Origin of the sequence: Sciscionella marina DSM 45152 (genome assembly GCF_000379465.1) — a bacterium.
Classification (GTDB): Bacteria; Actinomycetota; Actinomycetes; order Mycobacteriales; family Pseudonocardiaceae; genus Sciscionella; species Sciscionella marina.
Window position 1 is genome coordinate 1 of sequence record NZ_KB905387.1, and the last position, 57,671, is coordinate 57,671.

General features: G+C 64.9%; 48 protein-coding genes and 3 pseudogenes (1 of these 51 running past the window's edge). 16 read left to right on the forward strand and 35 right to left on the reverse strand.

Annotated features, from left to right (window positions below; all coding sequences use genetic code 11):
- Both A37U_RS55300 and A37U_RS48315 read right to left on the reverse strand, forming a co-directional pair.
- Positions 1–593 (reverse strand): class I SAM-dependent methyltransferase (locus tag A37U_RS55300; protein ID WP_476707422.1); only part of this gene is annotated, 593 nt, incomplete at its 3' end.
- Between the two features lie 135 nt (positions 594–728).
- Positions 729–1,862: pseudogene (locus tag A37U_RS48315) on the reverse strand (IS3 family transposase).
- Positions 1,863–1,957: 95 nt separating this feature from the next.
- Here A37U_RS48315 and A37U_RS49670 point away from each other — a divergent pair.
- Positions 1,958–2,203 (forward strand): annotated as a pseudogene (locus A37U_RS49670) (DUF3732 domain-containing protein); the annotation flags it as partial.
- Between the two features lie 10 nt (positions 2,204–2,213).
- Here the strand turns inward: A37U_RS49670 and A37U_RS0114065 are convergent.
- The 8 genes and pseudogenes from A37U_RS0114065 to A37U_RS0114095 form a co-directional block, all read right to left on the reverse strand.
- Entirely contained in the window at positions 2,214–2,543 is a 330-nt protein-coding gene (locus tag A37U_RS0114065) for a hypothetical protein (RefSeq protein WP_020497284.1), read from the reverse strand.
- Entirely contained in the window at positions 2,540–2,944 is a 405-nt protein-coding gene (locus tag A37U_RS0114070) for a hypothetical protein (protein ID WP_020497285.1), read from the reverse strand. The genes A37U_RS0114065 and A37U_RS0114070 overlap by 4 nt, the downstream gene beginning before the upstream one ends.
- Position 2,945: 1 nt before the next feature.
- Positions 2,946–3,260 (reverse strand): hypothetical protein, encoded by a 315-nt coding sequence (locus A37U_RS0114075; RefSeq protein ID WP_020497286.1) that lies wholly within the window; start codon positions 3,258–3,260, stop codon positions 2,946–2,948.
- A gap of 196 nt (positions 3,261–3,456) precedes the next feature.
- Positions 3,457–4,035 carry a hypothetical protein gene (locus tag A37U_RS0114080; protein WP_020497287.1) on the reverse strand — a complete coding sequence of 193 codons (579 nt, stop codon included), beginning with the start codon at positions 4,033–4,035 and terminating at the stop codon, positions 3,457–3,459.
- Between the two features lie 546 nt (positions 4,036–4,581).
- Positions 4,582–5,382 carry an ESX secretion-associated protein EspG gene (locus A37U_RS0114085; protein WP_020497288.1) on the reverse strand — a complete coding sequence of 267 codons (801 nt, stop codon included), beginning with the start codon at positions 5,380–5,382 and terminating at the stop codon, positions 4,582–4,584.
- 2 nt (positions 5,383–5,384) lie between these two features.
- Complete coding sequence (locus A37U_RS51495; protein ID WP_157182825.1) at positions 5,385–5,549, reverse strand: hypothetical protein; 165 nt, start codon at positions 5,547–5,549, stop codon at positions 5,385–5,387.
- A 453-nt stretch (positions 5,550–6,002) separates the two neighbouring features.
- A pseudogene (locus tag A37U_RS43680) lies at positions 6,003–6,776 on the reverse strand (IS5 family transposase).
- 372 nt (positions 6,777–7,148) lie between these two features.
- Positions 7,149–8,171 carry a class I SAM-dependent methyltransferase gene (locus A37U_RS0114095; protein ID WP_040587700.1) on the reverse strand — a complete coding sequence of 341 codons (1,023 nt, stop codon included), beginning with the start codon at positions 8,169–8,171 and terminating at the stop codon, positions 7,149–7,151.
- A 197-nt stretch (positions 8,172–8,368) separates the two neighbouring features.
- On the opposite strand from A37U_RS0114095, the gene A37U_RS0114100 reads away from it, so the two are divergent.
- Entirely contained in the window at positions 8,369–8,815 is a 447-nt protein-coding gene (locus tag A37U_RS0114100; protein WP_020497292.1) for a nuclear transport factor 2 family protein, read from the forward strand.
- Here the strand turns inward: A37U_RS0114100 and A37U_RS43685 are convergent.
- Positions 8,793–9,515 (reverse strand): response regulator transcription factor, encoded by a 723-nt coding sequence (locus tag A37U_RS43685; RefSeq protein ID WP_020497293.1) that lies wholly within the window; start codon positions 9,513–9,515, stop codon positions 8,793–8,795. The genes A37U_RS0114100 and A37U_RS43685 overlap by 23 nt on opposite strands.
- Positions 9,516–9,609: 94 nt before the next feature.
- Positions 9,610–10,338 carry an AfsR/SARP family transcriptional regulator gene (locus tag A37U_RS43690; RefSeq protein WP_169526870.1) on the reverse strand — a complete coding sequence of 243 codons (729 nt, stop codon included), beginning with the start codon at positions 10,336–10,338 and terminating at the stop codon, positions 9,610–9,612.
- Positions 10,339–10,724: 386 nt separating this feature from the next.
- Here A37U_RS43690 and A37U_RS0114115 point away from each other — a divergent pair, with 386 nt between their 5' ends.
- Positions 10,725–11,840 carry a DegT/DnrJ/EryC1/StrS family aminotransferase gene (locus tag A37U_RS0114115; RefSeq protein ID WP_020497295.1) on the forward strand — a complete coding sequence of 372 codons (1,116 nt, stop codon included), beginning with the start codon at positions 10,725–10,727 and terminating at the stop codon, positions 11,838–11,840.
- Positions 11,841–11,914: 74 nt separating this feature from the next.
- Positions 11,915–13,339: an NDP-hexose 2,3-dehydratase family protein gene (locus A37U_RS0114120; protein ID WP_026197214.1), complete on the forward strand. Its 1,425-nt coding sequence runs from the start codon at positions 11,915–11,917 to the stop codon at positions 13,337–13,339.
- A 9-nt stretch (positions 13,340–13,348) separates the two neighbouring features.
- On the opposite strand, the gene A37U_RS0114125 is transcribed toward A37U_RS0114120, so the two are convergent.
- Positions 13,349–14,332, reverse strand: coding sequence for an NAD-dependent epimerase/dehydratase family protein (locus tag A37U_RS0114125; RefSeq protein WP_020497297.1), 984 nt, complete (start codon positions 14,330–14,332; stop codon positions 13,349–13,351).
- Between the two features lie 129 nt (positions 14,333–14,461).
- Between A37U_RS0114125 and A37U_RS0114130 the strand changes: the two genes are divergently transcribed.
- Positions 14,462–15,709, forward strand: coding sequence for a class I SAM-dependent methyltransferase (locus A37U_RS0114130; protein ID WP_040587716.1), 1,248 nt, complete (start codon positions 14,462–14,464; stop codon positions 15,707–15,709).
- On the opposite strand, the gene A37U_RS0114135 is transcribed toward A37U_RS0114130, so the two are convergent.
- From A37U_RS0114135 to A37U_RS43695, 3 genes are all read right to left on the reverse strand, one after another.
- Complete coding sequence (locus tag A37U_RS0114135) at positions 15,680–16,432, reverse strand: class I SAM-dependent DNA methyltransferase (RefSeq protein WP_205622926.1); 753 nt, start codon at positions 16,430–16,432, stop codon at positions 15,680–15,682. The genes A37U_RS0114130 and A37U_RS0114135 overlap by 30 nt on opposite strands.
- Positions 16,433–16,445: 13 nt before the next feature.
- Positions 16,446–18,350, reverse strand: a complete 1,905-nt coding sequence (locus A37U_RS0114140; RefSeq protein WP_083933499.1) for an alpha-L-rhamnosidase-related protein — start codon at positions 18,348–18,350, stop codon at positions 16,446–16,448.
- A 79-nt stretch (positions 18,351–18,429) separates the two neighbouring features.
- Entirely contained in the window at positions 18,430–19,053 is a 624-nt protein-coding gene (locus tag A37U_RS43695; RefSeq protein WP_063712789.1) for a TetR/AcrR family transcriptional regulator C-terminal domain-containing protein, read from the reverse strand.
- A gap of 106 nt (positions 19,054–19,159) precedes the next feature.
- Here A37U_RS43695 and A37U_RS43700 point away from each other — a divergent pair, with 106 nt between their 5' ends.
- Both A37U_RS43700 and A37U_RS0114155 read left to right on the forward strand, forming a co-directional pair.
- Positions 19,160–20,758 carry an MDR family MFS transporter gene (locus tag A37U_RS43700; RefSeq protein WP_020497302.1) on the forward strand — a complete coding sequence of 533 codons (1,599 nt, stop codon included), beginning with the start codon at positions 19,160–19,162 and terminating at the stop codon, positions 20,756–20,758.
- 52 nt (positions 20,759–20,810) lie between these two features.
- Positions 20,811–21,572, forward strand: coding sequence for an SDR family NAD(P)-dependent oxidoreductase (locus tag A37U_RS0114155; protein ID WP_020497303.1), 762 nt, complete (start codon positions 20,811–20,813; stop codon positions 21,570–21,572).
- Between the two features lie 7 nt (positions 21,573–21,579).
- Here the strand turns inward: A37U_RS0114155 and A37U_RS0114160 are convergent, their stop codons facing one another.
- The gene (locus tag A37U_RS0114160; RefSeq protein ID WP_083933503.1) at positions 21,580–22,788 is read right to left on the reverse strand and encodes a nucleotide disphospho-sugar-binding domain-containing protein; all 1,209 of its coding nucleotides are present in this window, start codon (positions 22,786–22,788) and stop codon (positions 21,580–21,582) included.
- Positions 22,789–22,922: 134 nt separating this feature from the next.
- Here A37U_RS0114160 and A37U_RS0114165 point away from each other — a divergent pair, with 134 nt between their 5' ends.
- Together A37U_RS0114165 and A37U_RS0114170 are read left to right on the forward strand one after the other, a co-directional pair.
- A complete protein-coding gene (locus A37U_RS0114165; RefSeq protein WP_020497305.1) occupies positions 22,923–23,858 on the forward strand; it encodes an ABC transporter ATP-binding protein in 936 nt (311 codons plus the stop codon).
- A complete protein-coding gene (locus A37U_RS0114170; protein ID WP_020497306.1) occupies positions 23,855–24,664 on the forward strand; it encodes an ABC transporter permease subunit in 810 nt (269 codons plus the stop codon). The genes A37U_RS0114165 and A37U_RS0114170 overlap by 4 nt, the downstream gene beginning before the upstream one ends.
- An 8-nt stretch (positions 24,665–24,672) precedes the next feature.
- Here the strand turns inward: A37U_RS0114170 and A37U_RS0114175 are convergent, their stop codons facing one another.
- The 12 genes from A37U_RS0114175 to A37U_RS0114230 all read right to left on the reverse strand — a co-directional run bounded on the left by A37U_RS0114175 (position 24,673) and on the right by A37U_RS0114230 (position 37,340).
- The gene (locus tag A37U_RS0114175) at positions 24,673–25,446 is read right to left on the reverse strand and encodes a cyclase family protein (RefSeq protein ID WP_020497307.1); all 774 of its coding nucleotides are present in this window, start codon (positions 25,444–25,446) and stop codon (positions 24,673–24,675) included.
- A 10-nt stretch (positions 25,447–25,456) separates the two neighbouring features.
- Complete coding sequence (locus A37U_RS0114180) at positions 25,457–26,695, reverse strand: FAD-dependent monooxygenase (RefSeq protein ID WP_020497308.1); 1,239 nt, start codon at positions 26,693–26,695, stop codon at positions 25,457–25,459.
- Between the two features lie 12 nt (positions 26,696–26,707).
- On the reverse strand, positions 26,708–27,472 hold the full coding sequence (locus tag A37U_RS0114185) for an SDR family NAD(P)-dependent oxidoreductase (RefSeq protein WP_020497309.1): 765 nt from the start codon (positions 27,470–27,472) through the stop codon (positions 26,708–26,710).
- 6 nt (positions 27,473–27,478) lie between these two features.
- A complete protein-coding gene (locus tag A37U_RS0114190) occupies positions 27,479–28,519 on the reverse strand; it encodes a methyltransferase (protein ID WP_026197217.1) in 1,041 nt (346 codons plus the stop codon).
- A complete protein-coding gene (locus tag A37U_RS0114195; RefSeq protein WP_020497311.1) occupies positions 28,512–30,179 on the reverse strand; it encodes an FAD-dependent oxidoreductase in 1,668 nt (555 codons plus the stop codon). Before A37U_RS0114195 ends, A37U_RS0114190 begins: the two co-directional genes overlap by 8 nt.
- A 27-nt stretch (positions 30,180–30,206) precedes the next feature.
- Positions 30,207–30,506 (reverse strand): antibiotic biosynthesis monooxygenase family protein, encoded by a 300-nt coding sequence (locus A37U_RS0114200; RefSeq protein ID WP_020497312.1) that lies wholly within the window; start codon positions 30,504–30,506, stop codon positions 30,207–30,209.
- A 23-nt stretch (positions 30,507–30,529) separates the two neighbouring features.
- A complete protein-coding gene (locus A37U_RS0114205) occupies positions 30,530–32,089 on the reverse strand; it encodes a class I adenylate-forming enzyme family protein (RefSeq protein ID WP_020497313.1) in 1,560 nt (519 codons plus the stop codon).
- Complete coding sequence (locus A37U_RS0114210; protein WP_020497314.1) at positions 32,082–32,906, reverse strand: aromatase/cyclase; 825 nt, start codon at positions 32,904–32,906, stop codon at positions 32,082–32,084. Before A37U_RS0114210 ends, A37U_RS0114205 begins: the two co-directional genes overlap by 8 nt.
- 53 nt (positions 32,907–32,959) lie before the next feature.
- Positions 32,960–33,901, reverse strand: a complete 942-nt coding sequence (locus A37U_RS0114215; RefSeq protein ID WP_026197218.1) for an aromatase/cyclase — start codon at positions 33,899–33,901, stop codon at positions 32,960–32,962.
- A 32-nt stretch (positions 33,902–33,933) separates the two neighbouring features.
- Positions 33,934–34,716, reverse strand: a complete 783-nt coding sequence (locus A37U_RS0114220) for an SDR family NAD(P)-dependent oxidoreductase (RefSeq protein ID WP_020497316.1) — start codon at positions 34,714–34,716, stop codon at positions 33,934–33,936.
- 90 nt (positions 34,717–34,806) lie between these two features.
- A complete protein-coding gene (locus A37U_RS0114225) occupies positions 34,807–36,066 on the reverse strand; it encodes a ketosynthase chain-length factor (RefSeq protein WP_020497317.1) in 1,260 nt (419 codons plus the stop codon).
- Positions 36,063–37,340 carry a beta-ketoacyl-[acyl-carrier-protein] synthase family protein gene (locus A37U_RS0114230; protein ID WP_020497318.1) on the reverse strand — a complete coding sequence of 426 codons (1,278 nt, stop codon included), beginning with the start codon at positions 37,338–37,340 and terminating at the stop codon, positions 36,063–36,065. The genes A37U_RS0114225 and A37U_RS0114230 overlap by 4 nt, the downstream gene beginning before the upstream one ends.
- A 156-nt stretch (positions 37,341–37,496) precedes the next feature.
- Between A37U_RS0114230 and A37U_RS0114235 the strand changes: the two genes are divergently transcribed.
- From A37U_RS0114235 to A37U_RS0114255, 5 genes are all read left to right on the forward strand, one after another.
- Positions 37,497–37,748, forward strand: a complete 252-nt coding sequence (locus tag A37U_RS0114235; protein ID WP_020497319.1) for an acyl carrier protein — start codon at positions 37,497–37,499, stop codon at positions 37,746–37,748.
- 16 nt (positions 37,749–37,764) lie between these two features.
- Entirely contained in the window at positions 37,765–38,781 is a 1,017-nt protein-coding gene (locus A37U_RS43705; protein ID WP_205622927.1) for an acyltransferase domain-containing protein, read from the forward strand.
- 3 nt (positions 38,782–38,784) lie between these two features.
- The gene (locus tag A37U_RS0114245) at positions 38,785–39,828 is read left to right on the forward strand and encodes a ketoacyl-ACP synthase III family protein (RefSeq protein WP_020497321.1); all 1,044 of its coding nucleotides are present in this window, start codon (positions 38,785–38,787) and stop codon (positions 39,826–39,828) included.
- Positions 39,821–48,832, forward strand: a complete 9,012-nt coding sequence (locus A37U_RS0114250) for a type I polyketide synthase (protein WP_020497322.1) — start codon at positions 39,821–39,823, stop codon at positions 48,830–48,832. The genes A37U_RS0114245 and A37U_RS0114250 overlap by 8 nt, the downstream gene beginning before the upstream one ends.
- A gap of 617 nt (positions 48,833–49,449) precedes the next feature.
- Complete coding sequence (locus A37U_RS0114255) at positions 49,450–49,782, forward strand: hypothetical protein (RefSeq protein WP_020497323.1); 333 nt, start codon at positions 49,450–49,452, stop codon at positions 49,780–49,782.
- A gap of 312 nt (positions 49,783–50,094) precedes the next feature.
- Here the strand turns inward: A37U_RS0114255 and A37U_RS51500 are convergent, their stop codons facing one another.
- Together A37U_RS51500 and A37U_RS48320 are read right to left on the reverse strand one after the other, a co-directional pair.
- Complete coding sequence (locus A37U_RS51500; protein ID WP_020497324.1) at positions 50,095–50,259, reverse strand: hypothetical protein; 165 nt, start codon at positions 50,257–50,259, stop codon at positions 50,095–50,097.
- Positions 50,260–50,360: 101 nt separating this feature from the next.
- Entirely contained in the window at positions 50,361–51,185 is an 825-nt protein-coding gene (locus tag A37U_RS48320; RefSeq protein ID WP_051111644.1) for a helix-turn-helix domain-containing protein, read from the reverse strand.
- Positions 51,186–51,338: 153 nt separating this feature from the next.
- Between A37U_RS48320 and A37U_RS0114270 the strand changes: the two genes are divergently transcribed.
- Both A37U_RS0114270 and A37U_RS0114275 read left to right on the forward strand, forming a co-directional pair.
- A complete protein-coding gene (locus A37U_RS0114270) occupies positions 51,339–52,226 on the forward strand; it encodes a hypothetical protein (RefSeq protein WP_020497325.1) in 888 nt (295 codons plus the stop codon).
- A gap of 57 nt (positions 52,227–52,283) precedes the next feature.
- On the forward strand, positions 52,284–52,715 hold the full coding sequence (locus tag A37U_RS0114275; protein ID WP_020497326.1) for a phospholipase A2: 432 nt from the start codon (positions 52,284–52,286) through the stop codon (positions 52,713–52,715).
- Positions 52,716–53,226: 511 nt separating this feature from the next.
- Here A37U_RS0114275 and A37U_RS0114285 read toward each other — a convergent pair.
- The 4 genes from A37U_RS0114285 to A37U_RS0114300 all read right to left on the reverse strand — a co-directional run.
- A complete protein-coding gene (locus A37U_RS0114285) occupies positions 53,227–53,667 on the reverse strand; it encodes a MurR/RpiR family transcriptional regulator (RefSeq protein WP_157182827.1) in 441 nt (146 codons plus the stop codon).
- A 478-nt stretch (positions 53,668–54,145) separates the two neighbouring features.
- Positions 54,146–55,588 carry a mannitol dehydrogenase family protein gene (locus A37U_RS43715; protein ID WP_020497329.1) on the reverse strand — a complete coding sequence of 481 codons (1,443 nt, stop codon included), beginning with the start codon at positions 55,586–55,588 and terminating at the stop codon, positions 54,146–54,148.
- The gene (gene manD, locus A37U_RS0114295) at positions 55,578–56,792 is read right to left on the reverse strand and encodes a D-mannonate dehydratase ManD (RefSeq protein ID WP_020497330.1); all 1,215 of its coding nucleotides are present in this window, start codon (positions 56,790–56,792) and stop codon (positions 55,578–55,580) included. Before manD ends, A37U_RS43715 begins: the two co-directional genes overlap by 11 nt.
- Positions 56,789–57,671: the 3' portion of an N-acetylglucosamine-6-phosphate deacetylase gene (locus A37U_RS0114300; protein WP_020497331.1), read on the reverse strand. Its footprint extends 284 nt past the window's final position; 883 of the gene's 1,167 nt are visible here — the last part of the coding sequence; its start codon lies off the right edge, out of view; it ends in the stop codon at positions 56,789–56,791. The genes manD and A37U_RS0114300 overlap by 4 nt, the downstream gene beginning before the upstream one ends.

Sequence of the window (57,671 nt, forward strand, 5' to 3'; positions counted from 1 at the left end):
GCGACCATCTTCAGTGTGCGACGTGGTCCGGGATTGCCTGTGAGGCATCGGTCTGGTTTGGTTCCCCGGTTCTGCGAGCGAGTAGTCGCCAGCCGGTCATCGGGGTGCGGCCACGTTTGTCCCGTGGCCACGTGCTGATTTCGCCGAGTCCGTCCGGGATGATGCCGAGGATGTCCGCGGGCGCGAGCTNATCGATCGTCCAGCCGTCGTCGAACAGCTCGCGCAACCATTCTTCGCTGAGTCGGCCCAGATCCGGCGTGCGCGCCCCGGGGCCGGTCGGCGAAACAGAGCACCGCCACCCGGCCGCCGTGACGGCAGACTCGGCGCAGGACGTCCAGGTAGCGCCGTTGCGCTGGCGCGGGCAGACAGTGCAGCAGGCCACTGTCCAACACCGTGTCGACGACCTCGCCGCCGGCGGATTCGGTGACATCCGCTGCGTGGAAGCGCACCGCCAGCCCGCGTGCGGCTGCCTTGTGCCTGGCGCGTTCGATCGCGCTGCGTGCGAGGTCGACGCCGAGGACCTGATGGCCGCGAGCGGCGAGGCCGAGAGCCAACTCCCCAGTACCGCATCCAGCACGGTGCCGGTGCACCATCCAGCGTCGACGAGTTCACCTAGAGCCGGCTGGGGCTCCCCGAGGTCCCACGGGACCCTCCCCCTCCGGTACACTGAAGTGGACCCTGTCGGTTGGACAGGCCGCGGTGGTTTATAGGTGGGGGGCGCCGGGGTGTTATGCCGCTTGCGGTAGCGCTTTGGTTCGAGGGTAGATCTCGTTCGGGGTTTGGTGTTCGAGCGCCTGGTGGCGGCGCTGGGTGTTGTAGTAGTCGAAGTAGGTTCTGAGTCCGGCGCGTGCCTGGGCACCGTCGGTGTGGGCGTGCAGGTGGACCTCCTCGTATTTGACCGAGCGCCACAGGCGTTCAACGAACACGTTGTCCATCCACCGCCCCCGACTGTCCATGCTGATCTTGACGTCTGCGGCAGCGAGTACCCGGGTGAATGCGTCGCTGGTGAACTGGGCGGATTCAACTGGTCGGTGTTGAAGATCTCCGGGGCGGGGTAGGTGGCCAGCGCCTCGGTCAGGGCGTCGACGCAGAAACCGACATCCATCGTGTTCGACAGTCGCCACGACAGGACCTTGCGCGAGTACCAGTCCATGATCGCGACCAGGTAGCCGAAGCCGTGGGCCATCGGCAGGTAGGTCACCTCCGTGCACCAGACCTGGTTCGGCCGGTCGATGACCAGCCCGCGCAGCAGGTACGGGTAGACCTTGTGGCCCGGTGTCGGCACCGAGGTGCGCTTGTGTGGGTACAACGCGACCAGGCCCATGAGCCGCATCAGACACTGCACGTGCTTGCAGCCCACGCCGATGCCCTCGTCAGCCAGGGCGTCGATGAGGCGCCGGCCCAGAAACGGCCGCTGCAGATCTCATCGATACGGCGCATCAGCTCGAGGTCGCGTTCACCCACCGGTCGGGGCTGGTAGTACACCGTTGACCGGGCAACCTGAAGCAGCCGGCATTGGGCCGTGACCGGCAGCTTGCTAGCGCGGTCGATCATGGCTCGTCTCACTTCGGGTCGAAGCGTGTGAACCCGTGATCTAAAAAATCGCGCTCCATGGTCAGCTCACCGATCTTCGCGTGCAGCTCCTTGATCTTCGCCTCGCTCTCGGCCCCACCCGGCCCGGTCCCGGCCACGAAGGCCCCCGCGGCCGAGTCGAGCAGCTGCTTCTTCCAGGCCGTGATCTGGTTCGGGTGCACGTCGAAGTGCTGCGCCAGCTAGGCCAGCATCTGATCTTCCTTCAACACCGCCAGAGCCACCTTGGCCTTGAACTCGGGCGAATGGTTCCTACACTTACCTCGCGCCATGTCGTTACTCCTCCGGCCTCACCGGCCATTATCGAGCAACCCACCACTCAACCCACTGTCCAGAACCCCGGGTCCACCTCTAACCAACCCAAGTCTGGTACCGCTCCGAGGTGGACCTAAACACTGGAAAACCTGGCCGGGACACCGACCGGGAAGCGGTCAACCGCGTGTTCCGCCTGCTCTACGACGTAGTCGCTGAACTTGCCCCCGATATGCAGGTGATCGTCTGTGACCACGCGAATCTCGTCGATGACTGGTTCCAAGATTCTGTGAAACACAACTGGCGACGCGGTGAAAAGCTCATACCCCGTGAATGGATTTCCGAAGCTACCTCGTCGTAAACGGTTGGTGCTACCGGTACTTCAACGGGAGCGCCAGTAGGCAGAGGCCGATCAGAACGAGAAACGCGACGCCCGCGGTGCCGAACATGGCTTGTCGGTGTGTCTTCGCCTTACGAAGCATGACGGCGAGGGCGATCGAGGCGGCACCGCAACCGCCCGGTGCTAGCCAGAGCCAGGTCGGGGCAGGGAAGGCCAGCGCGATCGAGGCGGCGAGGATGAGGCCGCCGAATGTAGCGGCTTGCCAGCGGCCACTACGGGCGCGTTCGAGGTCCTCCTTTGAGACGCGGGGCTGGCCGCTGTACATGAACTGGTTTTCATCACTGGGATCTTGGTTGCTCATAGTTGGTTGTGTTTCCCGTCGAGCCAGTTGATGCTGGAAAAGTCTTCGTCGTCATCGAACCGGACCTGTCGCGCAGGGTGCGGTGTGGGTTCGGGTGCTGGTTCGGCGTTCAGCCGATCGAGCCAGGCGTCGGGATCACGGTCGAGGAGCTCTTGTTCCTCGGCAGGTATCGCTTGTTGTAGGGCGGGAACACGATCCATGTCCGCGGTGAGCACATTGTCGTATAGATGCCGGGTGATGATCTGCCGCGGCGTAACTCGTCCGGCCAGTAGCTCGCGGGCCATCTCCGCGGTCTCGGGATGGTGATGGTCAGCCAGTTTTTCAAGCATCTTCTGCCGGTACTTGGCCAGACGAGGATCAACGAAGGGACCATTGCCGTCATCCGGAATCGAGCTGGTCATCTTATTTCACCCCCGGATTGTGGTAGGGCTGTGGGAGAGGTTTCGCGTTGAACAGGCCACTGGAGATGTATCCATCGATGTTGTCCGCCGCGATACGCACGATGCTCTGTGTTTTCGACTGCAACGAGGTCAGCTCGCCCCAGGCCTTGATGACGTTGCGGATTTCCAGGGTGATCGCGCCACCGGCAGCGAGCGGACCGATGAAGGTCTCGGCGGTGGCGCCTCCCACGGCTGCTTCGACGCCGATCCAGAACACCGTGTCGAAGATCGTGGTGATGGTCCCCTGGACCTCTTTTGCATAGGCCGAAACGCCCACGCGGCATCATGGTACTGCTTGCTGAGTCCGCGTAACGCCTGTTCGTAGTCGTGGAATGTGTTGCCCAGTCCGTCGAAGTATTGATAGGCGGAGTTGGCGGCGTTCCCGGTCCAACTCGAAGTCATGTTCAGCGCGTTCGATTGAATGTCGGTTCCCATCGCCGCACAGCATCCAGCGACGGCATCGAGAGCCTCGCTCATCTTCGCGATCGATTTCCATCCCCGACGAGCGCTTTGGTGGCTTCGGCGGCTGGGTTGAAACCGAACGCGAGGTCGAGGCCTTTCTGGATCATCGTTCCCGGGCTCAGGTATCCGCTGATGGTGTTGATGACCTCGAATGGATCTTCGAAGTCTTGAGGCTCGCCCGGTGGTTTGAGTTTCCCGGCGGCGTCCTCTTTCGCCATGATCGGCCCGGCCTGGTTGCTGCCCTGAAGCCAGGGCATACCGCGTTGTGGGGGCGCAGGCGCGCTGGGATAGGTTGCATCGAGTTTCGCTGCTTGTTCGCGCTCGGTGCGCTCGTACATCGTGGTGGTCTGCCGCATCGCGTCGGAGCAGTCTTCCAGCAAGCTCGACATCCGTTGCCCGGCATCACGCACTTGTGCGCTGGTTTGCTCGGCTTTTGGATCGATCTCACCGAAGAGGCCGCTGGCGCTGCCGGCTGCCGGGCCGTTGAGGTTCGTGGCGACGTATTTGTCGATGGAACCGGCAGTCTCGTGTGCTTGCTTGAGCAGGTTCGTGTACAGCTGCAAGGCCGTCGTGTTGACTTCGAATCCCAACTCTCCCCCTTTGGTTCCTACTTGCCCCGTATAAGCCGAGAAATCACAACTCTTGCAAGCGATGTCGCGGTGTCGCAAGCCTTGGTCGTATCGCCTGGCATTCCGGTAAAAACGCCCAACTCCACACGTGAGGTCTGCCCGACCCTGATTGCGGCCACGCAGGAGCTGGATTGACTGACCAGCTGTCCTGGTTTCCCGGCAACCTGCAGTGGCCGCACCGAATCGTAGGTCTTCGGTAGCCGATGGTCGTTCGGGTCCACCAGATCGCCCACTCCCGGGCCTTCCACCAGCGATTCCGTCACATGAAACCCGTCGCCGCGGTACCGGCACGCCCGCGCGCCAAGAGCGTCCTTCCGCTCTCCAGCTCCTACACCAAACTGTTTCACCTCGGCCGCGGTCAACGAACACGGATCGGCGCCAGCCAGGACCGTGCTCGGCGTCGACGTGGTCGCTGGTACTGGCATATCGGAATCGGAACATCCCGCTGTAAATCCGGCAACGAGTGCCGCGATCCCAACGCCGACTGCTACACGCCTTCGCATCGAATTAGCCTCTCATACGGTCGGCGGGAGCAATGGGGTGTAGTGAGGTCGCCTGTTCACAAAGCACATCGAGTTGTTCGGCGAAGGCGTCGCTGGTGGCGGGGAGGCAGAACAGGTAGCGGTCACCGTGGTGGTTGGTGTGCAGGGTGTTGAACCAAGTCCCTTGGCGTCCGGTAACCACGCCGAGTGCGGTTGGTGATTCGTGGACGCGTCCGCCGCGATCGCGGGTTTGGACGAACACTTCGCCGCCACCGTCGTGATCGGTGATCAGGGCGTGGATCAGGTTGAGGTCGTCGTCGGCGCGGGTGTAGTTGTTGTCCACGAAAATGTCACTGACCGCGGGCTCGGGCACCGGTTTGTCCAGCGGGTACCAGATCGGGGCGAACTCGGCTGGTTCTCCGAGGGGGAGCTCGGCATCCAGCGCCTTGACCAGCCCGTCGGTATTGATCTGGCGGATATAGACCCCACCTTTGGCGTATGCGGCGAGCACAGCCTCGGGGCCACGCCGGGCAGCGATGGCGTTCCACTGTTCGTCTCCTGCGGCGAACCATCCGAAGTATGCCAGCTCGGGCTGGCACAGCGCCTCGAACGTAACCGCGACATCCCGGTCGAGACGACCGTTGGGTTCCAGCAACCCGGCCTTGTCCAGAGTCTCCAGCGAGGCGCGGGTGGCTGCGCGGTCCTCGCTGCTGTCGCGCCATACCGGTGTGCCGCGCAGCACGCGTGGCAATTCACCGATACCGAAGTGCGTGAGCGCGCGTTCGAGGTCGGCGCCCACGCACAACAGTTCCCCCTTGGGAAGCACCGCTATGATCCTTCGTCTGTTTTCGGGGGTGTCTCGACTTCACCGATGACCGGCGGCGGGGTCCTCGGAAGGTCCCCGACGATCTCGTTACCGTTCTCCCTGCTGACCAGGTAAGACTTCTGCTCGTGCTCCTTGTCGTCCTGCTTCCCACGGCCAGTACCGGTCATCGGCGTTCCGCTCGCGCCAGGACGCCCCGCTGTTTCGGCCGGTTTAGGAGCTCGCGGGCGCCGCTATAGTATTTGCACGCAACTGCGCGCAGCCCTGTGTGCTGCACGTTTAGGTTCGCATCCTGTTGGGCAGACAGCAGCGCAAGGACCTTGCGGTGTCTTGTCGAGCTGCGGAGAAGCCCGTAACTCTTTGGGGCGTTCGGCCCAGCCGATGCGCAAATCGTACGCAGCGTCACCTTGAAGAGGGCGTGTTTCGGCCTGGACAGGTCAGTTGTCATCTTGCGGCGTTGTCATCACCATAATTGCGGCTCTGCTGATCCCGGGTGCGGGCGCACCGCAGGGACCCCGCCGACCTGGTTCCCGCCCGCAGCGAGCGAGGATTCCCAGACGCACTCTGAGAGCCCGTTGCTGAACCTATTTGGTGAGGCGTCGGCTGGTGATGCGGATCATGTTCTAGTGGACCATTGCTTCGTGATGTTCGGGTAGGTGTTCGTGGTCGCGGGCGTATCGTCGGTGGCGGGTGATCCAGCTCAGCGTCCGTTCCACCACCCGTTGTTTGGGTAGGACCTGGAATCCGTTGACGTCGTCGGATCGTTTGACGATGGCCACCGTGATCCGCGCTGTGGTCTTGGCCCAGTCCAGCAGCTTGCCCGCGTAGCCGCCATCGGCCCAGACCAAGCGCATACGTCGACACGAGGCGGCCAACATGGCCAGCAGGGGCCGAGCACCGTCGCGGTCCTGCACCGATGCGGCGGTGACTATCACGCACAACAGCAGTCCCACTGTGTCCACGGCGATGTGGCGTTTGCGGCCGTTGATCTTCTTGCCCGCGTCGTAGCCGCGACTGGGACACGCGACGGTCTCGGCGGCTTTCACCGACTGGGAGTCGATGATCGCTGCTGTGGGCTCGGCCGTGCGGCCCTCGCGTCATCGCACCCGGTCTCGCAACTCGTCGAGTACCTGCTGGGTGACGCCCGCGGCTTCCCAGGCGGCGAAGTAGTTGTAGACCGTGGACCACGGCGGGAAATCCGTTGGCAGTGCTCGCCATTTGATGCCGTTGTCAACCAGGTAGAAGATCGCGTCCACGACCGCCCGGCGGCAGTGTGTCTCCCGTCGACCGCCCTTACCCGCCAGCCACGGCGGATCAGGCAGCAGCGGATCGATGACCGCCCACTGCGCATCGGTTGTGTCCGACGGGTACCGGCGAGCACGACCCGCATCGGACACCTGATGGAACAGGGCCAAACGACAACACGCACTGCCCAGCCCGACCCCACCGGACGCGGTACGCCACGATAACAATAGAACTCCTGGTAGAACGGCGCTTCAGCACCGCTCGACCTACCAGGAGCTCCCTCACCATCAACAACGACACGCCCACCCAGGACCAGTTCAGAAACGGCCCCTAAGGCCACGCCGCGGTGCGACGATATGGACCTGGTAGCCCTGGGGGCTAGGAGGGCGGGGGTCTATCGCGGTGTAGGCAGCTGGCTGAATTGGGCACCCGGGCGTTGCTGGTCGAGCGGGACCGGCGGCCCACCGGGCACGCGGATCGGGGTTCTGATCGCTACCGGCCAAACACCATGGGAGTACGGTTTGTTAGGCCCGTTCTGCGGTGAACACGGTGTGCATGGCCTTTTCATTGGTGTACACACGGAAATCGGTGAAGCCTGCCTTGTCGAGCATCCGTTCGTAGGTCTCAATCGAATGGGTCTCTCCGGTAACCGTCATCGTGAGCATGATTACCGAGAACAGGTATGAACCCGGATTGGTCTTGGGTGTGTCGTCCCTCGTGCGAGTATGTCCGGAAATAGCAATGCGCCCACCAGGACGAACTGCCTCCGCCACGCGCTGTAGGAGTTTGATCGCCTCGTGCTCGGCGAAATGATGCAGGACGTTGGTCACCATGGCGATGTCGTACGGGCCGCCAAGGGCCACCTCGAACATGTCGCCGGCAAGTGGTGTCCACCTGTCGAGTAGGCCGAGGTGTTCGGCGTTCTGCTTCGTGTACTTGAGTACATGCGGCCAGTCGAGACCGGTGATACGAGCCTTTGGCTCGCGTTGAGCGAAGAAGAATCCGTAGGATCCGTGACTGCAAGCGACGTCCAGGACCCGTGCCGAATCTTGCTTCACGGCCCAGGGAACCAGTTCCTCGGCCATCAATGTGGCAGCGCCATTTTGGAACCAGTTCATGTGCGCGGCAAAATCTTCCCAATAGGAGAAGTCCGGACTCAGTGCATTTTCGTTCATAACGGTTCCACCGTTGCGGACCGCCTCAGCCAGTCGCCACTGCGCCTCCCATTCCCATCGGCTGACACCGATCTTCATCGCCGAACCGAAATACTGTTCCCCGCTGCTCACCAGGTAGCGTTCGCCGCCCTCCGGGAGCAGGAAACCACCGCTGTTGGACTCAAGAAGATCTATGGCGACCAGAGCATCCAGCAGGATACGTGTGCCGCGCGGATCGGCATCGATTTCGACGGCAATCTGCGATGGGCTGTTGGCGCCCCGATGGATGGCGTCGAAAACCCCCATGTCGAATGCGGTGCGCAGGAGGCTGGTCTGTACATATCCCCGCATAATGCCATGTAGAGACTTGGACGTCACCGTCGATGCAGTCATCAGTTTTCCTTAACGATGAAGAGGAGATTTCGCGGTAACGATGGGGCATCTCGTTCGAGAAGGAATCCAAGCTCGATGGAGCCCGGCACACTTCGAACCCTTGGTTGCGACTAGGGCAGGGAGATCAGAACTGGATCGACCCTCGAACACCGTGCCACATGCTGACCTCGCTCGCACTTTCGTGAACGGAGGACGAAATGGCCGCACAAGCGGATTCGCCGGAGCTGTCGGACAGCGAACTGCTGTACCTTCGCGTTCAGTCCTTTTATGCGTGGCAAATGCAGTTACTCGATTCGGGAAAGGTCGAGGACTGGGCGGACACCTTCACTGAGGACGGTGTGTTCGATGCGGCCGGGCTCCCGAAGCCGGTCTCCGGCCGCGAGCGTATCCGTGAAGGGGCCCGGCGGGCGGCCGAGGATCGGGTGAACAGCGGAGTAACGCATCGGCATTGGCTCGGCATGCTCACTCTCGAACGGCGAGCTGATGACGCGGTGTTCGCACGAAGCTACGCGTTGGTCATCGAAACTCTTCGAGGTGGGATACCGACATTGCACCGCAGTACGGTCTGTGAAGACGTGCTGGTGTCGAATGGAAGCGGGTGGCTCATTCAGAAACGTCTTGTCAGCCGCGATGACCTGGACTGATCCAGCTCGATGGCCGGTAGGGGGAAGGTGGCGCGAAGTTCGCCAAATGACCCCGCGGTACCGGCAGCCGAAATCGATCGTATGATGCGACCGCCTTGTTGACGGCGTCGATACGTGATTCCGCCCCCAACTTACGGAAGATGTTCCGCATATGGCGTTTGACCGTGCCTACGGCGATCACGAGATGCTTGGCGATCTCCTCGTTCCGCATTCCTTGCGCCACGAGCAACAAGATCTCCTCTTCGCGTCGCGAGATCCTTATATTCCGCTCTATCGCATTCCCCACTGCCGACTCGTTCGACCGAGTCGGGAGTATCCGTTGAGCTGCTATGTATCGGATGGTGGTGACAAGTTCTATTCGCGTTATGCTCTTGATAAGGCAATCGGATATGCCGAGCAGCCGAAGACGTTCGGTGGTTAACTGATCGAGATGGGACGTGAGCACGACGATACGGCAATTCGGGGAGATCTCACGCATTCTACGGATGCCTCCCGGAACGGAACCAAAGAATATACTGATGTTCAACAAGAGAATATCAGGCAGGCTTCTCGCCAGTAACGAGCATGCCGAGTACTCAGAATTCGCGGTCCCGAGAACGAGGATATCGGACTCGACCGAGAGTCCGTACTGCAAGGCATCGGTGAACAGCTTGTCGGGGTCGACGAGTAAGACGGATATCTCGCGACAGCTCTCTCCCATATGCTGCTCCTCCAGAAAGCGCGCCGGGTCGAGACCTTGTGGAATGTATTGTCGTCAAGCTTGGTGGTTGCGAGTACAGGTTTCGTGGTGCTCATCAGTAGGTCGCAGCGTAGCGCTCATCTTCTCCCAGTACGCTTCCGCGTAGCAAGGACTCGTGGAGTTCCTGCAATTCCCTTGACGGCTCCAGCCCCAGCTCTTCACGGAGCACCGCACGCATCCTTCGATACGCCTCGAGTGCATCCGCCCGCCTTCCCGTAACACTCAGCGACACGATGAGCTTACCGTGTAACCATTCGTTAAGCGGATAGACGCTGATCAGCGAACGCAGTTCCGGGATGAGTTCATCGTACCTGCCCAGCCGCAGGTCGGTTTCGATGCGCATTTTCAATGCCTCGAAGCGCTCCTCGGCCAGTCCCGCGACATCGATCTCGAGCACCGGACCCAGCGAAACATTGGCCAACGGCTGACCACGCCACAACTCCAGGCTTTTGCGTATGGACGTGGCGGCTTCCTCGAATCGACCAAGGGCAAGCTGCTCCCTGCCATACGCGCATAGTGCGCGAAATCGATGCACATCCGTCTGATTCGGTTCGAGATCGAGTAGATATCCAGGCGTTCTTGTCTTGACCAGCTGTTCCGCGTCACCCTCGTTGGCTTTTGCGAGTATTCTTCGGATTTGATAAATGTAAGTTTGCGTTGTCGTAACCGCGCTTCGCGGTGGATTGTCTCGCCATAATTCCAAGATGAAAGTATCGATGCTCACATACTTGGGGCTTCGAAGCGCCAGGAGCGAGAGAACATTCCGAACTTTCGGCGCCGCCACCGGAAGAAGTCTAGAAGTTGACGTAACCTCAAGTGAGCCCAATAGGTTGAATTGTAGCACCCCAGTGCCTCCCCAGTGTCAAGAATCATGACCGCTATCGATAGCAGCACATCGGTTAGAGTTGTGCAATATTAGTTGTCGACAACAATCTCATAATTACTCCATGTGAGTGATCGTGCTACAACCAAAGTAGTATTCCTTTGGGTGACAACCGAATCGATGGATAGCTGTCGATTGCATCGCTGTGTCGTGCACTGGTCACCATACGATGCGACGCTTGTGTGCCGGTCCGGTGCGAACGTGATCTCGAACTGATCTCCATTGTTCATGGAAGTCGAGCTGTGAAGCTCTCACAGAGGATCTACTGGGAAGAGGGCAGGACCATTATGGCGGTATCGGTGTGGGGTTATTTGGATGAGTACCGCGAAGAACGTGCAGATCTGCTGGATGCGGTCGACACCGTGTTCGGATCGGGTCAGTTGGTACTCGGTCGTAGCGTCACGAAGTTCGAGGATGCGTTCGCTGAGCATCATCAGGTTCGCCATTGTATCGGGCTGGACAACGGGACGAATGCCATCGCGCTCGGACTGCGGGCGATGGGAGTGGGCGAGGGCGACGAGGTGATTACGGTTGCCAATACCGCCGCACCTACGGTCGTAGCCATCGATACCGTCGGTGCCAAACCGGTCTTCGTAGATGTGTCCCCGGATACCTATCTGATGGATGTCAGTCAGGTCTCACGGGTGATCACGGAGCGGACCAAATGTCTGCTCCCGGTACACCTGTACGGGCAATGTGTGGATATGACAGCGTTACGTAACGTAGCCGTCCGGTATGAGTTGCCGATTCTGGAGGATTGCGCCCAGTCGCACGGAGCACGCCAGTATGGCGAGATCGCCGGTTCGATGGGAAACGCCGCGGCTTTCTCGTTCTATCCGACGAAGGTGCTCGGAGCGTACGGAGATGGAGGGGCGACGATCACCTCGGACCCCACCATCGCCGCGAACCTCAGACGGCTCCGTTACTACGGTATGCACGAGCGTTACTACGTCGTCGCCACCCCTGGCTTCAACAGTCGTCTCGATGAAGTCCAAGCGGAGATCCTGCGTCGCAAGCTTGCCAGGTTGGACGGCTATATCGCACGTCGGCGCGCCATCGCACAGCGCTATGCCGCAGGGCTTGCCGATACGGGGCTCGTTCTCCCGTACGTGGAAGCGGGCAATGAGCACGTTCACTATCTTTATGTAATCCGCCATGTTGCCCGGGACGAGATTATCGGGGCAATGCGCAGCTACGGCGTCAACCTCAATATCAGTTATCCGTGGCCGGTACATACCATGACCGGGTTCGCACATCTTGGGTACCGGGAGGGATCGCTTCCTGCGACAGAAGAGCTTGCGAACGAGGTTTTCTCGCTGCCGATGTATCCGAGTCTCTCCGAGCGGGAGCAGGACAAGGTCATCAATGCCTTGCGTGAGGTGCTGCTCGGGCTGGGGCGCTGAGCGGACTACGGAACATGGCGCACAGGCGCGGTGCGGGGAATGCCCCGGAGTACCGACAACCTTGAAGGACCACCATGACGAATGTTCGAGTCGCTGTTGAGAGTCCAGAGGATATCCGCGATGCGGTACGGTTGGCGGAATCTGCGGCCTGCGTGAACGGTGCCCAGTTCGAATCCGTATCCGAATTTGACCAGTGGTTCAGCGAACGGCGATCAGCGAACCGGTTCACCGTCGAGCGAATCCCATTTTCCGCGTTGGACAAGTGGTATTTTTCGGAGCCTGGCGGAAACATCGTGCATGACAGTGAACGGTTTTTCACGGTTTCCGGGTTGCACGTGCACAGCAGTGATCGCCCTGAGGCCGAATGGTCGCAGCCGATCATCAACCAGCCGGAGATCGGGATTCTGGGCATCCTCATCAAAGAGTTCGACGGGGTGCTGCACTGCCTGATGCAGGCGAAGATGGAACCCGGCAACGTCAACCTGTTGCAGCTTTCCCCGACGGTACAGGCGACGCGAAGCAACTACATCGGTGTGCACCGGGGTGCCCAGGTGCGGTATCTCGACAGTTTCGTCGCGCCGCGGTCCGGTCGGGTGATCACCGATGTCCTTCAGTCGGAACACGGTGAATGGTTCTTCAGGAAACGCAACCGCAACATGATCATCGAGGTTACCGAGGAGGTGGCATTACACGAGGATTTCTGTTGGCTCACCATCGGGCAGATCCACGAACTGCTCCGTATCGATCACGTCATCGGCATGGATACGAGGACAGTGCTGGCCTGTGCTCCGATGGTCGGCGTGGAGCTGGAGACTGTGCAGGAGTCGGCATCGACTGGCCATTCGGACCGCGACGTGTCCGGGGGAAGGAGCGGCTTGCTCGATGTGCTGAGCCGGTTCACCGAGGGAAAGGCGCGCCGTGATCTGTCCGTATCGCCGATCGATCTGATGGATGTCCACGGGTGGGTGCGATCCGAAACCGGTATCACAGCCGAGGTTGCCGGTGATTTCAGTGTGCTCGCCGTCGGTGTCGAGGCGGGGAGCCGGGAGGTCAGCCGCTGGACACAGCCGCTGTTCGCCCCGTCCGAAACGGGCCTGATCGCCTTTCTGATCAAGTACGTCGACGGTGAGCTCCACGTACTTGTACATTCCCGATTCGAGCCCGGACTACTCGATTTCGCGGAATTCGGTCCGACCGTCCAATGTGTTCCCGAACGGGAAATGGCCCGTTCACCGAGTGAGCGACCACCGTTCTTCGATGAGGTGTTCACTCCGGCGCCGGAGCGGATCCGATTCGACACGGAACTCTCCGAGGAGGGCGGTAGGCTTTACCATGCCTGTGCTCGGTACCGCATCGTCGAACTGGCCACGCCACTCGATGTCCTGCCAGAGGATTACGCTTGGCTGACACTCGGACAGCTCAGTGTCCTGTTGCGGCACAGTCAGTACCTCACGGTGCAGGCACGCACCCTGATCGCCTGTCTCAGTTCCGTGCGATGACCGAGGAACTCACTGCTCGGCGGAGCACAGGGCCGCGATGGTTCGGTCGAGACCGGCTAGCAGTCCGACGCGAGGGTGCCATCCGGTCGCGTGGCGAAACGCGGTGCAGTCGTATTCGACGCCGATGAGATCGCTGGCTGCGGCGGTATCGGGAATGTCGACGGAGCTCAAAGATACCGGTGAACCTCCGGACTTGGCCGCGACGAGTTTCGCGATGCTGCCGAACAACTCGGCGAGCGGGGTTCCCATGCCGCTTCCGACGAGGTAGTGCTCGCCGGCCAGATGATCGCCATACCGCATGGCACAGACGAAGGCACGGGCCGCGTCCTCGACGAATAGCAGGTCGCGCGTGACTGTTCCATCGCCCCACATCGGCAGCGATTCGCCGGCGATCGCCTTGCGGATCATCGTGGTGACGACACCGCGGTCGGTGGCGCTGGGAACCGGGCCCGGTCCGAACACCGTGGCAAGGCGCAGCGCGATGGCGCGGACGTGACCGGCGCGGTGTGCCTTTTCGAGTGCTTGTTCGGCGGCGAGTTTCTGTGCGTCATAAGCATTGTCCGGCGCATCGGGCTCGGTCCCGTCGATACGCCCGATTCCCGCGGTGCCGACCTGGGATCCGGTTCCGGCTTGCACGATCAGCGGAGCGCGGCGGGTTCGGGAGAAGAGATCGATAAGCTCGAGAACCATACCATGGTTGATCCGCTCGGCGTCGATCTCGGCCGCCCGCGTCGTGATTCCGGCCAGGTTCAGCACTACATCGGCGTCGCGTACGGCCTCGGCGAGCTGCCGGGGATTCGTCAGATCCGCGACCCGCCATTCCGGGCGCTGGCTTCGTCCGGACGGCCGGGCGGACCGAGTCACGGCGCGCAGGCGTACCGGCAACGGGATGCACGCGGTGAGTACGCCCGCGCCAAGAAAACCCGATGCGCCGAGTACGACGACCAGGGGAAGTGCGCTCTCGGCGTTATGGTCAGGAACGACATCCGACATGGTCGGTATTCTAATGGAAATGTTCGGCGATATCACGGTCTGAATCTCGACGAAGAGCCAATCACGGCTCGATCGCTAGCATGCATCATGGGGATGTCCGATTTCGCAACGAATCCGAGGGAATCCAGCATGCACAACATTGGTGACGATTCGACCACCGCCGCTCGGTGTCATGTCTGTGATGCGCCACTGTCCGAGTTCGTCGATTTCGGGAAGCAGCCGCTCTCCGATGCGTTCGTGCGGCCAGATGGGATCCGGGATGAGTTTTTCTTTCGACTCGCTGTCGGATTCTGTCCTGAATGTACGATGGTTCAACTGATGGACGAGGTGCCGCGGGAACGTATGTTCAACGCGGAATACCCGTATCTTTCCTCTGGATCCGCGGTCATGCGCGAGCACTTTCGGGATACCGCGCGCGAGTTCCTGGGTACGGAACTGAACCGATCGAATCCGTTCATCGTCGAACTGGGCTGCAATGACGGCGCCATGCTTGCCACGATCGCCGATGCGGGTGTCCGCCACCTGGGGATGGAGCCTTGCTCGGGTGTCGCGGAACTGGCCAGAGGCAAGGGGATTCAGGTACGTAGTGAGTTCTTCGAGTACGGTTCGGCCCTCGATATTCGGGAAGGTTACGGTCCGGCCGATGTCATCTACGCTGCCAATACGTTGTGTCATATCCCTTACATGGACTCGATACTGCGTGGCGTGGACGCTCTGCTCGCGGACGATGGGGTGTTCGTATTCGAGGACCCCTACTTCGCCGATATCCTTGAACGGACCTCTTTCGACCAGATCTACGACGAACACTTCTTCTTTTTCTCCGCACGTTCGGTCCGCGAGCTGAGCCGGCGGCATGGCCTCGAGCTCGTCGACGTGCGAAGGCTGCATGTCCACGGAGGCGAGGTGCGCTATACGCTCGCGCGGACCGGGCGACGTGTTGCGCGGCCCTCGGTCGCCGAATTGATAGAACAGGAGTGGTTGGCTGGGGTTGCTGACCCCGGGACTCTCGACCGGTTCCGTGGACACGTGGAGACTGTGCGTTCGGAGCTTCGGGATACTCTCGAAGACCTACATGACCGCGGGAAGCGTGTCGTGGGTTATGGGGCGACCGCCAAGAGCGCGACGGTCGTGAACTACTGCGGTATCGGGACCGAATGGGTTCCGTTCGTCTGCGACAGTACACCGGCAAAGCAGGGAAAGCTGATGCCCGGTTCACATATTCCCGTGCAAGCGCCGGAGGAGTTCGGTCGGCCGTTCCCGGACTATGCCCTCCTTTTCGCATGGAACCACGCTGAGGAGATCATGGCGAATGAGCGAGAGTTCCGCACGGGTGGCGGTCAGTGGCTGCTATACGTTCCCCGCGTCCACCTGCGTTGATCCATCGAAGGTGCCGAGAAGTAGACCGCGTGGATAGTGTGTGTTCTCGATTGATTCCAGCTTCAGTCCGGCACCTTCGAACGCGGTACGAAACTGTTCTCGGGTGAAGAGGGCAAGTCGGTGTTCACTGACGAAATGCCGGATCCCGGTCTTGTTATCGGCGACGAGGAAATGGATCTCGAGGATACAGGAATCCTCGGACCTTGTAGAGTGGGAAACCCGCGCTATGGTGCGTCCATCGACCGTGAAGACGTCGCTGACGAGCATACCGGGCCGGAATTTCTCCGGAAACCACCACGGCTCGATGAGCAGCAGTCCACCCGGGTTGAGGTGTCCCGCCATGCGCCGCACCGTTTCGTCCAGCTCTTCGGTTGTCCGAAGATAGGCGATACTCGCGAACAGGCAGGTGAGGACATCGTAGCGGCGGCCGAGATCGAGCTCGACCATGTCCGCGTTGTGAAATCGAACCCCGGGGAAACGGGGTTCGGCGATCGCGAGCATGTGTGTGGACAGATCGACGCCCTCGACACTGCCGAACGCCTCGATGAGGTACGGCAGATGGCTACCGGTACCGCAGGCGATGTCCAGGGCACTCTCGGCATGCGGCAGGCGTGCGCGGACGGTGTCGAGGAGCGCTTCCGCCTCGGCGGAGTAGTCCTTTCCACGTCCGCGGTACACCTGGTCGTAGATCTCGGCGAGTTCGGCTTCGTACGCTGAGGTCACGGTGCCCTCCTGCTCATCCAAGGTGATCGGGGTAGATGACGATCGTGTGTTGTCCGGCATGTAGAACGCGGTCGATGCCGGCTTGTGCGTCGTGGTCCCGGTGCGTTCCCAGGTAGGCGACCGTGCCTGGTGGTACCGAGATTGCGGCCGTGGTCACCCCGGCCGTGCGCCGCCAGTTCACGGTGATCGGTCCGTGCGGGGTTGGCACGGTGCCGCGAATCGTGCTCGGCCCGCTTCGTGGCGGAGTGAGCCTCCAGGTGCGGTAGCCGGCGGCGCTGGGGCTTACCCCGAGCAGATACCGGCTCAACACCCAGGTCGGTGCGGTCGACCACCCGTGGGCGAGACTCGAACTGCCACCGGGAACCGTGCAGTCGGCGGTGAGGTGTTCCCATAATGCGCCCGTGTATGCCGGTCCCGGGGTGACCATCGGTCCCCACGTTGTTCGTAGCAGCCGCAATCCGCTGTCCGAAGCGCCGGGGATCGTGAATCGGGCTTGCAGTTCGAGGCCACTGATGAACGGGCTGATGAGGTCACGGTATCCGCTGTCTCGGCTGAACGGGATGGGACCGCATGCTTCCCACAACCGGGTACGCAGCACCTGAAGTATGCGCTGCGCCCGCTGTGGAGAGGCGATGCCGTACACGATGGCGGCGACATTCGCGTCCTGGGCAATCGGTCCGCGGATGGTGTCGCTGATGTCGTAGACCCCGGTCTTCGCATTGAACAGTCTCGCGTTCACCGCGGCACGGAGCCGTTCGGCCTCTCGCGAGTACTCGTGGGCGCTCGCGTATTTGCCGAGTGCCGCGGCGAGTACCGCCGCGTCCCGCAAGGCTCGGTGGTAGATGGCGTTGAAGGCGGTGACCGCTCCCGTTTTCGGCCCGTCGTAATGATCCCAGTCGGCCCCGTCTTCCGCGGTCGTGCGCAGTAGTCCGAGCGGTGTCGTCCTGCTTGCGTTCCACTCGAGTTCACGGTGGACGGAGGGCCAGAACTCGGCAAGGAATGCTCGGTCGCCGCTTTCCCGGTAATACTCGGCAAGGCAGAGCACGAAGTACATCGAGTAGCTGGCGGAGTAGAACCGTGCATCGCCACGCGGTCCGGAGAAGCCGGGCATCGCCGCCTTGCCGGACCCCAGCAGGCGAAGCGACTGCCGGATGTAGTCGTACGCGGCCGGGCCGAACACCTGGGTGATCGTGGGGATCTGTTGGAGCAGATCTCCGCTGAACACGAGCCGATCGCGTTTGGCGCCATCATAGATCACCGGTCGGTCCCCGCCATCCGGTGTGCCGGGCCGCGTCATACCGATCCGCACCGTGTAGGCGCCTGCCCGCCATATCGCGTCGAGCAGTGGGTCGTTCGACCGGAATTCGCCGGGCGCACCAGCACGACCCGGATCGTAGTAGGTCGTCTCGATGCCGAACGAGGACAACCTGACCGAGCCCGCGGTGGTCAGCCTCAGCGATACGTAACGTTCGCCGCCCTGCACTAGTGGACGCTGGAGGTCACCAGGCCCCTTGATTCGGAATTCGTGGTGCCGCAGCGGATCGAGACCGGGGCGAGGGAAGATCGTCGATTTCGGCGCGTCCCCTTCCGGGCCGAGAAACCGCCGGGATTCGCTGTAGGCGGTGCGGAGGACCGGTTCTCCCGAGGCACCGGCGACCCGGATTCGGGGGATCCCGCCGACGTCGCGGCCGAAGTCGAGTACCACGGTCGGATCCGGCCTGCCCGCCCGCGCGGTGAGGGTGGTCTGGCCCCGGCCGGTGACCAATGCCTCGGCGTCGCCGACTTCCCCGCGCACGCCGGCGATCGAGACCGGCCGCAGGACCGTATGCCCCGTAGACGTTGCCGGGTCGTTCGGGGCGAATCCGGACAGGCCCACCACGAGCACCGCCACGCACCCCAGACTCGCAACCGACCGCATCGTGCCTCCCCGCGCTACCTACCCGGGGAGCTCAGCATGGTCCGATCGAGGAACGATCGAACCCGATATCGGGTGGCTCCTACTCGGAAGCGTCGGCGCGAGCGGCCTCGGCCACGGGTGCGCGGGCCATCGCCGCGCGAAGTCCGTCGATGATCAGGCTGACTTCGAGAGCGAACTTCTCCGTCACGGCGAACACGGCTTCCGTCTCGCTGATGTGCTCGCGCGTTGCCGGTTTGTCCGTGCTGCCCTTGCCTTCGTCCTGGGACTGTTCCTGGAGCGTGAAGCCGGTTACGTGGCTCATGATGGTATCGGTGGCCAGCGCGGCGAGGCGCGCGCTCGCCCCGGCCTCGCGCAGTAGTCCGGTAAGTCGGTTGGCGCCCTCGAGCAGGGCCTCGGTGGGCAGGGCGGTCACCACGATCCGTGCTCCGTCGCGATAGGCGAGCAACGCCTCCCTGGTCACTCGCGCGAACTCGGCGACCTGCTCGGGCCACTGCTTGGCCTCGATGGGGTGTTCGCGAATCCGGGCGCCGATGCGGTCCGCCATGGCCTCGAGCAGTGCCTGTTTGCTCGGAACCTGCCAGTAGATGGATCCGACATGCACGTTGAGCCGTTGCGCCAGACGTCGGGTCGTCAATGCGTCCAGCCCTATCTCGTCGAGCAGCTCCAGGGCCGCGTCCACGACCTGTTCACGTCCTAATGCCATCGCACCTCCTGGGTATTCCGGGCCCATCCTGCCACTTGAGCGGTGCTCAACAGTCTTGTACATTGTTCAAGTGAGCTGTTCGACGAGGCGGACCTGAGGAGTGACGATGGCTGATTCGCGGGCACCCGCGACCGAGTCGGGTGGCAGGATCGGTGGGCGCGGGGTACTGGTCGTGGTGATCGGCCTGTTGTTCCCGATGCTGCTCGGAGCCCTTGACCAGACGGTGGTGTCCACCGCGATGTGGACCATCACCAAGGAACTCGATGCCGCCAACGGGTTCGCGACCATGTCCTGGGTGATGACCGCGTATGTGCTCGCGGCGACCGTGACCATGCCGCTCTACGGGAAGTTCTCCGATCAGTTCGGCCGTAAGCGGGTCTATCTGTTCTGCGTGACGGTGTTCCTGATCGGCTCACTGCTCTGTGGGCTGGCCCAGACCATGGGGCAGCTGATCGCGACACGGGCGATCCAGGGAGCGGGGACCGGCGGCATTCTCTCCCTGACGATCGCGATCATCGCGGACTTGATCCCGCCACGGGAACGAGGGAAATGGCAAGGGCTCTTCGTCGGGCTGATGATGCTCGCCGATGTGCTCGGCCCGCTCGTCGGCGGTTTCTTCACAGAGGGGCATCATTTCCTCGGTACCACCGTGACCTGGCGCTGGGCGTTCTACCTTAACGTCCCACTCGGTATCCTCGCGATCATCGTCGTGTCCACCGTGCTGCGCTTGCCCGCCGAACGGCACCACCGTCACCGCATCGACTTTCTCGGCGCCGGTCTGCTCGTGTTGGGCACATGTGCCGTGCTGCTCGTGTCCGAATGGGCGGGGAGTTCGTACTCGTGGTCCTCGGCGCCGATCCTGGGCCTGCTCATCGGTGGAATCGTGTTGTTGGCGCTGTTCTTCGGCTACGAGCGTAGGGCGGCCGAACCGATCATCGCGCCCAAGCTGTTCCGGAATCCGGTGTTCACCGTCTCCAATTTGATCGGATTCCTCGTCGGTTTCGGGCTGTTCGGCTCGATCGTCTACATCGCTCTGTTCCTGCAGCTCGCCAGGGGAATGACCCCGACCCAGGCCGGGCTGAACCTGGTTCCGATGACGTTCGGCACAACGGTGGCCGCGATCGTGTCCGGGCGACTGACGAGCAAACTCGGACGCTGCAAGCCTTTCGCGGTGCTCGGCACGGCCATCGCCGGTGTCGGGCTCCTGCTGCTCGGCCTGTTCCTGCGCGGCGATATGTCTCTCGTCCTGCTCGGCGTGTGCACCTTCGTGCTCGGACTCGGACTCGGAACGGTCATGCAGATTCCCATTCTCGCCGTGCAGAACGCGGTCGACCTCGAAGACATCGGAACCGCCACCGCGACGACGACCTTCTCGCGTTCGCTCGGGCAGGCTTTCGGGCCGGTGGTCGCCGGTGCGATCCTCACCGGGCTGTTCACCACGCAACTGGCGGCATCGGGGAGGGCCAATCCACTGACGAACGGGGACATTTCGTCGATCTCGAGCCTGCCGACCGGGCAACAGCACACGGTGCTCGACGCCTATGCCAGTTCGGCGAGCTCACTGTTCCTGATCATGGCCGCGGTCATGGGCGCGGCGTTCCTGGTCTCGCTCGCCATGAAGGACCTTCCGTTGCGGGGCGAGGACGAACCGCAGTCGGCCGAACGCACAGCCGTGCCCGGGGACAGTGGATCCATCGAGGCTTGAACGCCCACGTGCATCCTCGCGGGCGACAACGGTCAACGGGGAACGGAACGATATGGAACTCGGATTAGACGACAAGAACGTCTTCGTCACCGGCGCGACGGGTGGTATCGGTGCGGCGATAGCGCGAGCCTTCCACGCCGAACACGCGAACGTAGCCCTCGGATTTCACACGGACGAGGAGCGGGCCCGCGGAATGGCCGAGGAACTGAGGGATCACCGGGCCACGGCACTCGCGGTGCGCTACGACCTCGCCGAGACCGGCTCGGTTCGCGCGGCCGTCGAGACCGTGACACGGCAGTGGGGCCCGGTCGATGTGCTTGTCGCGTGCGCTGTCCGCTGGCATACACCGGAACTGCGCGCCGGCCGGTTCGAGGACGCACCCGCGCGGCTGTGGGAACCGGTGGTCCAGGACAACATCACCGCGACCGTGCACACCGCGCAGGCGGTCATCCCGGGAATGCGTGCCAGGGGCTGGGGACGGATCGTGCTGCTGTCCTCGCACGTTGCCCGCGACGGTGGACCTGGCCTCGAGTTCTACGGTGCGGCAAAAGCGGCGCTCGAGGGCTTTGCGCGTAGCCTGGCCCACGATGTCGGCAGGGACGGCATCCTGGTCAACCTCGTCAGTCCCGGCCTGGTGAGCACCGAACGGGTGCTTGCCAAACTGCCCGCCGAGCTCAGGGAACGCGAGCAGCAGCGCACGCCGACGGGCGTGATCAGCAGCCCGGACAGCGTCGCGCGTGCCGTCGTGTTCCTGAGCTCGGCCGCGAACGACAACATCACGGCAGAGACGGTGACGGTTTCCGGTGGTCGCTGATTCCCGCTCAGACAGCCTCGGCCAGCCGGGTAGCGACCTCGGCCGGGCTCGGCTGCGCACGCATCTCGTCACCGAGATGCTCGGTCGCCTTGTGATAGGCAGGGTCACCGAACAGCTCGTCGAGTTCGCGCGTGATCGCCTCGGCGTCGGCATCCCGGTGGAGAAGGTGGCGTCCGATACCGGTCGCGGCGATGCGGTCGCCGAGCAGCATCGGCAGCGGGCGCGCCGAGATGGCGAGCTGGTTCGCCCCGGCGGTGACCGCGGCGAGGGCGGTCGCTCCACCGGAATGATGCACCACCGTGGTGCATCCTGGAAGCAAGACATGCAGCGGGAACGAGGTGAGCACGCGGATTCTCGGCCACTGCGCTTCGAGGTCCGCCAGCTGCGCGGCCTCGGTCTTCGCGACCGCGAGCACGATCTCGACATCGCGGCCGGCCAGCGATTCGACGATGTCCCGCACCGTGCGCACGCTTTCCGGGCCACTCGTGCGCGCCGTGGAAAGGCCCCACGTCACACAGACCCGTGGCCGCCCAGGCTCGATGTCCAGCCAATCGGGAATGCTCGTCGTCCCGTTGTACGGGACGAAGCGCAGCGAGGTCCTGGAGACCTGAGTGTCGAGGCACATGCTGGGTGGGCAGGTGTCCAGCCACCAGTCCGGCTCGTCGCGCGGCTCTACACCGTAACGCGCGAACAACCGCTCGAACTCCGGCGAGGGTTCCGTGCCGAGGTCGATGTTCTCCAGCCGGTAGATCATGGGGTCGCCCCAGTGGAAGCTCGCGCACGGCACGCCGAGCACCGCTGCCGCGACGGCTCCGGCATAGGTCACCCCGTCGTAGACGATCAGCTCGGGTTTCCAGGAACGGGCGAAGGCGACGAGATCGTCGACCATCGCCTCGGCGATCGTGAACGCGACGGCGGACAATTTTCGCACCAGCGCTCGCCCGGTCGGATCGAGCGATTCATGGTCGGTGATCCGTACATTCCGGTCATCGTTTTCCGTGTAGGATTCGGAAAGCCGGTTCTTCTGGATTACCTGTGCGGACTCGAAATCGGTGCCGACCGGCACGGCGTGCATACCGGATTCCAGGATGGGATCGACGAGTCCCGGTGCTCCCGCGATCCGTACCTCGTGCCCGGCGGCACGGAAGGCCCAGGCGAGGGGAACCATCGGGTAGTAGTGCGAAAGCCACGGGTAGGTCACGAACAGGACGCGCAATGCTTCCACCTTCCGGTCGGCCGATGCGGGCACACGGCGCGCCCGTGGCTCTACGATGTGGGAGGCACGTCGATATCGAATCGAGGCGTCCTCGAGTCACGGGTCACCGCGTCCGCTTTCCGAGGACGGTCTCGATGACTGGGCCGGATCCGCTGCTCGTGCTGTCCGAGGTCGGCATGCGGTTCGGGGAACACACGGCGCTGGAGGGGATCTCCTTCGCGGTCCGCCCCGGCGAGATCGTCGGTTTGCTCGGACACAATGGGGCGGGAAAAACGACCACGATCCGATTGTGCAACGGGGTGCTGCAGCCGAGCTCCGGACAGGTGCGGCTGTTCGGGCGGGACCCGATGCGCGAAGGTGACTCGCTGCGCGAACGCACCGGGGTCGTAGTGGAGAACGCGGCGGTCGACGAACGTCAGAGCGCGCGCGAATTGCTCCTGTTCTTCGCGCGGATCCACGATCTACCCCGCGCCGAGGCCGAGGAACGCGTCATACGGTTGCTCGGGGACTTCGGCCTCGCCGACCGAGCGGACGATCGCCTCGCGACCTTCAGCCGTGGCATGCGCCAGAGTGTCGCGCTCGCCCGTGCCCTGCTGCACCGTCCGGAGCTGTTGCTGCTCGACGAACCGACATCGGGGCTCGATCCACAGGCCGCCTACCGGTTGCGCACCATGATCCGGGAGATCAGCGCGACCCATGGTGGGGGGATCCTGCTTTCCACCCACGACCTGCACGAGGCCAGGGAACTGTGCGACCGGGTGGCGGTGGTGCGCCGGGGACGGCTGCTGGCGTTCGCCGAGCCGGTGGAACTGGCTCGGCGCTGGTCGGTCGAATCGGTGGTGCACGTGGACGCCGAGGGGATCGAACCGACCCTCGCCGAGCTGCCCGCCGGTGTCGTGCTGCGGGAACGCTCGGGCATCAGGTGCGTATTCGCGGTGCGCGACCCGGAACTGATCCCCGAGCTCGTCACGAGGATAGTGCGCGCCGGTGGCCGCGTACACCGGGTCGAGCCGCTGCGTCCGGACCTGGAGGGCGCCTACCTGCGGCTGCACGAGGAGGAACCGGTATGAGGCCACGGATCGCGTTCGCCTTCGCCGAACGGGACATTCGGCTCGCGATCCGCACCCCCAGCGTGTATCTGCCGCTCATCTCGACGCCGGTGGTCTCGCTTGTCGTGCTTCCCGTCGTGCTTGTGTTCGTCACCCGGGCGTTCGGTGACTCGGCGCTTGCCGGGACATTGATCGGCTGGATGCCGCGCGCACTTTCCGCCCAACTGGACGCTTTTCCCGCCGCCGACCGGCTGACCGTGTTGACCCTGCGGTATTTTCTCGCGCCTCTGTATCTGATCACCCCGGTGATCGTGACGAACACGATCGCCGCCGATGGGTTCGCCGGTGAGAAGGAACGCAAGACCCTCGAACCGCTGCTGCACAGCCCGGCCACCGATGCCGAGCTGCTCACCGGCAAGATGCTTGCCGCGTGGCTGCCCGCCGTGGTGGTCGGGATCGGCGGTTTTCTCGCCTATACGGCGGTGGTGGACATCCTGACGGCCATCACGATGGGACAGCTACTGCTGCCGAGCCCGAGCTGGGTGGTCCTCGCTGTGTGGACCGCTCCCGCGATGTCCGCTCTGGCACTGGGTGCGATGGTGCTCCTTTCCGCGCGTGCGGGCACGTTCCAGGGCGCGTATCAGCTCGGCACGATCGTCGTTCTGCCACCGATTCTGCTCATCGCCGGGCAGGTTCTCGGACTGTTCGTGCTGAACACGCTGTTCGTTTTCGTGCTCGGGGCCGTGTCATGGATACTCGCGGTGGGAATTCTCGCATTCGGCGCGAGGCGCATCACCCGGTCGTCGATGCTGGGACTCACGCACTGACGACGGGGTCAGGATTCCTCGAGTAAAGCCACCGCACGCGCCCACCCGGCGCCCGCGCCGGTGATCTTCACGGGGAAGCATGCCAGCCGGAAACCGTACGGTGGCAGTGAGTCGAGGTTGGTCAGCCGCTCGATCTGACAGTACTTTCGATCGCGTCCGATGACATGCGCCGGCCAGAGCACGGCTGGCTCACGGCTTGCGGTGTATCGCTCGATGATGTCGCCGAATGGCGCGTCGAGACTGAACGCGTCGGTCCCGATAACGCGGACGCCAAGGTCGAGAAGCAGATGCACGCCCGCGCCATCGAGACCGATGAAATCGGTGAAGTAGCGTTCGGTTCCCGCCCACTCCTGCGCGCCCGTGTACAGCAGCACGATATCCAAGGGGCGCGGCGTGTAACCGACCCGATCGAGTTCGTCCCGCAGGTGGTCCGCCGACGCGATGTGCCCTTCGGCCTTGCTGATATCGAGCACTACCGCGGGACGATAGAACCAGTCGAGTGGGAGCTGGTCGATGGTCTCGGGCACCCCGTAACTCGCGGTCGAACCGTAATGCGCCGGTGCGTCGACGTGTGTTCCGGTGTGGGTGGTGAGCGTCAGGGTGTCCAGTGACAGGAACTCCCCATCGGGCAGATCCGCGGGATCCAGCCGCAGGCCGAGTCGGGCGCGGACCTGTTCGCTCATATGGCGCGCCCCCTCGGCCGGGCTCAGGATGGTGTGCGAGATCTGGTCGGCCTCGGGCTGGCCCGCGTCGATGGGTGCGGACAGGTCGACAATGCGCATGCCGTTCCTCTCAACCGATTCGGGAGTCCTGTTGGGGTTCGTCTTCCTCGATACGCGTTTCGGTGATCCGGATTCGCTCCCGGCCGTAGGCGATCTGTTCGGTGATCTTCGCCGCGATCGGGCCACGGCCGACCAGCGCCGCCGCTTTGGGCCGCAGGAATCCGGCGAGCCTGCTGCGAGAGAGCATCGCTTTGCCCTGCAGGCGTTGGATGCGGAACAGGCGGTCGATGGCCGGCCGCCGGTTCGCCTCGAACTCCGCAAGCAGTTCGGTGCTCGCCGCGCCGCTCCGCAGGGTTTCCAGCAGTATCGGGTGGATCACGGCGGCATCCTGGACCGCGAGATTGATGCCCTGGGCACCGAGAGGGCTGTGTGTGTGCGCGGCGTCGCCGATCAGTGCGAGTCCCGCACGGACCCAAGGCCGGGTGTCACCGGCGAACACGTCGAGGAGCGAGAAGTCCCGCATGCTCGTGATGTGCTCATCGATCAGCTCGGCGTACGGTGGCGCGGCCCACCGCAGGCGCTGCTTGACGTGCCCGAGTCCGTGCCGCGAGAGATCAGCGTATCCCTTGTGTCGCAGTGTCATGCCGAGCTGAACACTTCCCGGGTAGGACGGATAGGCGAGCATCGGAGTCCCCTCGGCCCGGAAGATGTGCGCTACCGGAGCGGGCGCGGCCGCTGGCAGGCGGAACCACAGCACATCGAAGTCGAAATCCTCGCTGCGCCGGTAGTCCAGCCCGGCGAGCTTGCGCGTTTTCGAATAGCGCCCGTCGGCTCCGACAACACAGTGCGCGCCGATTGTGCGGCGCCCACTGGTCACGACACCCCGTACCACTCTCTTTTCCAGGATCAGTTCGCTGATTTTCTCGCCTGGCAGGTAGTGGAAGGACTCGTAGGCCCGGCAGGCATCCAGTAACGCTTGGAGCAGGTGCGCTTGAGGGACGCTCAGCAAGTAGTCGTAGGGCGGGCCGAGACGGCGGTAGTCGATATCGATGAGCGTCCTGCTCCCCTCGCTGAGCCGGAACCGGGCCAGCTCGTACCCGCCCCGTTCGCGGGCCGGGGCAAGCACTCCCAGCGCGTCGAGCACGGCGAGTCCGCCTGGCTGGAGGATTTCCCCGCGGTACTCCCGGGCAAGTGAGCGGCTTCGCTCGACAACGGTGACCCGGCAGCCGGAGCGCAGCAGGAGCAGGGCGAGCGTCATCCCGGCCGGGCCGCCGCCGATCACGCAGAAATCCGTTGTGGTCTCGGGCATCTTCCCTCCGTCTCAGGCACGCAGTGCGAGTCCGCCGTCCACGGTGAGCACCTGACCGTGCAGCCATCCCGCTTCAGGCAGGCACAGCAGCGCGATCGTGTCGGCGACCTCCTCGGGCGTGGTGAGCCTGCCGGTCGGGGTCCGGGCGAGCAGCTGGCGCAGCAGCTGTTCGGGCACGGTCCCGTCGGCTTTGTCCAGTTTCGCTGCCGAAACCACATTCACCGATATGTCCCGTGGAGCGAACTCGACAGCCAGATAGCGCGCGAGGCTCTCCAGTGCTGCTTTCGCCATGCCGAGACTGGCGTAACCAGGGACGACGCCGCGCGCCCCGGAACTGGAGACGGCCACGAGCCGCCCGGTCTTATCGGTGAGCAGTTCGCCAAGCCGCTCGGCCACGCGGAGCAGCGGAAGGGTTGAGACGGCGAAGTCCGCGTGGAATTCCTCGACCTTCGGGGCGAGCGCGGACATCTGATGCCAGGAGGAGACATTGTGTACGAAGATGTCCAGCGCACCGTGCTCTGCGTGCACCCTGTCGAGTACCGCGCGCGGCGCGTCCACTTCGGAGAGGTCCTCGTGTATCGCGGTAACCGGCTCCGGTGTTCCGGAAAGTTCTCGTACCGTTCGTTCGGCGGCCTCCGCGGAGTGTCCATAACTGAAGTACACCCGTGCTCCCCAAGCGGCCAGTTTCGTGACGGTTGCCCGGCCGACGCCGCGTGAGCCACCGGTGACCACGGCGGTTTTCCCGGAGAGCAGTAGGTTCCTCGAAGCTTGCGGCATCGGTCGCTACTCCTTCTCGGCGACGAGGACCGTATCCCGTCGTACCGTGTCCAGCTCGAGTATTCTCGTGACCCGGAATCCGGCCTCGGTCGCCCATCGCGCGCAGTCCTGTGTGCTGTACTCCGAACCTCCTTCGCGCATGACGCGGACGTTCAAGCTGGTAAGGATCTTCTGCGCGTCACGACGTTCCGCATCGAGCATCTGGTCGTAGACGATGACGGCACCGCCGGGTTCTATCGCCGGATAGGCGCGCTGGAGCAATGTCTGGCGTTCCTGCGGCGCCCAGTCGTGGAGCACGTGGCCGAAGATGACGACATCGGTGCGCGGGAACGGATCGGTGAAGAAGTCGCCTGCCTGGAAACTGACCCGGCCCGTGGTGCCGAGCAGCTTCATGTGTTCGGTGAAATAGGATTCGAGTGCGGGAATATCGAAGACCGTGGCGTTGAGATGTGGCTCCGCGCTGACGATGGTGGCGGCGACGTTTCCGCGTGCTCCACCGGCGTCGACGATGCGGTGATAGCGGGACCAGTCGACGCATTCGGTCAACCGGTCGGCGGTCGTGGAATTGTGCGCGTCCATCGAGTCCAGGAACGGCTCGGCGAGCTTCGGGTCGGAGAGCTTCTCGGCGAACGCGTTCCGGCCGCCGATCCCGTCGGAAACCGGGTTGCCACTGCGCAGCGCTTCGGTGAGCCGCCCCCAGGCCGGATAGTGCTGGATGGTGCTGTTCCGAACGAGTCCGCACAGCGAGTGCCGAGCCCCCGTGGTGAGGAACTCACGCGCCATATCGGAATTGCCGTACCGGTCCCCGTTCCGTTCGAGCAGGCCGATGGCGAACAGAGCGTCGAGGAAGTCCTGAGTCAGCCGGGCATGCAGGCCGAGTCGTGCGCGGATTTGTTCCTCGGTCAGTGGACCGGAGTCGGCAAGCGTGTCGAACAGGTCGATATCGACGGCTGTGTGCAGCACCTTAGACTCGCTGAACGCCCGCGCGATCCGCAGGATTTCCCTTGCCGCTCCGAGGTCTGGGGTTTTCTCGGGTGTGCTAGTCATGGACCTTGCCTTTCGGTGCCGGTACGGCCAGCTGAACTGGACGAGTTTTCCTTACGAGGTGAATGGGCGCGATCGCCTCTTCGAAGACCGCATGCCCGAGCGTTCGGCCGCGCGCGGCGAGGTAACCATCGGGGCGCACCAGTGCCCAGCCGTTGTCGGTGGAGCCGAGCGTGGCGCGGATATCGCCAAGCGCATCGACTATCGGCCTCGTCGCGGTTGCGCACGTCGCATCGTCGGCGATGGTGCGTACCGAAAGCCAGTCGCTGTGCCGCTCGGCTAGCTCCGCGCCGACGGTGTGCACGGTCTCGTTTCCGGAGAAGACGAAAAGGCTCCATGAGGGTTCGCGCAGTTCGGCGAGCAGGGCGAGCCAGCCCGGTCGACCGGCTTGGGATTCGGTGATCTGGCAGAACCGTTCACCGGGTACGGGGCCGTTGCGCGACCGACCGCGCTCCGGGACCGTCAACGGGCTGTCCGCGTAGGCGAGCCGTAGTCCGGAAACCCTGCCCAGGATCTTGCGCTGGAGGCGCCGGCGGATCTCGGGAACCGCACGCACGATGGCGAACACTACGGGCAGGGCGAGCCCGGCGAGTGTGTTTTTCAGCTGCACCAGGAAAGTGGCCCGGTTCGTCGTCTGCAACAAGGCCTCACCGACCGGTACGCGTTCGGCGCTGTAGGTCTCCAGTAGTGCGGGCCCGGCGAGGCCGCGGGCGACCATGGCGAGCTTCCAGGCGAGATTCACCGCTTCCTGGATCCCGGTATTGAGGCCCTGTCCGGAAGCCGGGCTGTGCACATGGGCAGCGTCACCGGCGACGAAACAGCGGTCGAGCTGCATTCGGGGAACCATGCGCTGTTGGAAGGTGAACACCGAACTCCACTGCGGTTTCTCGATTCTGGTCGCTACCCCGAGTCCCTTGCTCAGCTCGGCGGAGAAGCGTTGCGCGATCTCCTGCGGTGGAATGTCCCGTTCGGTGCGCGCGGTGTCGAGCAGGCGCCAGCGACCGTCCCGAAGCGGCGCCATCATCAGGGTGCGCCCACCGGTGTGCACCCAGTAGATGCTGTCGGCAGGGACATCGGTGTGTACCCGCGCGTCGGCGATCATCCAGGTCTCGCTCGACTGGCCGAGCAGCGGGAGTCCGAGAGTCTTTCGCACTGTACTGTGCCCGCCGTCGCAGCCGAGCAGCCACGGAACGGCGAACCTGGATACCGTGCCATCCGCTGCCCGCAGTGTCGCGTGGACCTGGTCACCGAGCTGCTCGAAGGTCTCGAGCCGCACGCCCCATTCGACGGCGATGCCCCTGCGGTGCATGGCATAGCGGAGTGCCTGCTCGGTCTGTTCCTGCTCGATGGCGAGCGTGAAGGGGTATCGGGTCGGCGTTGTCGTGTAGTCGGCGCTGAGCCTGGTCAGTTTCTTCCCCTCGCGGTACAAGGTGAACGCGGTGATCCGTTGCCCACGCGGGAGTACATCCGCGATCACGCCCATCTGGTCATAGGTTTCCAGGCAGCGGGGATGGGTGGCGATCGCGCGGCTCGTGTCCGCGGGTCCGGTTCGCGCGTCGATCACCCGGACCCGAAGGCCGTGCCGGCTCAGTTCGTGCGCAGCGACGAGCCCGACCGGCCCCGCTCCGACGATGAGGACTTCGGTACCCGATTCCGTTGTCATGGCAAGCCTTTCCGGTTCGGTCTCCGCTCAGTCGAGAATGGAACTGCCTTCACGTACGGGCGAGTACATATCGGGTTCGACCGAGGCGAGCGCGACAAGGCGCTGGACAAGGTCCTGGAAACCCGCGCTCTTGATGGCGTTCTGGTGCGCTTCGGCGGTGATCCACCAGGCGATCTCGACGAAGACCTCTGGCTTGTTGATCGAACGCAACAGGGCGTACCGAACGTAGCCGGGCTGCTTTTCCATGTATCGGGTGAGCTCCTCGCTCACCTTCTCGAATTCCGCGATATCGCCGTGCACGGTGAGCTTGTTGACCAGTGTGACCATCGGGTTTTCTCCTGTATCCTCGGTTATCTACTTGGAACATGTGCGGAAAGCAGCCGTTCCCGGATCGCCCGGCGCGATATCTTGCCGTTGGCCTCTCGTGGAATACGGTCGACGACATCGAGAAACCGAATGTGTTGGTATGCCGAAAGCTGCTCGTTCGCGAACTCCGTCAGTCGGGCGGGGGAAATAGCGTCGAATTCCGGGTCTATCCGGACCAGTGCGTAGGGAACCGCTCCGCTGAACTGGTGCGGAATGTCCACGACGACGCATTCGGCGACCGCGGGGTGAGCGGCGAGCACCCCTTCGAGTTCGGCGGGAGCGACCAGCTCGTTGTCGCATTTGAACACGTCTTTGATGCGGTCGACGAGATACAGTGCGCCATCGGCGTCGACATAACCGACGTCTCCGGTGCGCAGCCAGCCGTCCCCGGTGAGCGCCCCGGAATCGGGATCGGCGAGATAGCCGAGCATGCGCTGCGGACCTCGAATACACAGCTCCCCTTTCTGTCCGGGGAGAACCTCGCTCCCGTCATCGAGGGACACGACCCGGCACTCGGTTCCGGCAAGGGGATAGCCGACCGATCCGGGTTTGGGGGAAGTGAGGCTGTCGGAGTGGGTCAGGGGTGCCGCCTCGGCGAGTCCGTACCCTTGCAGCACCGGGACACGCAGACGTTCGGAGAGGGTGCGAGCGGCTGCGGCGGGCAGTGCCGAGCCGCCGGAAAGGATCGCGGTGACGGTCTCGAGCGCGGGCAGTTCCTCGTCGCGCGCGGCGAGGGTGGCCAGGTGTACCGGCAGGCTGTAGAACCGGTGTGCGCCTTCGGAGTTGGCGAGTTCCAGTGCGGCGACCGAATCCGTGGCGTGACACAGCGTCTGCCTTGCCCCGGCGTAGATCGCCGAATTGAGATGCATCAGGTGATAGCAGGGCAGATGGTTGAGTATCCGGGTTTCCTCGGTCAGGGCGTGGGCCCACGCCACCTGCGCGGCATTGCTGACCAGGTTCCGGTGCGAGAGCATCACCGCCTTGGGTGCCCCTGTCGTTCCGCTGGTGAATTGCAGACATGCCAGGGAACCGGGCCCGGGATCCGGTGCCCCGGGGGTCCGGTCGGCGCCGTCCCGCAGGAAACCGGCTAACCGGGGCGCACTGTCGTCCTCAGGATCGAGGGCGATGATGCGCAGGAGCTGGGGGATATTCCGGGCGAGCGCGGAGAACCGGTCGACGAGGGAGCGTGGCACGAAGACCATCCGAACCTCGGCCGACCGTAATATGTGTTCGAACGCGGCGTCGCGAAGGAGAGGGTTGATCGTGACGATCGTGTTACCACTGCGGGCGATTCCGTAGAACACGGCGGCGAATTCGACGCTAAGTGTCGTGACGACACCGACGGCGTGCCACGCACCGAGCTTGCTCGCGATGATACCGGCACAGCGGGTGGCCGTACTGTCCAGCTCAGCGAAGCTGATATCGGCGTCCTGCGTACGGATCGCGGTGCGCTCCGGCCAGGCGGTGGCCGCCGCGTGCAGAATCCCGTCGATCGTGGTGTCCGGGACCGTCCTGCTGTCCCGTCGTGGGCTGCGCTCAGACACGAGACTGCTCCTTCAGCTGGTGCTCGACAGTGCTCAGGTTCTGCTCCCGGTCCGCGATCAGCTCGGCGCGTACCCGTTCGCGCGATTCGGCGATGCTCGGTCCGCCCGTCGTCCGGGGCGCGAGAATGACCGTATCCCTGCTCGTGATCCGAACGCCGTCTCCGGTCTCGGTCAGCTGGTACCGGCCGAGATGGGTCACCCGGTCCTCCGGACAGCTGATCCGCTTGTGCACGACCAGGCGCGGAGGCAGCAGCACCCGGACCGGTTCGGCCGTATCCGGGAGGTGGTCCGACAAGATGGGGGTGCCGACCAGGTGTGCGTAGGCCCGGTCGAGTTCAGTGTCGAGGGTCCGTGCCCGCACCACTGTCAGCGACCGGGAACGCAGCGATGCCTTGTTTTCCGCGGCGTACTTCAAGGTCTCCAGGTATCGCCTGCTGTTCGTGCGCATCCGTTCGCCGATCTCCTCGGCCACCGGTTCGGGTTCCACGGTGCGGTAGTCGTGCCGCATCAGCGCTCGGGTTTCGCCCGTTGCGGTGCGATGAAATTCCCATTCCCCGGTCACCCGTGTTCTGGCCTCGACGGGGGCGAGGTTTTCGAAGGATATCCGGGACCGATCGGGATCGAGTTCCCGGCGCGCATCCCATTGCCGAACCGAGGCACTCGCCATGGACCAGTGGCGTACGGTATCGGCTCCGGGGCCGCGATCGAGATAGCGCGCGTGCACGGCGGGTGGGTGGAATCGTGGCCAGGACTCGACATCGGCGACGAGACCGAACACTGTCCGCTGATCGGCGGCCACCGTGATCTCCTCGATCACGGTTCGAGTATCCCTTGTGGACACTGCTGCTACCTCGTGTTTCTCTTCGGTGCTCACGAGCGCGCTTCGACAAAGGACTTCATGGCAAGCAGGGTCGCCGTGCTGTTGGCGCCGAGACGGTCCCGGACGAATCGGCGGGCGGTCGCGGCATCCGTACCCTCGCCGAGGACGTCGAGCTTGTCTTCGGCGAGCACGACGGTGTGTCCCGCGACGACCTCGGTGTCCTCGCCGCGCGGGCGGATCACCCAGGTTCCGGTGTGCGCGCGCATCAGGGCAGGCGGCACCGTTTGTTTGTAGACGATGCGTTCCCCGGGGAAGCAGATCCGCACCGACTCGGTCCGGTGTGTGGAACCGTCGGCGGTGCACGTGTGCATGGTCATCGACTGCACTCCCGCGGTGTTCTCCACCAGATCCATCGCGGACACGTGCTCGAGCCGTTCGGGCCAGGATTTCGCCGCATAGAGGAATTCGTATGCGGCCTCAGGGGTGCCCCGCACGAGTACCGAGTCCTCGAAGCTGTGTTCGAGATCCGCGCGGCGGTGCTGGGACTCGGCGATCGATTTGATGTTCGCCAGCTCGGTTGCGCTGTTGTGCTCGGTGACCTCGGCGACGTGGTCGAGATCGGCGGGATCCGCGCCGATGACGGAGAACTCGTGGTCGAGTACGAGCCGAGTCCGACCGTGCGGCCCTTCATCGACCGACCACAGTCCGCTCATGGCCGCGACCGGAGGTGCCGGGATTTCCTGCCGGAACCGGATGCGGCGGGACTGTTCGGCAACGCTCCGGATGGACGTCCAGTTCTTCACGGTCCCCGCGGCCAGCGCCCAGATGTGCAGCCGTTCCCGCCCTCCGGAAAGATCCTCGCGTTCCACGTGCAGGCATGGCGTGAAGTAGCGTGGCCATTCGCGCGCACCGGCGACGATCGCGTAGACGGTCGCCGCGGGTGCTTCGATCAACGTCTCGTGCCTGGTTTTTCCAGGAGCGCCGGTAACCATGTTCGATCGCCTTTCGGTGCGTGGAACGGAGGTCAGTAGCTGCCGAGGCCACCACAGACATTGAGTGCCTGTGCGGTGATCGAGGCGGCTTCCGCAGTGGTCAGGTACTCGACGAGACCGGCGACCTCGTCCGCCGTCGAGTACCGGCCGAGCGGAATCTTGGCCTGGAAGTCGGCCAGGATCTCCTGCTCGGTTACCTTTCCGGCATTGGCGTACGCCTCGCGGATGCGCGCCGCCATCGGTGTCTCGACATATCCGGGGCAGACCGCGTTGACGGTGATGCCGCTGGTGGCCAGTTCCTTGGCGAGCGCCTTGGTGAAGCCGATGACACCGGCTTTGGACGCGGAATACGGAGCGCCGAGCGGTACCCCCTGTTTACCGCCGGTGGAGGCGATGTTGATGATGCGGCCATCGCCGGAGTTGCCGAGTTCGCCGGTGGTCAACGCTTCCCTGGTGAGCCGGAAGACACTGTTCAGGTTGGTCTCCATGACGTCGTCCCACAGTTCGTCGGTTATCGAGGCCGTGTAGCCGCCACCGCTGCGGCCCGCGTTGTTGACCAGGACACTGATCGGCCCAAACCGGTCCACCGTGGCCCGTACCAGCTTGTGCAGCGTATGCGGATCACGCACATCGGTGGCGATACCGTCGCCCCGCAATCCCTCACCGGTGAGTTCGGCGACAGTTTCGTCGACCGCCGCCTCGTCGCGCGCGCACAGGAATACGTTCATGCCGCGCCGGGCAAGCCTGGCGGTGATCGCGCGGCCGATGCCGCTTGTTCCGCCCGTGACCAGTGCCGTGGCCTGATTGTCGGTCATGTCCTGCCTCCGTGCCGCGTTCGCGGTGTGTTCTTCTCGACCGTGCCGGTTCGGTTTGGAGATCCGGCCTAGTGTGGTTGGAGCCGTGGTTCAGGCGAATTCGGTGACGACGATCGCTGAGTTGAAACCACCTCGGCCGCGGGCGAGCACGAGCGCCGCGCGCAGCCGGGCAGCACGCGGTTCGTCCCGGACCAGGTCGAGGCCGTACTCCTGCGGGAGGTCGCGGACATTGACCGTCGGCGGGATCACCTGGTCCCGGATGGCGAGCAAAGCGGTGGCCACGTCGAGGGAACCGCCGCCCGCGTACAACCGACCTGTCATGGTTTTCGGTGCCGTGACCGGAATCCCGTGCCGCCCGAAGATCGTGGCGAGCGCCGCGGCTTCGGCGCTGTCGGCGGTTGCGGTTCCCGCCGCATCGGCGAAGACGACGTCGATATCCGCGGGACCGAGACCGGCATCATCGATAGCGAGTTCCGCGGCCCTGCGCAGGCCCGGTTCCCGCGCGGGGTCTCGCGAGTCGAACGTCGCCGCGTAGCCCGCGATCTCACCGTAGGCTTCCGTTCGGCGTGTACGCACGGAGTCGTCGTCCTCGAGAATCAGCATCGCGCCGCCCTCACCCACGACGTGCCCGTTCACCTCGCGGTCGAAGGGGAGATACGCCGTAGCGGGATCGGTGCGGGTGCTGAGCGTGCCGCAAGCCTGATGGGCCACCCAGGCCCACGGACACAGCGAACTGTCGATCGCACCGCTGACGGTCAATCGGGCACCAGACCGTAACTGGCGGCGCGCCTGGCCGATCGCATCCAGCCCGCCGGCCTGTTCGGAGACCACGACCGCACCGGAACCGCGGATCCCGTGCCGAATCGAGATCTGACCGGTGTTGACCGCGTAGAACCAGGCGAACGACTGATAGGTGCTGACGAAGTCGGGCCCCTGGTGCCACAGCTTCTCCAGTTCCCGCTGCCCGAATTCGTAGCCGCCCGCGGTCGCGCCGGTGACCACCGTTCGCGAGTAACCGTCCCCGTTGTCCGGCGGGGCACCGGAATCGGCGAAGGCCCAGTCGGTAGCGGCAAGGGTCATCTGCGTCATGCGGTCGGTCTGGGTCACCAGTTTCCCGGACAGGTACGCGCTCGGGTCGAAAACGCGGACCTCCCCGGCCAGCCGCGCCCAGTAGCGAGACGGATCGAATCGGGTCAGTGGCCGGATCGCGCATTCCCCGCGCAGCGTGGCCGCCCAGTGCTCTTCGGCGCCGAGCCCGGTCGGGGCGAGGATACCGATGCCGGTGACCACGGCGCGGGTGGTCGGCGGAGTCCGTGCGATCGAACCAGCCCTGGCGACCTCGGCGGTCATGGTCGCACCGTCCTGCGCAGGAGCATCGCCGTCTGGAACCCACCGAAGCCACTCCCGACGGTGAGCGCGCTTGCCACCCGTTGTTCGCGGGCGACAAGCGGGACGTAGTCGAGATCGCATTCCGGATCGGGCTCGTGCAAATTCGCCGTCGGCGGGATGACGCCCTGTTCGAGGGCCAGCAGGCAGCCGACGATCTCGAGTGAACCGATGGCGCCGAGCGAATGCCCGACCATGGATTTGAATCCGCTGACCGGGATGCGGTAGGCATGCTCGCCAAGGCTGCGTTTGAAGGCGGCCGTTTCGTGCCGGTCGTTCTGTTTCGTGCCGGAACCGTGCGCGTTGATGTAATCGACCTCGGTGGCATTCATGCGTGCCTGGTTCAGTGCGGAACCGATCGCCTCGGCCATTTCGCGTCCGTCCGGGTGCAGGCCGGTCATGTGGTAGGCATTGCACCGGGACGCGTAACCCGCGATCTCACCGTAGACATGGGCGCCACGGGCCCTGGCACGTGCCTCGTCCTCCAGGACGAGAATGGCCGATCCCTCGCCAAGGACCAGCCCGTCGCGTGTCTTGTCGAAGGGGCGGCAGGAGTGCTCGGGATCGTCGTTGCGCCGCGAACTCGCCCGGATGACGTCGAAGCACACCGTGGTGATCGGGGAAAGCGGTGCCTCGGTCGCGCCGGTGAGTACGAGATCGGCCGAGCCCTCTGCGATGAGTTCGGCGGCGTGTCCGACGGAGTCCAATCCCGAAGTGCATCCGGTGGACACCACGTTGACCGGGCCCTCGGCGCCGATGAGCGAAGCCAGCTCCGCGGCCATGGAACTCGGTGCGAAGTGCTCGTAGAGGTGCGGGATCGTGTATCGCGGATCGACGTGCCACTCCCGTCCGAGATCGCTGCCGATGACGTACTCGCGCTCGAGGCTCGTGGTGCAGCCGACCGCGCTGCCGAGCGCAACCGCGGTGCGGTGCGAATCGAGGGCGTCGACTTCGATCCCCGCGTCCTCGATGGCTTCCTTGCCCGCGACGAGCGCGAACTGGGCCGCGCGGTCGAGGCGGCGGATCTCCCGTGGGCTCAGTCCCTCGGCGACCGGGTCGAAATCGCATTCGGCCGCGATACGGGACCGATACTGGCGGGCGTCGAACTGCGTGATGTTCCGCGTCGCCGTTCGCCCATTGGCGAGTAGGTCCCAGAATGCTTTGGTACCGATTCCGCCCGGCGCGACCGAGCCGATACCGGTGATCACGGCGCGCCGACTCGCGGTCCATGTCGACATGAGGCTCCAATCCGTACTCCGATACCGACCGAGCTTGCCGACCGGCATTGGAGTTCTCTTCGAGCCGGTGTGGTCGCCTTCGTCTCGATCGAGACTCGAACATCCGGCGATCCCGCTTTGTCACTCTCGGCCCCGATAAGCGAAAGGGAGACTGGTATGCGTGAACTGACACTCGAAGAGCTCGTGGTGATCATGCGGGAGAACATGGGGGACGAGTACACGGCTCCACACGGAACGGAGTTACTCGACATGGAGTTCACCGCGCTCGGATACGACTCTCTTGCCCTTCTCGAGATGCTCGCCCATGTCAAGCGCAAGTACGGTATTGCCGTTTCGGATGACGAGGTCGAAGGAATTCAGACCCCACGTGTATTCCTCGAAAAAATCAATGCCGCCGCCGGGAATTAACACGAGAGCCTGCGCAATGGCAGAAGTCGCCCTGCTCTTTCCTGGGCAAGGAGCGCAGCAACGCGGGATGGCGACCGGTCTCTATGGGTGGGCACCGGTTTTCACCAAGGTCATCGATTCCGTTTTCGGACTGATGGGGACTGAAGGCAAACGGATCCGTGCCGATTGGCTCGGCATCTGTTCGCTGATCGATATCGATGATGTCCGCAGGGCCCAGCCGCTGTTGTTCGCGGTGGACTACGCGCTCGCCAGGATGGTTCTCAGCTGGGGTGTCACGCCGGTAGCATTGCTCGGGCACAGCGCGGGGGAACTCGTCGCCGCCACGCTCGCCGGGGTGTTCACCCTCGAGGAGGCGGTTCGGGTACTGCTCGGCCGGGTGCGCGCGGCCGCCAATGGTCCGGAAGGTGGCATGCTCGCGGTCGCGGCTGGGGCCGATGATCTGCTCCGGTACCTGACCGGTGACGTCGCGGTCGCCGCGGTGAACGGCCCGCGCCAGACCATGCTCGCCGGTACCACCGAGCACCTGCGTTCGGTCGACGAGCGGTTGCGTGCCGATGATTTCACCGTACGTGCGGTGCCCGCTCGCAATCCCTTTCACAGTCCCGCGATGGGGCCCGTGGGACGGGAGGCGAAGCGGGCCGTCGAGAAAATCCCGTTGCGAGCGCCCGAATCGCTGATCTATTCCGGGTACACGGGGTTTCCGCTCGGTGCTGCCGAGGCGCGCGATCCCGAGTTCTGGTCCCGGCAGCTCACTGATCCGGTGTATTTCGGCCCGGCCCTGGATCGGCTGCTCGCCCGACGAGAGCTGTCGCTCATCGAGGCGGGGCCCGGCCAGACCCTCACGACGTTCGCTCGCCGGCACCGGGCGCTCCGCAGCGGGCGAAGCGAGAGCATCCCGCTCTCGCCCGTCCACCCGGATCACGAGGCGGACCGGCAGGCATTGCTCGCCGTCGCCGACCGATTCGGAGCATCGGAAAACCTTGCCGCTACGCCTATTCCGGTCTCGGAGGCGGCGTTCGTCAACGGAAGGTGAAACGTGAGACTCGACGAGGTGTTCCTGGTCGGTACGGGGAGGTTCCTTCCTCCGGCCCTGTCCATCGAGCGGGCCGAGGAGTCCGGGCTCGTCCGGCGCAGTGCCGTCTGGCGTACCGGGATCACCTCGGTTTGCGTCTCCGAGTCCGAGTCGGGTCCGGACATGGCGGTGCGTGCGGCGGAGTCGGTGCTGGCGACCACCGGATGCCGGCCCGCGGACATCGATCTCGTGCTGCACGCGAGTTTCTACTACCAAGGTCACGACCTGTGGCCGGCCGCGTCCTATGTGCAACACCACGCGCTGGACAACACCTGTCCGGCCATCGAGATCAATCAGATGTCCAACGGTGGGATGGCCGCGCTCGAGCTCGCCACGGCCTACCTGCTCGCCGATGAGACGAAACGATACGCACTCATCACGACGGGAGACCGGTTCTGTGCCCCGGGAATCGACCGCTGGACGAGTGACCCCGGTACGGTGCTCGCCGATGGTGCCACGGCCGCGATCGTGTCCACGCGGGGCGGCTTCGCGCGAATCCGAAGCCTGGTGACGATATCCGATCCGAGCCTGGAGGGAATGCAGCGCGGACGGGATCCGGTCGCCGATGCGCCGCTGGCGACAAGGAAACCCATCGCGGTCGAGGAGCAACGGCGCTCGTTCATTGCGCGCAACGGGCTCGATTCGGTCCTCGACCGCATCGACTCGGGGCAGCGTGAGGTGCTGAAACTGACGCTGGCCGACGCGGGGACAGAGCTCGACCAGATCGATTGGTTCGTGCTGCCGAACCTCGGCCGCGGACGGCTCGACGAATACTTCCTGCGCAAGTTCGACATCGATCCCGAGCACACCACCTGGTCCTGGGGAAGCCGGATCGGTCACCTTGGCGCGGGAGATCAGTTCGCCGGTCTGGGGCACCTGGCCGATTCCGGTCTCCTGCGTCCCGGGCAGCGCTGCCTGCTGCTCGGTGCGGGCGCCGGATTCAGCTGGTCCGGTGCCGTTGTGGAGATCACCTCGATTCCCGAAGGAGAGCACGGCATCCATGCGTGATTTCGACATCGTTTCTACGCCACCCGAGCCGATCGCGATCGTCGGTATCGCATGCCGATTACCGGGAGCCGGTGACGCCAGGGAGTTCTGGCGGATGTTGCGGGCGGGGGTCGACGCCGTGGGTGAGATACCCGCACACCGGCACGTCGCGGAGTCCCCACTGCTGCGGTTCGGCGGCTGTCTCGACCGGGTGGACGGCTTCGATGCGCAGTTCTTCGGGATCTCCGCGCGTGAGGCGCGGGTCATGGACCCGCAGCAACGGCTGATGCTCGAACTGGGCTGGGAGGCGTTCGAGGATGCGCGTACCCCTCCCGAGCGCGCCCGGGGCGATAGAGTGGGCGTGTTCGTCGGCGCGATATGGGACGACTACGCCACTCTCGCGCACCAGGCGGGTGTTCCGATCGGCCAGCACACCCTGACCGGCACACACCGCGGCATCATTGCCAACCGGATTTCTTATGCGCTCGGGCTGACCGGTCCGAGTCTCGTTGTCGACACCGGACAGTCCTCTTCCTTGGTCGCCGTGCATTCCGCGTGCCTGAGCCTGTGGAACAAGGAATCCTCGCTTGCGCTCGCCGGCGGGGTCAACCTCAACCTCGCCCCTCAGAGTGCCGAGGAGGTCATCGAATTCGGTGCGCTTTCCGCGGATGGGCGATGCTTCACCTTCGACGCCCGCGCGAACGGTTACGTCCGTGGCGAGGGCGGTGCGCTCGTCGTGCTCAAACCCCTGACCGCGGCGCTCGCCGACGGTGACCGGATCTATGCGAGCATTCGCGGTGCCGCGGTCAACAACGACGGCCACACCGACGGACTGACAGTGCCCGGCGAACGGGCGCAGGAGGAGCTGCTGCGCGCGGCGTACGCGCGCGCGGGAGTGGAGCCCGGCGATGTGGACTATGTCGAGCTGCACGGGAGCGCGACCAAGGTCGGTGACCCGATTGAGGCGGCGGCTCTCGGAGCCGTGTTCGGACAAGGGCGATCGGCGCGGCAACCGCTGCGGGTCGGTTCGGTGAAGACCAATATCGGGCATCTGGAAGGCGCGGCCGGTATCGCCGGCCTGGTCAAAACGGCGTTGTCGCTTGCCAACCGCGAACTTCCGCCGAGTTTGCATTTCGTCACGCCGAATCCACGGATACCGTTGGAGCGGCTGCGATTGCGCGTTCAGGATTCCCGCACCGGCTGGCCACGCGCGGGCATCCGGTTGCGCGCCGGGGTTTCGTCCTTCGGGATGGGAGGGACGAACTGTCACCTCGTGCTGGAGGAAGCGCCCGAAGCCGCGGCGGATCAAACCGATCCGGGTACCGGAGTCGTTCCGGTCCCGCTTTCGGCCGCCTCGGCGGGCGCTCTGCGAGATGCCGCGCACGCACTCGCGGACCTGCCCCACCGGCAGGAGATCACACCGGCCGACCTCGGCTACTCGCTCGCGCGAACCAGAGCACGACTGCGCCAGCGTGCCGTCGTGCTCGCCGAGGACCGGGCTGAACTCGATGCCGGGCTTGGTGGCCTCGCCGACCGCAAACCGGTCGCGCAACTGGTCCGGGGCGAAGCCAGGGACACCAAGCTCGCCTTCGTGTTCTCCGGGCAGGGCGGACAGCGCGCGGGCATGGGAAAGAAACTGTACGCGCGGTTTCCCGTTTTCGCCGAGGCGTTCGACGCGGTGTGCGCCGAGTTCGACCGCAGGCACTCCGGCGGCTTCCGGCTACGGGAGATCGCCTGGAGCGAGGACACCGAACCGCTCGGGCGCACCGACTACGCGCAGGCCGCGATCTTCGCGGTGCAGATCGGGCTGTATCGGTTGTTCGAATCCTGGGGAATACGACCGGATTTCGTTGTCGGGCACTCGCTGGGGGAACTCGCCGCGGCACACAGCGCGGGCGCGTACTCGCTTGCCGATGCGGTTTCGCTGCTCGTCACCCGAGCGCGGCTGATGCAGTCGCTTCCCTCGGGGGGCGCGATGGCTTCCCTGCGTGCCGGCGTGGCGGAGATACGACCGCTGATCGAAGACACCGAGGTGGATATCGCCGCGGTCAACGGGCGGGAATCGGTGGTCATCGCGGGCGCGGACGAGGCGGTGGAACGCGTCTGCGCGCGATTCGCGGCCTTGGGGCGTGAACCCAAACTGCTTTCGGTCAGCCACGCCTTTCACTCGCCGCTGCTGGATCCGATTCTCGATGAGCTCGGTTCGTTCGCGGCTGGCCTTCCCGACACTGGCCCACGCGAATGCGGATTCGTCTCCACCGTAACGGGTTCCCTGATGGACAGGGGCGAGGCGTTCCCGGCCGGGTACTGGCGGCGGCAGGCAAGGGAACCGGTCCGGTTCGCCGAGGCACTCGATTCGCTCACCGCGCTCAGTGTCGGTCTGTTCCTGGAGATCGGGCCGTCCGGGGAGCTCAGTTATCTCACGGCCAGGCATCTCGCCGAATCCGATGCGCTCGTGGTCCCGGGGACCCGGGCAGGCGATGAACCGCGCGCCACTCTGACCGCCCTCGCTCGGCTGCACACCGCTGGGGTCGAACCGGACTGGCGTGCGGTGTTCGGTCACCGACGCGTGGTGGACCTGCCGACGTATCGATTTCAGCGCGAACCGTACTGGTTCACCGATGCCGCTCCGGAAGTGCCCGCGCCTGCCGAGGCGTCGACCGTATCGATCACCGAGTCCGTCAGAGCGGTGATCGCGGCCGTGCTCGGGGTGCGGCAGGAACGGCTCGACGAGCAGGCCACCTTCGCCGATCTCGGGGTGAGTTCCCTGATGGCCACGGAGTTGTGCGAACGCCTCGGTGGAATCGACGGGGTGCGGGTGAACACCAGCGCGCTGTTCGATCACCCCACACCAGCCAGACTGATCGAATACCTTGGCGAGCGGGCCGGAGACAGTGAAACTCGAGGGTTTTCCCGAACGAGCACTTCGGGATCCGCGGAACCGATCGCGATCCTGGCGATGTCCTGCCGGTTTCCTGGCGGGATCGATTCGCCGGGCGGACTGTGGGATCTCGTTCTGGCCGAAGGCGAAGCGATCTCGCCGTTGCCGGAGGACCGCGGCTGGGATCTGGCCGGGCTGGCCGATGCCGGTGAGTCGGTGCCGCGCCACGGTGGGTTCCTCACCGGTGCCGATCGGTTCGACAACGAGTTCTTCGGCATCAGCCCACGCGAGGCAACCGCGATGGATCCGCAGCAGCGGCTCCTGTTGCAGACCGCTTGGGAAGCCTTCGAGCGGGCCGGTCTCGATCCGCGCGGGCGCTCGGACGTCGGCGTGTTCGTCGGCGCGAGCGCGCAGGAGTACGGCTCTCGCCTTGCCGAACGCGGTGGTGAGCACGAGGGCTACCGGCTCACCGGGAGCACGGTCAGCGTGGCCTCGGGACGTATCGCCTATGCCCTCGGCCTTGGCGGACCGGCCATGACCGTGGACACGGCGTGTTCGTCCGCGCTGGTCGCGGTGCATCTGACGATGAACGCGCTGCGCACCGGTGAGTGCTCGCTCGGGCTCGCTTCCGCGGCGACGGTGATGTCCGAGCCCGGAATGTTCGTCGAGTTCGCGAAACAGGGCGGGCTTGCCCCGGACGGCCGGTGCAAGGTCTTCGCGGCGGGCGCCGATGGGACGGCCTGGGCCGAGGGGGTCGGTGCGCTTGTACTCGAACGCCTCTCCGACGCCGAGCGTCTCGGGCACCCGGTACTGGCGGTGTTGCGCGGAAGTGCGGTCAATCAGGACGGGGCGAGTAACGGGCTGACCGCGCCCAACGGGCTGGCTCAGCGGCGCGTGATCGGCACCGCCTTGCGTTCCGCGGGGCTCGAGCCCGCCGATATCGACGTGCTCGAGGCACACGGTACCGGCACCCGACTCGGCGACCCGATCGAGGCGAACGCGCTGCTCGCCGCCTACGGCGAAGGGCGTGAACCGAGCCGTCCACTGTGGATCGGATCGGTGAAATCGAATATCGGGCACACTCAGGCGGCGGCGGGGATCGCCGGGATCATCAAGATGGTCGAGGCGATGCGGGCCGGTGTGGTACCGAGATCGTTGCATCTCGACGAACCATCCGAGCACGTCGACTGGTCGGCCGGAGTGCTCGCACCGCTGCACAGCGCCCGGTCATGGGATTCGGGAGACCACCCCCGCCGCGCCGCGGTGTCTTCGTTCGGAATTAGCGGCACGAACGCGCACGTGGTACTGGAGCAAGGACCGACCGATGGTCCGGAACCGCTCACCGGCCCCGATCGGTCGCGGCCTTTCGTACTTTCCGCGCCCACCCCGGTCGGGCTTCGGGCACAGGCGGGACGGTTACGCGAATACCTCGCGTCCCGGCCGGCGGCATCCCTCGCCGATATCGGGCGGACGCTGGCGACCGCACGGGCCGTGTTCGACCATCGTGCGGTCGTGCTTGCCGAGGACCGCGAAACCCTGCTCGACGGGCTTGCCGCGATCGAACGCGGGGAATTCTCGCCCGCCGTCGTGTCCGGCAGGGCCGAGGATGGCGCGGTGGTGTTCGTATTCCCCGGCCAGGGTGCGCAATGGCCCGGTATGGCGCGCGAGCTGCTTGCCGATGCGCCGGTATTCGCCGAGCGAATGCGGGAGTGTGCCGCAGCGTTCGAACCGCATGTGGAGTGGTCGCTTCTGGCGGTACTGCGCGGGGAACCGGGCGCCGCACCGCTTACCCGTGTGGACGTCGTGCAGCCGGTGCTGTTCGCGGTGATGGTCTCGCTCGCCGCGCTGTGGGAGTCACTGGGTATTCGCGCAGACGCGGTCCTCGGGCATTCTCAGGGTGAGCTCGCCGCCGCCTGCGTCGCCGGCGCGTTGAGCCTCGAACAGGCGGCCGCGTTGGTCGTCGCCCGCAGTAGGGAGATCACTCGGCTCGCCGGTACCGGTGGAATGGCCTCGATCGCGCTCCCTGCCGAGGAAGTCCGTCAGCACATCGACGGCCGCGCGGATGTGCACATCGCCGCGATCAATGGGCCGAGGTCGACGGTTCTGGCCGGAGCGCAGGACACGCTCGCCGGACTCGTCACCGAGCACCGGTCACGGGGGGTGCACGCGCGCGTGATCGAGGTGGACTACGCCTCACATACCCCGGACGTCGAGGTGCTTCGCGCCGCACTCGAGGAGCAGTTCGCCGGGCTCGTGACCGAGCGGCCGCGGATCCCGTGGTATTCGGCGGTCACCGGTGAACCGGTCGCGGATCGGCTCGACGGCGGCTACTGGTACCGCAATATGCGGGCACCGGTGCAGTTCGCGCGAGCGGTGCGGGCAGCGGCCGAGCAGGGGCATCGGATCTTTGTGGAATGCAGCCCGCATCCCGTACTGACCCTCGGTGTCGAGGACACGCTCGCCGATGGCGGCAAGCCCGGCGTCGTGGTGGGGACGCTGCGTCGCGAGGAAGGCGGCTGCTCGCGTGTGCTGCGTTCGCTCGCGGAAGCTTTCGTCGGCGGAGCACGAATCGACTGGACGCGGCTGCTCCCCGAAGGCCGTACCGTCCCCGGGGAATTGCCGACCTACGCGTTCCAGGAGAAGCGTTACTGGCTGGCGGGTAACCGCCCCGGGCTCGATATCGGCACCCTCGGGCTGGCCACGGCCGGACATCCGATGCTCGGTGCGATGGTCGAACTTCCCGAGTCCGGTGGACTGGTCGCCAGCGGTGTCATTTCCACGCGAACGCATCCCTGGCTGGCCGAGCATGCCGTTTCCGGTTCGGTGCTGGTGCCGGCGACGGTGTTCGCGGAGCTGGCGTTGTCGACGGGAGGCCAGGTCGGGTGCGGACAGCTCGCGGAGCTCGTTCTCGAGTCACCGCTCGTGCTTTCCGAGCGCGGCGACGCGGTGACCATCCGGATCGAGCTCGGCGGCCCAGGAAAATCCGGCGAGCGGCCGATCGCGTTGTGTTCCGGACCAGGCCAGGTCTCCGGGGAGACGGAGTGGGTCCGCCATGCGCACGGTTCATTGGAGCCGGTCCGCGCGAAGTCCGTCGCGGCGGCTGGACACTGGCCACCCGAACGGTCCGAACCTGTCGAGGTCGGGGACTGCTATGCGCGGCTCGCCGAACGGGGACACGAATACGGCGCCTCGTTTCGGGCGCTGCGGGCGGTGTGGCGCCGCGATGACGAGATCTTCGCCGAGATCGAGCTCCCCGAAGCGCGGCGCGGCGACGGCTATCCCGTGCATCCGGCGCTGCTGGACGCGGCACTGCACGCCCTGCTCGGCTTCGGGCCGTCCGCACAGGAGACCGAGCCGTCGCTGCCTTTCGAACTCGGCGGTATGACCGTCCAGGGCCAGGGCACCACGAGCGCGCGTGTGCACATCACGCCGGGTGGTAGCGGGACCGTCTCACTCGCGCTCAGCGCGGACGGGCAGCCGGTGTGCACTGTCGAACGACTGGTACTGCGCCCCGCGAAGCCGGGCTGGGATCCGGGTGCCCTCGACTCGCTCTACTGGCTCGACTGGATTCCGCGCGACCGCGAGCGAAGCAGGGTGCATGCCGCGGTCCTCGGCGCGGCCGGACTCGGCGGTCCCCGACCGTATCCGGACCTGTCCGCGCTGCGGCGAGCACGGGACGTGCCGGAACTCGTGTTCACAGCCGTGGACGGTTTCGGCGGTGCCGATCCGGCCGAGGACGCGCTCACGGTCACGACCGGGGTGCTCGAACTGGTGCGGCGCTGGATCACCGAGGAACGGTTCGCCGGATCACGGCTGGTGTTCGTGACCCGTGGCGCGGTCCCCCTCGACGGTCCCACCCTGGCCGCAGGGCTTGGTCAATCGGCGGTCTGGGGACTGGTTCGGTCCGCGCAGTCCGAGCATCCCGGGCGGTTCGGCCTTGTGGACGTGGATACGGATGTGTCGTTCGATCTGTTGCTCGACGCGGTGGGGACCGGAGAACCACAGCTCGCCATTCGCGAGGGGCGGTCGTTGGTGCCGCGCCTCGCCGAGATCGGCACACATCCGGGTATCCGACTGCCGAAGGGGCCGGGGAACTGGCACCTGGAACTGGCTCGTCAGGGCGCGCTCGATGATCTGGTGCCGCGCTCCGATCCCGCCGGTTCCCGCCCACTGGAGGCCGACGAGGTGCGTGTCGAGATCCGTGCCGCCGGGGTGAACTTCCGGGATGTCGTGGTCGCACTCGGGATGGTCCCCACCGAGCAGGGGATCGGCATCGAGGGCACCGGTGTGGTGCGCGAGGTGGGTTCGGCGGTATCTGCGTTCGCGCCGGGGAACCGGGTGTTCGGTATGATCGAGGGCGCCTTCGGCTCGTCCGCGGTCGCCGATCAGCGGCGGCTGGCCAGGGTTCCCTCGGACTGGTCGGACATCGAAGCGGCCTCGGTGCCGATCGTGTACCTCACCGCCTATCACGGGTTCGTGTCCCTCGCCGGGCTCGCCGCCGGGGAATCCGTGCTGATCCACGCGGCTACTGGCGGGGTCGGTATGGCCGCCGTCGCGCTCGCCTGCTTGCTCGGCGCCGAGGTCTTCGCGACGGCCAGCCCCGGCAAGTGGGACACTTTGCGTGCGATGGGGATCGACGAGAACCACATCGCCTCATCCCGTTCGCTCGACTTCGAGGCGGAGTTCCGCGCTGCGAGCGGTGGGCGTGGAGTCGACGTGGTGCTCAACTCGCTCACGGGTGAGTACATCGACGCCTCGTTGCGGTTGCTGGCTCCGGGTGGCCGGTTCATCGAGCTCGGGAAGACCGATATCCGCGATCCCCGGCAACTATCCGCAGAACATCCCGGAACGCGGTATCACGCGTTCAGCCTGCCCGAGCTTGCCCCTGAGCGGATCGCTACCATGCTCGCCGAGCTCATGGACCACTTCGCGCAGGGGCGACTGCACCCGGTCCCGGCAGTCGCCGCGGACGTGCGTCGCGTTCCTGGCGTGTTGCGTCGGCTCGGTAGTGCCGCGCACACCGGAAAACTCGTGCTGACCGTACCCCGCTCGCTCGATCCGGAAGGCACCGTGCTGATCACGGGCGGCACCGGAACCCTCGGCCGCCTGCTGGCACGGCGCCTGGTCACCGAACATGGTGTGCGAAATCTGGTGTTGCTCGGTCGGCGCGGCCCGGATGCGGACGGTGTCGCCGAGCAAGTGGAAAAGCTCGCCAGACTGGGCGCCGAGGTCCAAGTGCTTGCCTGCGATGTGAGCGACCGTGCGGAACTTCGGCGCGTGCTTGAGGATATACCGCGAGAACATCCGCTCACCGGGATCGTGCACGCTGCCGGAGTGCTCGACGACGGACTGGTCGAATCGCTTTCGACCGGGCAGCTTTCCCGGGTGTTCCAGGCGAAGGCGAAAGCCGCCTGGTTACTGCACGAGCTCACCGCGGATACGCGGCTGGCGATGTTCGTACTGTTCTCCTCCGCTTCCGGACTTTTCGGCGAAGCTGGTCAGGCCAATTACGCCGCGGCGAACGCCTTTCTGGACGCCCTCGCGGGATATCGCCGTGCGCACGGTCTGCCCGTGAGCTGTCTCGCCTGGGGACTGTGGGAAGCGCGTGGTGGTATGACGGCACATCTCGGTGAGAGCGATCTGGTCCGCTTGCGGCGCACCGGGATGGGCCAGCTCTCGGTGGTTCGCGGACTGAGTCTGTTCGACTTGGCCGGCACCGTCGACGAAACCGTGCTGGTGCCGGTCGCGGTGCAACGGCGCGAGTTGCGGTCCGGTCCGGAGCTTCCCGCCGTGCTCGAGAACCTGGTCGAGCCTTCACCTTCTCCCGGCGGGGAATCCGCCGATCGGGTCGAGGGAACGGCCACACTCGGCGAACGGCTGCGCGATATGCCGGAGAGCGACCGGCGACCGGTGCTGCTCGACCTGGTGCGCGCCGAAGCAGCGACTGTCCTCGGCTATCCCGAGGCCGGTGAGGTCGCGGCCGAACTACCGATGACGGAGCTGGGATTCGATTCGCTCACCTCGGTGGAACTGCGCAATCGTCTCAACTCGGCCACGGGACTGCGGTTGACATCGAACACCGTGCTTGAATCGCGAACGTTGATGGACCTCATCGAGGTGATCGGAGTCGAGTTGGCCACGTGACAGGGTCTACGGACCAGAAGGTTCGGGTTCGAATCCTGGCACGCTATGGAGCCACGACGAGCAGTGGACGGGCCCTCCGATACAGGTCACTGAGTCCGTTGGTGTCCGTCGCGCAGGATCGTCGCATCGGGAGCCGGTACCGCCACCGGCCCGTTCCATGCCGAAGGACCAACTCCCGCTTCATGAGGACTGTTGTACGACCGTCAGATGACCGGTGCGACGAGCCGGCGGTCTCCAGCGGAGCCCACCGCCGCGCTGGCAGGCCACGCGCTCCGACGCGACACCGTCAGACTTTGCAGTCACTTTCGGTGATAAGGCCGATGGAGCTGCCCGTAACCGCCTCGTCAAATCTTCGCATGCGGTCGATCGACGGATAATGGAAAGCCACTGACCAGCAGGTTTAGGTTCGGATATTGCCTTGTTGGGTGCGCGTACTGGATCTACACACTCCTGGCCTGCCTGTTTGGCGGGCTTTTTGTGTGTGGTGGGCATGGTGGCGTTGATCCTTTCCGCTGCTTCGGTGATGTGGGGTACGGCGTCGGCGGGGAGTTTGATGGTGACGGTGATCTGGTCGGTGTCGCAACGCCCACCGATGCCTGATCTTCGGCGGATGCGCCATGGTGCCGGCCGCCGCGATGGCAATCCTGCTCCCGATCGGGCCACCACTGATAACACTCACCGCCTTGCTGGCACTGCTCGGTGTACCCAACGAGCTGATCGTCGGCGCGAACCAAACCCACCTCTACGAACAGGCTCCCGCGAACGCGATCGGAACCATGGCTGGAATCTACCGGTCGAGCCAGTTCACCGCAGGTGCTGTCGTCACCTACTATCTCGGACCGACCAGCGGAAACCGAACCGCCGTAGCCGCAGCAGCGATCGGACTCATGGTGATCTTCACCTTCGCCACGACGACCAGCAATTACACACGAAACGAGCTAAAAAGATAGCTCCTTATCTACGCTTCTACCATCCAGTCTCGTCACCGTCATATTCTGCGAACCGCTTTCGTAAAATCCGCAACAAAGAGCGTGGCAATCCCCCATGCAAGCGAGTGAAGTACCCACATTGCCACGGTAAGGATCTGGCCGGACGTTGCCTCGGATGGCTCGCAGCTAACCTCACCCACTGGTCGACGTGTGGAATTCCTAGATCCAGCTTCGCATCGCTCACCATGCTCGATAAGTGACCGCTCACGCCGGTTACCAAGATCATGATGGTTCCAATGGTGTTGTTCGGTTCGCGGAAGCAACACACAAACCTCAACCGCGTTTGAGCAGCGTGCGGTAGTGCTCGATCCGCAGATGGGTTCCCTTGAGTTCCGAGGTGCGCTCCGCGCCGAGCACGCCACGGTTCGCTGCCCCCGGTGACCTGCGCGCGAATATTCGCCGCCGCGACCGTGCGCGGATCTCGGCCGCTTTGGCCATCTTCGGCTCGGCGCGTTGCAGGGCGCACTCGTCAGCGCGAGGGAAGACCGCGCACCGTTTGGCATGGCTGGAACGGGGAGCGCGACTAGAAGGAGTGATGCTCAGCTGGGCGGTACGGTCACGTCCGGGCCCCAGACGAGCACCTTGTTCTGCTCGACGTTGGCCACTTGGAAGATGACGGTTGGCAACTTGCCGGCCGCCGGGTAAGGGCAGGTGTACCACGGACTTGCGCTGTTCCCCGCAGCATGGCAGTCGCCATGGGCGGTATCGCCGCCGGTTATCCAGTACACCGCGGGGTGGTGGCCGTCAGCAGGCGGCTCGTCCTTGACCCAGAATCTCCTGCCGGCCGGGTCGAAACAGCCCCGTGCCGAGGTGGCCGATGAGCAGTGCGCGTCCGGCGGCGGCGCTCCCGCGCCGGGTCGGCCCGCGGTGGCGGTGAACTCGTCATGGTCGAGGTCGCTGGGGCGAGTTGGCGAGGCTGGCCAGAGCAACAGCGCGACAAGTACCAGTACAGCTACACAGAGTAGCCCAACGAGGAGCAGGAGGGCGCGTGGGCGTCGCTGCCCGGCGGGTCGGGCGGAGTCTTCGGCGCCGGCGGCATCGTGCTCGGTGGCATGGCGTTCGGCGGCGTCGCGCTCGCCCGCGCCGTTTTGCCGTGGACCGAGCGTCTCGGCGAGGTCGTTCCAGCGCTGTGACCATTGGTCCACATCGCCGTCGCAGGCCTGCACATAGGCGCGGAGCACAGCGAACGAAGGGAGCTTGCTGCCGGCCGCGGCCTGCGAAAGCGCGCCTGGCGAATAGTTGGCGCGCCTGGCCATGGCGCGGTAGGTCGGTCCGCCGGCGGTGTGCCGCAACTCGCGCAAGTCCGCAGCGAACTGAGCGAGGGGACCAGACTGCACGTCGAGGGGTTTCTCCGGCCTCGGCATGGCACTAGCTCCGTCAATGGGTTGTTTCGGGTTGTTTAGCGCTTGTTCGATTGATGACAGCTGATTCTATCCCGTTGTCTCCGCAGCTCATCAACTCACGCTCTGTTACTAAGAGTCCATCCAAGTCGCGTTGACAAATGGAAGGGGACACCGATGCGACTCAACAGTAAGCGGGTGGCGATCGCGGCGGTCGCGGCGAGCGCACTGGCCGGCTTGGCGCCCGGAATCGCCGGCGCCGACGATCCGCCGCAGTTCCGCGAGTACTACTCGATCTTTGAACGCGGCCAGGCGAAGATTCCGCACATCGCGCCGGAGCACTACGTTCCGCAAGGGCTCGCGTACTGGCCGGAGCGAGACCAAATGATCCTGTCCTACTACGACGACCGTGGCGGCAAGGCGCTGCTCAGTTTCCTGGACCGGGCCACGAGCAAGCCGGTCAAGTCGGTCTACCTGGACGGAAAGATCCACGCCGGAACGCTGACGATGAGCAAGAACTACCTGTGGGTATCGGCGACCTCGGACGCGGGGCGGCAGGTGTTCCGGTACGCCAAGTCGGCACTGGACTCGGCGGGAAACGGCGCGACGGTCACCAAGGACAAGGCCTACACCCTGAAGGCCAGCTCGGTCATGGAGATCTATGGGGACAAGTTCTACGTCGGCCAGTTCAATAGCAAGACCAGTGACAAGATGTACCGCTATGCGATGACCTCGGCCGAGGAGCCGGCGAAGACACCGGAGCATTCGTTCACCATCCCGTCCAAGACCCAGGGGGTGACGATCACCCCGAATCGGTTCTTCTACAGCCGGTCAGCTGGCCGGGACAAGCCCAGTGAGATCGACGCGCAGCCGGCGGGCAAGCCGATCGACAAGAAGCTGGTGGCGCCGAACATGGCCGAGGACATGGCCACCGTGAATGGTCAGCTCTACATCATCTACGAATCCGGCGCGCGCAAGTACGGCGACGCCAGCTACAAGGTCCGGACCGTGCACCACGGAAAGGCATTCGCTCGCGGGGCAGCCGAATCGAACGTGATCTGGTAGGCAGCCCGGCGTAGGACAAACGCGGGGCGATTCGTATCCGAGAAAGGAATGAGAACGATGAACGAAACGCGATCGAAAGGCAACTCTCGGCTGCTCAAGGCGGGCATCTCCGTGTTCGCCGCGACCATCATTTCCCTCGGCATGAGTACGGTGGCCTCGGCGGAGCAGGCCGCACCGGAGACTAAGCAGGTTTCGGTGAAAAAGGACTACTGCGGTGGGAAAGGACCGAGCAAATGGGTGCCCGACCACTGGGGGAAGGCCAACTTCGCCGGGTCGTGCAAACGACACGATGCTTGCTACTCGCCCAAGAGCCACACCGATCGGCTGACCTGCGACCGGGCTTTCCGCAACGACATGCGGCGGGTATGTCATGACACCTACGCGTCAGGGGTCAAGCAGCGGCTCTGCCTCGGAATGGCGAATACCTACTACAAGGCCGTTCGCAAGTACGCGAAGAGCCATTACAAGGGTTCCGGCGATCCGAGCTGAACAGGGCGCATCTGGCCATCCCGATAACTGCTGCGACGGCTGCGGACTACCAGACACGCCCTCCCTGGGGGTGCATGAACACGGCACCGGACTTTCGCCGGTGGCGACCTGGCGGTAGTCACCCGTTCCTCACCGACGCAAAGCGGGCCATGCTCGCGCTCGCCGAAGCAGCCAACACAACGATTAGCTGTTGCGGGACATGACATTGATGATGGTGCAGAGGGCCTGATCAAGCGGACGGGTCTTTCCACGGCAGGATGAGAACCGCCAAGTCACCCATCCGCCAGCAGGAAGACCCGTCCGTGCATCACCGGAACGCCCCTTTGTCCGTCGAAGGCGGATGCTCGGGGTGGTTTGGCGGCGTGTTGTCGGTGACCGGGCAGCCTTTTTCGCTATTCGTGCGCGAAGACGTTCATCGCGGAGTAGGAGGCGTCCTCGACGCGTCGCATCGCGTCTTTGGCCCAGACGCGATCGGCGCGTGCCGTCATGGCAATGAGTGTTTCCACCACAATCAGCGCGGGTGCGAGTGAGGTCCGGGGTGTGGGGCTTTCCGAGGGGCGATGAGGGCGAGCTGCGCCGAAGTCGTGAGTGGCGATACTTCGCTGTCGGTCAATGCGATCACCTTCGCGCCGGTGGACGCAGCCGCCGCAGCGTCCGCGGTCGCGCGGTAGTAGCGATGGAAGTCGATGGCGATCACGAGATCCTCGGATGTGAACAGGCCCAGTTGCTGGGCTGTCGCGACGGGGTCCGCGGGCTGATCGGCGGCGATTCCCAGTAGTCGTAGTGACGAACCGAGGTGAGCCGCGACGGGAGTGGCGACGCCGAGGCCCAACGGCAGCAGACAGCGGGCCCGAATCAGGGCTTCCGCAGTCTCGGCGAGAATCGCGGATGCGATCGTCCGCGTCAAATGTTCGAGCTTGCGCCGGGTTTGTGCAAGGACCGCGTCGAACATTGCATCCGAGTCGTCCGGTCCCGGATCGCTGGCGCGCTCCTTGAGGAAGTGCGAGTATTTCGAGAGCGTGACCCGCAGGGAACGTACCAGCCTAACCGACACGTCGACCTACAACATGACGATCTGTCGTTGCAGTACTAAGGAGAACCGGGAACTCGAGCAGCCAACGAGATCCCGAAGTTGGCGTCCGCTTTTGCGTGGACACTCGACCCGCGACAGCATTGATCGTTTCGTTCATCGATGAATACCGCCGGGTCTACGGCGCTCGTGTCGATCCGCCGTGCTTTCTGCGAGCACGGAATCCGGATCGCGCCCCGGACCTATCGCAAGCCCGTCACCGGCCACCTTCGGACCGGGACATCGCCGACGCGTATCCGGAGAATGTCCTGCGGGACGCGCAAGGATGTCCGTGGCGATTCGTGGGGCCGGAAGATGACCCGCTGGCTGCGTCACCAGGGAGCGTAAATGTCACGGCCCGTCACGCGAGGTCGGCGCGAAGATCGTCGAGTGCGGCCGTGACACCACGGCGCTCGATGGTGCGCAATTGCGCGCGCAGCGGCAGCAGGAATCGCCGATCGTGCACCAGTTCGCGGTGCGTCCGCTGGGTGGCGAGCATGTCGAGCACGCGCTCGGAAGCTACCCGTTCACGGTTGTCGGCAAGCACGTCGGCGAGCGGATCGGTGACGGTCAGCGGCGTGCCGCTGTCCGAGGTGGCGGTGGCGGCGAAGGTCAACCAGGCCGCGACGACGGTGATCGCGCGAATCGGCTCAACGCCCAGCGCGAGGCATTCGCCGATGGTGTCGAAAAGGCGGATGGGGATCTTCCGGGAGCCATCGCGGGAGATCTGCTCCACCGTGTGCCGCAGTGCCGGGTTGGCGAATCGGGTCAGCACGGACTCCAGGTAGTCTGTTCCGCCGATTTCCTTACCGTACTTGACGTTCAGCGCCGGAATGACTTCGGTCTCGGCCATCGCCCTGACGAATTCGTCGAGCCGGACGTCGGCGGTGGCGGCGGCGATGGTCGGGTGATCGCACAGGGAACCCAGGTACGCCAACGCCGAATGGGTTCCGTTGAGCAGCCGTAACTTCTGTTGCTCCGCCGGCTCGACGTCGGCCGTGAACTGCACGCCTGCCGTTTCCCAGCGCGGTCGTCCCGCCGGGAACTCGTCGGTGAGCACCCACTGGCGGTACGGCTCGGTGACGACGGCGGCCAGGTCCTCCAACCCGAGTCTGGCCGAGACCATGGCCAGATCGGCTTGCGTGGTCGCCGGGGTGATGCGATCGACCACCGAGGCGGGAAACGTTACGGACTCAGCGAGATAGCTAATCAGCGCGCGAGCCCGTCCGGGTTCCAGCCCCCGCGCGAAGGAGTGCAGCGCGGTGGGCAGCACCCGGTCCGCGTTCCTGAGGTTGTCGCAGGCGAGCATCGTCAGCGGCTCGGCGTGCGCGTCGAGCCTGCTCAGCAGACCGTCGGTGAGTCGGCCGAGCATATCCTGATCGGCGTATCCGTGCTCGGTGACCGTCAGTGTCACGATCCGCGTTGTCCTGGCGGCGATGGCGGAGGCGATGGAACCGGGCCGGGCCCGCTCCGCCGCGGTCACCGAAATCGCGCCGACGACTCCGGTTCGCGCGCGGTGGCCGTCCATTTCGGTGACGCTGTAGTAACCATCCTGCGCTTCGAGGCGCTCGGCGATCCCGGTCGAGCGCGGGCTGATCGCGAAGATGCTCCAGCGGTCGTCTCCGTCGTCCGACAACGCTCGTTCGGTGTACCCGGCCTGGTGTGCACGATGAAAGGCACCCGGTCCGATGTGGACGATCCCCGGCGCGACACCGGAGCGCGGCCTCGGCTGCCCCACTGCGGCGGGCAGCCGTTCGAGCGCGTGTGCCGAGAGCGATGTGGGCACGTGTGCCTCACCAGTCATGCATGGTCCCATCGCGCAACCGGTTGATCGGCAACGACCTCGGCTCGTACGGATACCGCGCCGCCGCGTCCTCGTCGATCTCGACGCCGAGCCCCGGACGATCTCCCGGCTTCAGATATCCGTCCTCGAAACGGTAATGGGTCATGAACACCTCCTCGGCGGGGCTGAGGTGGCCCATGTATTCCTGGATACCGAAGTTGGGCACGGCGATGTCGAGCTGCAATGCGGAGGCGAGCGACACCGGGGACAGGTCGCCGGCGCCGTGCGAGCCGGTCCGTACCCCGTACAGCGCGGCGAGGTCGAAAATCCGGCGCAGGTGGGTGATTCCGCCCGCGTGCGATACCGAACAACGGATGTAGTCCACCAGCCTGCGGGAGATCAGCTCGTGACAGTCCCAGATCGAGTTGAAGATCTCTCCGACGGCCAGCGGGGTCACGGTGTGGCTGCGCACCAACTCGAACGCCCGCTGGTCCTCCGCCGGTGTGGCGTCCTCGATCCAGAACAGGTCGAACGGTTCGAGCGACTTGCCCAGTTTCGCGGCTTCGCGCGGGGTGAGTCGGTGGTGAACGTCGTGGAGCAGGTGGAAATCATAGCCGTACGTCTCGCGGACCGCGGCCATCATCTCGGGGGCGAAGCGCAGATAGGCCGCCGTGTCCCAGACGTTCTCGGTCGGATAGCGCCCGTCCGCGGGTTCGTAGGTGTGCCCCGTGCCGTCGTGATGAATGCCGTAGGTGCTGTCCAGGCCGGGAATCGCCGCCTGAACCCTGACCGCTCGGTACCCTGCCCCCAGGTAGTGGCCCACATCGCGCAGCAGGTCGTCGAGAGTCCGGCCGCTCGCGTGCCCGTAGACGAGCACGCCGTCGCGGACCGCTCCCCCGAGCAGCTCGTGGACGGGGCGTTCTGTTGCCTTGCCGAGGATGTCCCACAGCGCGCAGTCGACGGCTGCGATGGCGGTCATCGTGACCGGCCCACGCCGCCAGTACGCGCCTTTGTAGAGATATTCCCAAAGATCGGTGATGCGGGAGGCATCCTTACCGATCAACTGCGGACAGACGTGATCGCGCAGATAGGACACCACCGAGAGCTCGCGGCCATTGAGGGTCGCGTCGCCGAGCCCGGTGACCCCCGTGTCGCTGGTGATTCGCAGGGTGACGTAATTGCGGCCGGGACTGGTCACGATGACCTCGGCCTTGTCGATTTTCATCGGTGTTCTCCTCGGCTGGAGGCAGCGGTCAGTACCCGGTCGATGTCCAGCGCATGGTCGCCGCGGCGCCAGCGGAAGCGGATCAGGTCGGCGGCCGCGCCCGGACAGAGCACACCACGCGCGGGCCCCCGGCTCGGACGGAGCAAGCGGGCCGGACGGGAGGTGGCCAGTGCGACCGATTCGGCGAGGGTGATCCCGGCCAGCGCGATCGCTTCGGCCACTCCGTCGGCGAGGCTGCGGGCCGCCCCGGCGAGAAACGGAGTGCCCAGCCGGGACAGCCTGCCGTCCGCACGCAACTCGACCCGTCCGCCTATCGAAGTTTCGTAGGTGCCCGGTGACATCCCGGCCAGTGCCACCGCGTCGGAGACCAGGAATGACCTCTCCACACCCTTCGCGCGCAGCATCGCCGTGAACACGGCGGCGGGCAGGTGATGACCGTCCGCGATGAACCCCGCCGTGAGACGGTCCTGCGCCAACTGCGCCCACAGGTAGTTCGACAACCGGGGCAACATCTCGTGTGAGGCGTTGCCGAGGTGCGTGGACACGCCCGCTCCGGCGTCCACCGCGGCATCGATGGCGAGGTGGTCACAGTGGGTGTGGCCGATGGCGACCTGGACCCCCTTGCCGCGAAGCGCTTCGATATAGGCGAGGGATTCCGGGTAGTGCGGCGATAGCGTCACCATTCCGACAAGGCCGTCGCACGCCTGCTGCCACCGCAGAAACTCCGGCAACGACGGCGGCCGGATCCACTGACGCTCATGTGCCCCGCGCGGGCCGTCCTCCTCCGAAATGTGCGGACCCTCCATGTGCACCTGAGCGATGGCGTGGCGCGCGACCGGGCTCGCCGCACGCGCCTGCGCGATCGCGCGCAACGAACGA

Excerpts from the sequence above, each read along its gene's own strand:
- A37U_RS0114065 (WP_020497284.1), bottom strand. The coding sequence starts at position 2,543 with ATGAGCAACCAAGATCCCAGTGATGAAAACCAGTTCATGTACAGCGGC.
- A37U_RS0114070 (WP_020497285.1), bottom strand. The coding sequence starts at position 2,944 with ATGACCAGCTCGATTCCGGATGACGGCAATGGTCCCTTCGTTGATCCT.
- A37U_RS51495 (WP_157182825.1), bottom strand. The coding sequence starts at position 5,549 with ATGACCGGTACTGGCCGTGGGAAGCAGGACGACAAGGAGCACGAGCAG.
- A37U_RS0114095 (WP_040587700.1), bottom strand. The coding sequence starts at position 8,171 with ATGACTGCATCGACGGTGACGTCCAAGTCTCTACATGGCATTATGCGG.
- A37U_RS0114100 (WP_020497292.1), top strand. The coding sequence starts at position 8,369 with ATGGCCGCACAAGCGGATTCGCCGGAGCTGTCGGACAGCGAACTGCTG.
- A37U_RS43685 (WP_020497293.1), bottom strand. The coding sequence starts at position 9,515 with ATGGGAGAGAGCTGTCGCGAGATATCCGTCTTACTCGTCGACCCCGAC.
- A37U_RS0114115 (WP_020497295.1), top strand. The coding sequence starts at position 10,725 with ATGGCGGTATCGGTGTGGGGTTATTTGGATGAGTACCGCGAAGAACGT.
- A37U_RS0114120 (WP_026197214.1), top strand. The coding sequence starts at position 11,915 with ATGACGAATGTTCGAGTCGCTGTTGAGAGTCCAGAGGATATCCGCGAT.
- A37U_RS0114125 (WP_020497297.1), bottom strand. The coding sequence starts at position 14,332 with ATGTCGGATGTCGTTCCTGACCATAACGCCGAGAGCGCACTTCCCCTG.
- A37U_RS0114130 (WP_040587716.1), top strand. The coding sequence starts at position 14,462 with ATGCACAACATTGGTGACGATTCGACCACCGCCGCTCGGTGTCATGTC.
- A37U_RS0114140 (WP_083933499.1), bottom strand. The coding sequence starts at position 18,350 with ATGCGGTCGGTTGCGAGTCTGGGGTGCGTGGCGGTGCTCGTGGTGGGC.
- A37U_RS43695 (WP_063712789.1), bottom strand. The coding sequence starts at position 19,053 with ATGGCATTAGGACGTGAACAGGTCGTGGACGCGGCCCTGGAGCTGCTC.
- A37U_RS43700 (WP_020497302.1), top strand. The coding sequence starts at position 19,160 with ATGGCTGATTCGCGGGCACCCGCGACCGAGTCGGGTGGCAGGATCGGT.
- A37U_RS0114155 (WP_020497303.1), top strand. The coding sequence starts at position 20,811 with ATGGAACTCGGATTAGACGACAAGAACGTCTTCGTCACCGGCGCGACG.
- A37U_RS0114165 (WP_020497305.1), top strand. The coding sequence starts at position 22,923 with ATGACTGGGCCGGATCCGCTGCTCGTGCTGTCCGAGGTCGGCATGCGG.
- A37U_RS0114170 (WP_020497306.1), top strand. The coding sequence starts at position 23,855 with ATGAGGCCACGGATCGCGTTCGCCTTCGCCGAACGGGACATTCGGCTC.
- A37U_RS0114175 (WP_020497307.1), bottom strand. The coding sequence starts at position 25,446 with ATGCGCATTGTCGACCTGTCCGCACCCATCGACGCGGGCCAGCCCGAG.
- A37U_RS0114180 (WP_020497308.1), bottom strand. The coding sequence starts at position 26,695 with ATGCCCGAGACCACAACGGATTTCTGCGTGATCGGCGGCGGCCCGGCC.
- A37U_RS0114185 (WP_020497309.1), bottom strand. The coding sequence starts at position 27,472 with ATGCCGCAAGCTTCGAGGAACCTACTGCTCTCCGGGAAAACCGCCGTG.
- A37U_RS0114190 (WP_026197217.1), bottom strand. The coding sequence starts at position 28,519 with ATGACTAGCACACCCGAGAAAACCCCAGACCTCGGAGCGGCAAGGGAA.
- A37U_RS0114195 (WP_020497311.1), bottom strand. The coding sequence starts at position 30,179 with ATGACAACGGAATCGGGTACCGAAGTCCTCATCGTCGGAGCGGGGCCG.
- A37U_RS0114200 (WP_020497312.1), bottom strand. The coding sequence starts at position 30,506 with ATGGTCACACTGGTCAACAAGCTCACCGTGCACGGCGATATCGCGGAA.
- A37U_RS0114215 (WP_026197218.1), bottom strand. The coding sequence starts at position 33,901 with ATGGTTACCGGCGCTCCTGGAAAAACCAGGCACGAGACGTTGATCGAA.
- A37U_RS0114220 (WP_020497316.1), bottom strand. The coding sequence starts at position 34,716 with ATGACCGACAATCAGGCCACGGCACTGGTCACGGGCGGAACAAGCGGC.
- A37U_RS0114225 (WP_020497317.1), bottom strand. The coding sequence starts at position 36,066 with ATGACCGCCGAGGTCGCCAGGGCTGGTTCGATCGCACGGACTCCGCCG.
- A37U_RS0114230 (WP_020497318.1), bottom strand. The coding sequence starts at position 37,340 with ATGTCGACATGGACCGCGAGTCGGCGCGCCGTGATCACCGGTATCGGC.
- A37U_RS0114235 (WP_020497319.1), top strand. The coding sequence starts at position 37,497 with ATGCGTGAACTGACACTCGAAGAGCTCGTGGTGATCATGCGGGAGAAC.
- A37U_RS43705 (WP_205622927.1), top strand. The coding sequence starts at position 37,765 with ATGGCAGAAGTCGCCCTGCTCTTTCCTGGGCAAGGAGCGCAGCAACGC.
- A37U_RS0114250 (WP_020497322.1), top strand. The coding sequence starts at position 39,821 with ATGCGTGATTTCGACATCGTTTCTACGCCACCCGAGCCGATCGCGATC.
- A37U_RS0114255 (WP_020497323.1), top strand. The coding sequence starts at position 49,450 with ATGGTGCCGGCCGCCGCGATGGCAATCCTGCTCCCGATCGGGCCACCA.
- A37U_RS51500 (WP_020497324.1), bottom strand. The coding sequence starts at position 50,259 with ATGGCCAAAGCGGCCGAGATCCGCGCACGGTCGCGGCGGCGAATATTC.
- A37U_RS48320 (WP_051111644.1), bottom strand. The coding sequence starts at position 51,185 with ATGCCGAGGCCGGAGAAACCCCTCGACGTGCAGTCTGGTCCCCTCGCT.
- A37U_RS0114270 (WP_020497325.1), top strand. The coding sequence starts at position 51,339 with ATGCGACTCAACAGTAAGCGGGTGGCGATCGCGGCGGTCGCGGCGAGC.
- A37U_RS0114275 (WP_020497326.1), top strand. The coding sequence starts at position 52,284 with ATGAACGAAACGCGATCGAAAGGCAACTCTCGGCTGCTCAAGGCGGGC.
- A37U_RS0114285 (WP_157182827.1), bottom strand. The coding sequence starts at position 53,667 with ATGTTCGACGCGGTCCTTGCACAAACCCGGCGCAAGCTCGAACATTTG.
- A37U_RS43715 (WP_020497329.1), bottom strand. The coding sequence starts at position 55,588 with ATGACTGGTGAGGCACACGTGCCCACATCGCTCTCGGCACACGCGCTC.
- manD (WP_020497330.1), bottom strand. The coding sequence starts at position 56,792 with ATGAAAATCGACAAGGCCGAGGTCATCGTGACCAGTCCCGGCCGCAAT.